The sequence below is a fragment of the Bacillus sp. FG16 genome (genome assembly GCF_057809515.1).
The window spans coordinates 1-48,884 of sequence record NZ_JBMDKC010000036.1 but is presented as its reverse complement, the minus strand read 5'-3'; the positions used below and the strand labels follow the sequence as shown (position 1 = coordinate 48,884).

Sequence of the window (48,884 nt, the reverse complement as noted above, 5' to 3'; positions counted from 1 at the left end):
GAAAATGTACATGATTATTCAAGTGTTAATGTGTACATTTAAACTAGCATTTATAAGATTCGAAAGAACAACAACAAGAGTACTTCGAAATATACGAAATGTCAGGTTGGGAACGCGTAACAAGTTTCACAAGATGGAATTATTTTTGCAAGGAAGTAGAGGAGGTAAATGAATTACCTGATATATACTCAGAAAAGGAGACGAGGGTACAAAAACTAAATGAGTTATTGCTATTCCTTGTTATTATATCAGCAAGTATATTACCATCAACGTATAACCTATTTTTAAGCCCAATGGAATCAAGAGTGCCAATTTGGGCGAAAGTTATGACAGGTCTTACAGGTTGTATGTGGATATACTTCTTTATAAGGCTCTCTTGGAAAATTAAGAAATTAAAAAGTGAAATATTATAATAAAAAGTAGAGTTAAAAAGAAGTTGATGTTTTAGGGGGGGATACCGGAATCAACTTCTTTTGTTTCTATATAATTGTATTTTTGTTCACTTTTTTTTATATAATAAAAATCTATATAAAGGCACAAAATTAACAGTTACGAAGACCACACACACACACATAACCCCGAAATGATAAATGAAGAAAAAATGATTCATATCGAAGATCAAAAAAATAAAAGATGACTAAAGAGGTGTGGGGTGTAATAAAAATGTTTAAGAAAAAGACTGATTTTGTGCAGGTTTAATAAATTGTTCTGGGTTTTCAACGAGTCCGCATACAGCGCATTGGACGCGGTAAGTAGGTCCTTGATAGGCCATATGAAAAGCATTCATCGTTTCATTTGTGTATTCCTCTTCTACTTGACCAGTTTGTGGGTTTAATTTGACTGGTTTTACTTGTTGCTCAAGAATATTAAAGCGAGTACGGTTCGTTTTACAGCTTGGACATAGCATTGGTTCCATATGTATACACCTCCATTTGTAGCATTTCTTAAACTCATTAATTTTATGCAAGCAAAAAAACTTTCTCAATATAAATGGGTATTTAAAGTATTCAAAATTCAGAAAAAATAAAATATAATAAAAGTACGAACTGGTTATGTCCAAACCAAATCTCCTGTTTTATGCCAATAAGCTGGGGGCCGAGAAATCGGCCTCATTTTTTTTGCTCATTACAACAAAGAACAAGGTTTTTATGAGACTTTTGTCGAAATTTTAGGGATAGATATAAAGGGGGATGTAAAATGGATTTGAAAATGAAGTACATCATTTTATATGTAGAAAAGTTTGAGGAATGTTTAAAATTCTATAAAGATATTTTACAGTTACCTATAAAAGCAGAGCACGGTACATATATTGAATTTAATACTGGAACTACTATTTTAGCGATGAATACGCGGCAAGATGTGAAAGAATTAACAGGACTACCGCTTACAGAAGGTGAATTAAAGTCTTCTCATTTCGAATTAGGATTCGTTGTTGAGAATGTACAAGAAACGATTGAGCAATTTAGAGAACAAGGAATCAAGATTTTAGTTGAACCTATTGTAAAACCGTGGGGACAAACAATTGCCTACATTGCTGATCCAGATGGAAATTATATTGAAATTTGCAGTTCATTAGAATAGAGGGAGAAAGAGAGATGGGATTTCCAAAACTAGAAACAAAACGTTTACTCTTAAGAGAACTTACACTATTAGATGCAGAAACGATGTTCCAATATTTTTCGAAAGAATCTGTTATACGTTATTTCGGGATGGATTCTTTCGAAAATATTGAGCAAGCGAAAACAACGATTCAAACGTTTAAAAATCGTTATGAAGAGGGCAGTGTATTTCGCTGGGGAATCGAGAAAAAAGGGACGGGCCAATTAATCGGAACGTGCGGATTTCATTTAATTAATAATAATCATAAACGAGCTGAAATTGGTTATGAATTAGATGATACATATTGGGGACAAGGATATGCATCGGAAGCATTACAAGCGATTTTAGCTTACGGATTTGAAATGCTGCAACTGATAAGAATCGCAGCGGTTGTATATGTAGAAAATAAAGCTTCTCAAAAGTTGTTAATAAAAGCAGGATTTCAAGAAGAAGGATTACTTCGAAAACATATGATTCAAAATGGAGTTGCTCATGATACCATTTTATATTCTTTATTAAAAGAAGAGTGGAAGAAGTAATGAGTACAAACGAACTTATAACGATTATGAAGAATCATAGGGAAAATAGATTCATTTTAGGTATAGATGGTTTAAGTCGTTCAGGAAAAACAACATTCGTAGCAAATTTAAAAGAAAATATGAAACAAGAAGGCATTCCGTTTCATATTTTCCATATTGATGATCATATAGTGGAGCGTAATCGACGCTATTATACAAACCATGAAGAATGGTATGAGTATTATTGTTTACAGTGGGATATTACATACTTAAGGCAGAAGTTTTTTCAGAAGTTACAACATGAGACAAAATTGACTTTGCCTTTTTATCAAGAGGAAACAGATTCATGCGAAATGAAAAAAGTACAGATTCCCATAGTAGGCGTAATTGTAATTGAAGGTGTTTTTCTACAGCGAAAAGAATGGAGAGATTTCTTTCATTATATGGTGTACTTGGATTGTCCAAGAGAGACAAGATTTCTACGTGAGAGTGAAGAAACGCAGAAAAACCTTTCAAAGTTTGAGAATAGGTATTGGAAAGCCGAGGATTACTATTTAGAAAGTGAAACACCACAGAAAAGAGCGAACTTACTTATACAATGATTAGAAAATAGAAAGGTGAATACAATGAATATTTTATGGGATTTTGATGGGACGTTATTTGATACGTATCCTGCATATACAATGATGCTATCTGAAGTATTAGGTGATACAGTAGATAAACAAGAAATATACAAAAACTTGAAAATATCATACTCACATGCAATTCAGTATTATAATATTTCATGCGAGCAGGAAGAAAAGATTAAAGTTTTGAAGGGAAAATTCACGCCAAAAGATATGAAACCTTTTGCAGGTGTCGAAGAGATTTTGAAATTTGCAGATAAAAATGTGATTATGACCCATAAACATAGGGCTGGAGTTATGGATATTTTAAAATATTATGGCTGGGAAAAATACTTTGTAGATATGGTTACAATTGACGATGGCTTTCCCCGAAAGCCGAACTCTTTAGCTTACGATCATCTGCATAAAAAATATAATATTGATTTAGCTATTGGAGATAGAGAATTAGATTTATTACCTGCAAAAGAATTAGGTATTTCAACATGTATGTTTCAAGGTAATTGTGATGTAGCGGATTATTCTTTATCACATTACTCGGAGTTTTTTAAGGTATTGAGTGATAGAGAGTTTTCTTTATAAAAAAGTTATTAATAAAGACTGTATCTTTCATTTTAAAGGTACAGTCTTTATTTTTTAGAGCTATTATATACCAATTGCCGTGGATTAAAGAATGATTGTCTATTTTTAGTAAAGAAATAGTCAGGTTAGTTGTTAGATAGAAATAAACTGATAGATAAAGTGATAGTGTCCATTTTATCTGCTTTTTATTATAACTAAATTATGGTTATTCATGCTAATATAAACTCATAGCTATATAGAAGGGGTGGGATTAGTATGAAAACAGAAATAGTTCCTAAAAAGAAGTACAGTATAATAAGCTATATATCTTTACTCATCGGTATTTTGTGTTTTCTATTCGTTTTTATAACGCCAACAAGGATAGCGAATGCAGGTAATATAGTTGGAGATTATATTACAATTGCCCTGACAGGTGTAGGTATCATGCTTTCAATAATCACAATGACGAAAAAAACAGAGAAGAAGGGGATTGCTATTCTTTCATTAATACTGTCCTCATCATTTTTTATATTTTGGATTATAGCAATTATCCTATTGTTTACTGGTCAAATTAGTTTTGCACCGTAATGTGAAATAAAAAGAGTCCTTTTCGTATGATAACGGGTTCAGTTACCGGAGAGAAAATATAAAATAACACACAAATTAGGGATGTAAATCACTTATGATTTAGCATCCCTTTTTTTATTGTTATTTCAGTGTTTAAGCGCTTTTATATAGTTAAATAGTGTTCTAAATAATAAGATAAATGGAAAATTTATGTTAAAATAATTATAGAGATTGTGAAAAAATGTTCTTAAACTAGCGTTCAGATTACTTTAAGAAGGTTTTTTTAAAGGAAATGGTAAATATAATATTTTGAAGGGGTGATTGTAGTGGATTAAGTGATTTTTTTAATCTTGGTTAAATACTTTGAAGATAGGGGTTTATAACTATGAATACAAAACTAATAATAGTAGAAGGGTTACCTGGATTTGGAAAATCAACCACTGCAAAGCTAATAAATGAAATTCTAAGCCAAAATAAAATTGAAGTTGAACTATTTTTAGAGGGAAATTTGAACCACCCAGCCGACTATGATGGTGTATCTTGTTTTAATAAATTTGAGTTCGATAGATTATTATCTAACAGTGGAGGTTTTAAAGAAGTGCTCCTTAAGAAAGTTCTAAAAAAAGGAAGCAATTATTTATTACCATACAGAAAGATAAAAAATGAGTTTGGTGACCAGTTTTCGGACGAATTATTTAACATTATTTTAAAAAATGATATATATGAATTACCATTCGATAAAAATGTTGAATTAATTGCTGATAAATGGAATGACTTTGCTGAAATTGCTCTAGAAGACAATAAGGTTTATATTTTTGAATGTTGTTTCATACAAAATCCATTAACTATTGGGATGATTAAATATGGTGAACAAAAAGAAAAAATGATAAATTATGTAATGAAAGTTGCAAAAATCATAGAGAATTTAAATCCAATGTTATTGTATGTAGAACAAGATAATCTTGAATTTTCATTTAGGAAGGCGTTAAAAGAAAGAACTCCAGAATGGTCCACAGGAATTATCGACTATTACACTAACCAAGGCTATGGGAAAGAACATCACCATTCAGGTGTAGAAGGAGCGATAAAAGTTCTTGAAGCTAGAAGGAATTTAGAATTAGAAATATTCGATATGTTAAAAATGAAAAAAGAAACAATCAATAATACAAAATATGAAATTGACTCATATAGGTCAATGTTAAAAGATAAGTTAGCCATACAAATGGTGAAATAGCTTTTTACACTAACTGGTGCTTTAGTTGAAGAAGGAAATAAAAAACGCTCAGAATATTTTCTGAGCGTTTTAGTTTGTTATTTCTAATGTTTATTAGCATTTTTCTCTTCCTAAACTGAACCCATTACTCGTATAAAGGACTCTTTTTATTCGGTATCTTTAGGTTGATATTCTAAAATATCCCCCGGTTGGCATTCTAATGCTTTACATATTGCTTCTAAAGTTGAAAAACGGACTGCTTTTGCTTTTCCATTTTTCAAGATAGAAAGGTTAGCCATTGTAATTCCAACCTTCTCCGAAAGTTCTGTTACACTCATTTTTCTTTTTGCTAACATTACATCAATATTAATAATAGTTGCCATATTATTCACCTCAGACCGTTAAATCATTTTCTGATTTTATATCTATAGCATCTTTTAATAGTCTTTGGAGAACGGCAGCAAAGACCGCGATTACCATTGAAGCAAAAATCATAATCATTCCGATAATAATAATGCCAGGGGCATCATCTCTCTCTGCCACGAGATAGAAAAGTGGCATACCTAATACATATAATACACTAATTGCCAATGCGCTGTACTTAATATTTTTTAAAGCTTTTACAGATAACTCTGAGAATGCGTTGTTTTTATCAATATAGTTTAAAAGCTTAAATGTTTGGTACAGTGCGAAGTAATAAGGTATTGCTGTTGCGTATAAATTGATAAATACAAGATATTTAATATATGCAATATCCGGATATAATTCTGCGGCGAAATTTCCTATTTTAGGGACTAAAAAAATGCACATAGCAAGAACAGGGATACCGATCAGAATCACAACGGTCTTTAAAAAGAGTGTTGATCCTTGTTTCATAAAAAGCACCTCATTTATTTATTATCTTATTAATTTAACATGAAATTTATTGTTAAACAATAAATTTTTATTTCTTTTAATCGAGGATTTATTGTTAAACAAGTAATTAATGAAAAGGGTGCTAAATCTTTTTTATAAGATAGATGACACATACCGGTATTTAATTAAGGAAATAAAGAGAAAGTAACTATTGTTAGCTTTATGAGAATTGGGAACTAATAAAACATATGTAGGTTGTGGAATGAAAAAGGAAATAAGGTGTATTTAAATGAATGCAAAGTTTACGGAGGAACAATCATGGTGAATTATGGTGTGAAGATGAAAAAATTACTATTAGTGGGAGCTATAATAGTAAGCGTATTAAGTACGGAAAGTATGATGAATTATCATGCGGCCAAAGCTAAGGTGAAAAAAGTAGAACACCAGCCTAAAAATATAATTATGATGGTTATGGACGGAACGAGTTCAACGGCGACAACATTGGCTCGCTGGTATAAAGGGGCACCGCTTACGTTAGATCAAATTGTAACAGGAGGTGTTCGTACGTTTTCGGCGGAATCAGCTATTACAGACTCAGCGCCAGCAGCAACAGCATTAGCAACTGGAAATAAATCGAATTCAGGATATGTAGGCGTACTACCTTCTATTGTAAATTCACCTAACTTAAAGCCAATAAAAGAAGAGGACAAGTTACGGCCGGTCGCAAACGTATTGGAAGGTGCAAAACGTACTGGTCGTGCAACTGGAATTGTTGCTACATCTGAAATTCAGCATGCTACTCCGGCGGGATTCTCGGCTCACCATGTCAATTGCAAGCAATTTGACGTAATTGCGAAGCAGCAAGTATATCAAAATATAGATGTCGTATTAGGCGGGGGAAAAGCGGCGCTGCTACCTATGAAAAGTAATGGAATCCGAAAAGATGGTGAAAATTTAGTAAAGGTGATTCAAGACAAAGGATACGATTTTGTTGAAACGAAAGATGCGTTATTGAACTCCAAATCTAATAAAATTTGGGGCTCTTTCTCAAATCATGCTCTTGCGTTTGATATAGATCGTATAGCAACAAATCCAGAACAACCAACACTTTCTCAAATGACAGAAAAAGCAATTCAAACATTATCAAAAGACAAAGATGGTTTCTTTTTATTTGTAGAAGGTAGTAAGCCTGATTGGGCAGCCCATGCTAATGATCCAATTGGGATGATTAGTGATGTATTGGCATTTGATGAAGCGGTAGCAAAGGCGTTACAATTTGCGAAGAAAGATGGGGATACGATGCTTATAGCTTTAACTGATCATGGTAACAGTGGTATCTCTATAGGGAATAGGAGTACGACAAAAGGATACAATACTACACCAGTTTCTGCATACATCGATCCATTGAAAAAGGCGGAAATGACACTTGAAGGAACTATAAATAAACTGAAATCTGATTTATCAAATGTAGAAGATGTAGCTAAACTATACGGTTTGGACAATTTAACTCATGATGAAAAAGAAAAATTAAAAGCGGCAAAAAAGAAAATGGATGTAGGACGAATCCTTACTATATTATTGGCTAATCGTGCAAATATCGGCTTTACGACAGGAGGACATACAGGTGAGGATGTATTCTTACATTCTTATGGACCTCAAAAACCAGAAGGCTTAATCCAAAATACAGACATTGCGAAGACGATGGCGAAAGCGATGGGCTTTAACTTAGAAGAAGTAACGAATAAAATATTTTTAGAGAGTGAACAAGCCTTTAAGAAAATCGGTGCAACTGTAACAGCCGACAAAACCGAAGGAGCAAACCCGTTACTCGTGGTAAAACATAATAAAGTAGAAGCACAACTATTTGGTAACAAAAATATAATTCGTATCAATGGTAAAGGGTATGAATTAGGAAGTATTATTGTAGAGAGTAATGGAAAGTGCTATGTACCAGAAGAAGCAATTCAACTATTTGTAAAGCATTCTCGTTAAAAAATTGCCAACCAGTTAAGCTAACTGGTGGCAATTTTTTGCGTTTATTCTAAATATAAGGGTTCGGATTGTTTTGGAAATTTTTCCAGATGAGACTTGTATAAACGTTAAAGGGGAATTATATTTTTTTCTTACATTAAAAAATTTCGTTTTGTAGAATAGAGAATTTATACATATAGTAAAGTCTAATGTATTATCAATTAATATTTACGAAAAATATATTAATACTTTAGAATTTCTTTAATTTTCATTATTTTTTATTTAATATTATTCGTTATATTTATAATGTGTTTATTTCAATTTATCGTATTGCAGCGCAGTTTCATATAATTATAAAGCAATCCTCAAAATAAAATCTCCACTAGAGTAAATTTATTATTTTTTTGCGTCTTTTTTATCCCGCTATTTGCCGGGCAGTAAGACCCCCACCTCAAAAATAAGCGAAAGCAAAGAAGTTAGGTGGGGGTCGGGCTGCCTGTAAAAGCCCGATTGGTGAGGGCTGATTAAAGTTTCACTTTATTTACGAAAATTATTATGCAGCTAAGAAAACTGTAGTTTATTGGATTAGAGGTATATTAGAATTTAGTTGAAGAAAGAGAGAGGGAATAAAATGAATATAGTGCATTTACGTCCTAAACAGCGGTCTAAGTATCGCATTATGCTAGGGACGTGGTATTACTCTACAAAGAGATACATTCAGTGGTTAGTAGACGGAAAAACATATGCAAAAAGGCTCCAACAAGAAAAACTACCTTGTACAGCAATTCAGCACCGAACGATATTACTTCGTAAGCTCAAAGATGTAGATATGTGGTATCAACAGAATAAGGTTGTCAATTTGAAAATTGCTGTTGAAAAACTAAATGGTATCGTCATTAGACCAGGAGAAACATTTTCTTACTGGCGTTTAATAGGTAAGCCTACGAGGAAAAAAGGGTATGTAAAAGGTATGGTATTACACTACGGATCTTTTCAAACAGGTATTGGAGGAGGTCTTTGTCAGCTTTCGAATTTAATATATTGGATGACTTTACATACACCACTGACAGTAACAGAACGATATCGTCATAGCTTTGATGTCTTTCCTGATTCTAGGCGAACTCAACCGTTTGGGAGTGGAGCGACTTGTTCCTATAACTATTTGGATTTACAAATTAAAAATGAAACGGACCAACCGTATCAACTTCACCTTTATATGACAGATGAATATTTAGTTGGTGAATGGAGAACAGTCTATCCGCAACTTTATCAATATGAAGTGTATGAGAAAGAACACTCAATTCAACCTGCATACTGGGGCGGTTATATACGACATAATGTGATTCAACGTAAAGTATATAATCAACAGAAACAGTTAATAGAAGATCAATATGTAACGGAGAATCACGCTATAATGATGTATGAACCACTATTAGCTTGTAATAATGAGAATAGTGAGTAATATGGTAATCCATAGATTAAATAGTATAGAAAATATTTAATTCTTATTTTTATTAAAAAAATATAAATCTCAGATTTACTGGATTTTAATTGTAACTAAGAACATATAAAAGTTCACTGTTATTTATAGGAGAGCCTGTTTGTTTTTCTATCTTTTGTATTTCTCTCTGCATAAAAAAATATTTCTCAACATTTTATTTGTTGAAAAAGATTGAATATTCGTATTATAACGAATATTATGTTGTTATCGGCAAAAAACGATAATTTGCAGACACTGGGGAGGAAATGCATTGAAAAAGAAAAAGAAATTAAAACCATTAGCCGTATTAACAACAGCAGCAGTACTAAGTAGTACGTTTGCTTTTGGAGGTCACGCAGCGTATGCTGAGACACCAACATCATCTCTACCAATAGATGAGCACTTAATACCGGAGGAGCGTTTGGCAGAAGCACTAAAACAACGGGGGGTAATTGATCAATCTGCATCACAAGCTGAGACGTCAAAGGCTGTCGAAAAATATGTTGAGAAAAAGAAAGGGGAAAACCCTGGGAAAGAAATCTTAACAGGAGATAGTCTTACACAAGAAGCTTCTGATTTTATGAAAAAAGTAAAAGATGCAAAAATGAAGGAAAATGAGCAGGCACAGCAGCCTGAAGTAGGCCCAGTAGCTGGACAAGGTGCAGCATTAAATCCAGGGAAATTAAATGGAAAAGTACCTACTACATCAGCGAAGCAAGAAGAATACAATGGAGCTGTTCGAAAAGATAAAGTACTTGTTTTACTTGTAGAATTTAGCGATTTTAAGCATAACAATATTGATCAAGAGCCAGGATACATGTATTCTAAGGACTTTAATCGTGAACATTATCAAAAAATGTTATTTGGTGATGAACCATTCACTTTATTTGATGGATCGAAGATTAACACATTTAAGCAATATTATGAAGAGCAATCTGGTGGTAGCTATACAGTTGATGGGACTGTAACAGAATGGCTTACTGTTCCAGGAAAAGCATCAGATTATGGTGCTGATGCGGGTACTGGGCATGATAACAAGGGGCCTTTAGGACCAAAAGATTTTGTGAAAGAAGCATTAAAAGCAGCGGTAGCAAAAGGAATCAATTTAGCAGACTATGACCAATTTGATCAATACGATCAAGATGGTGATGGAAATAAAAATGAGCCAGATGGCATTATTGATCATTTAATGGTTGTACATGCTGGCGTTGGTCAAGAAGCTGGCGGCGGTAAATTGAAAGATGATGCGATTTGGTCACATCGTTCAAAACTAGGTTCAAAACCATATGCAATTGATGGCACGAAATCTTCTGTTTCGAACTGGGGTGGAAAGATGGCTGCATATGATTATACAATCGAGCCTGAAGACGGAGCAGTTGGTGTGTTTGCGCATGAGTATGGTCATGATTTAGGTTTACCAGATGAATATGATACAAAGTACTCAGGACAAGGTGAACCTGTTGAGTCATGGTCTATTATGAGTGGTGGTAGCTGGGCTGGAAAAATTGCAGGAACAGAGCCAACGAGTTTCTCACCACAAAATAAAGAGTTTTTCCAAAAGAATATGAAGGGGAACTGGGCGAATATCCTTGAAGTAGATTATGACAAACTTAGCAAAGGCATCGGTGTTGCAACATATGTAGATCAAAGTACTACAAAATCTAAACGACCTGGAATCGTTCGTGTTAACTTGCCGGACAAAGATATAAAAAATATCGAATCGGCGTTTGGTAAGAAGTTCTATTATAGTACAAAAGGAAATGACATTCATACAACACTTGAGACACCAGTATTTGACTTAACAAATGCAAAGGATGCTAAGTTCGATTATAAGGCATTTTACGAACTTGAAGCGAAGTATGATTTCCTTGACGTATATGCGATTGCAGAAGATGGAACGAAGACACGCATTGATAGAATGGGCGAAAAAGATGTAAAAGGCGGCGCGGATACAACTGATGGTAAATGGGTTGATAAATCATACGATTTAAGCCAATTCAAAGGAAAAAAAGTAAAACTGCAATTTGAGTACTTAACAGATATTGCAGTAGCTTATAAAGGATTTGCGTTAGATAATGCAGCCTTAACTGTAGATGGAAAAGTTGTTTTCTCTGATGATGCAGAAGGTCAGCCAGCAATGACGTTAAAAGGCTTTACTGTGTCTAACGGATTTGAACAGAAAAAACATAATTACTATGTAGAGTGGAGAAATTACGCTGGTTCTGACACTGCGTTACAACATGCACGTGGCCCAGTATTTAATACAGGAATGGTTGTATGGTATGCGGATCAAAGCTTTACAGATAACTGGGTAGGCGTTCATCCAGGTGAAGGGTTCTTAGGAGTTGTAGATTCTCATCCAGAGGCAATTGTAGGGACATTAAACGGACAACCTACTGTGAAGAGCAGTACGCGTTATCAAATTGCCGATGCGGCATTCTCATTTGATCAAACGCCAGCATGGAAAGTAAATTCACCAACTCGCGGTATCTTTGATTATAAAGGATTACCAGGAGTGGCGAAATTTGATGATTCTAAGCAATACATCAACAGCATTATTCCTGATGCAGGACGTAAGTTACCAAAATTAGGACTGAAGTTTGAAGTGGTAGGCCAAGCTGAAGACAAGTCTGCAGGTGCAGTTTGGCTTCATCGATAAAATAAGGTAAAAAGAAGAGGAGCTGCCACAAGTCGGTGAAATTGACTTATGGTAGCTCTTTTCTTCTTGTGAAAAAACTCTCTGTTTTTTTATGTACTTATTGGAAAAATTCGAAATTTCTTTGATATATAAAATGCTCCGTCTGTCCAATTATAGAAGCTATTTTGGACGTAAGAAATTTGTAAGTAATGAGTAAGAAAAAAGAGATTTTTATAGTATAAAATATTTATTATAGCTACTTTTAACACCTGATACTAATAGTGTGCTATAATATGAATTAGCAACAAAAAGGAAAGGAATTAGAACAATGACCTTAGAAAATACTAAAAATTTAAAAAAACAAGTTGCTCCTTTTGAAAAATCAACGATTAAAAAAAGTGTTTGGCAACTGATCAACACAATCGTGCCATTTATTATTTTATGGTACCTTGCTTATAAAAGTTTGTCAGTTTCTTATTGGTTAACATTAGTTCCAGCACTGTTAGCCGCTGGATTTATGACAAGGATTTTCATTATTTTTCATGATTGCACCCATTATTCGTTTTTTAAAAGTCGACGTGCAAATAGAATAGTTGGAACGTGTATGGGTGTTTTAACATTATTCCCATTTGATCAGTGGGGGCATGAGCATTCTATTCACCACGCTACGAGTGGTAATTTGGATAAAAGAGGTACAGGAGATATTTGGACGCTTACAGTAGATGAATATGTAACAGCACCATTTAGACTCCGTTTAGCATATCGTTTATATCGCAATCCATTCGTTATGTTTGGGTTAGGCCCGATTTATGTTTTCCTGCTTAAAAATAGATTTAACCGAAAAGGTGCTAGAAAAAAAGAACGTATGAACACATATTTAACGAATATTTTAATCGTTGCTATTATAGGAATGCTTTGTTGGGCAATTGGATGGCAATCGTTTCTTTTAGTACATGGTTCTATATTTTTAATAGCAGGTTCAATAGGTATTTGGTTGTTTTACGTACAGCACACATTCGAGGATTCTTATTTTGAAGAAGATAAAGAGTGGGAATATGTGAAAGCGGCAGTGGAGGGAAGTTCTTTTTATAAACTTCCAAAAATTTTGCAATTTCTAACGGGTAATATTGGATTCCATCATGTTCACCATTTAAGTCCAAGAGTACCTAACTATAAATTAGAAGAGGCACACAACAATACGCTTCCTTTAAAAAATGTACCAACGATTACGCTTGCTACAAGCTTGCGTTCACTCCGTTTCCGTCTTTGGGATGAGAAAAGTAACAATTTTGTTAGCTTTAAAGATGTCAAAAATATAATTAAAAATAATGTTTCTGTTCGGGTGAAATCTGAACTATAATTGCATCGTATATAAAACTCCCCTTAATCATTTTCGATTTAAGGGGAGTTTTTGTTTAAAGAGTAGATGCCAGATAAGAAGAAAAATTAAATGATTTAAATTATAATTGAAGCAGATTAGAAAATTGCTTGTACGTAAGTACAAATATAAGTTGACAGTAAATACATTATGTTAATAAATGGAGTTGTCATTAATTTTCCGTTATGATAACTGTTCATAACGGAAAATTAATAGCAAAAGGGGGGAGTACACATGCCCATCAACTTAAAAATGAAAACAAAGTGTACTTTCTGTGTACACTTGTTTTTTCATACGCTCACGAAGTTGTTTTTCTGTTAATCGATACATAATCACCCGAGTGAATAGTTTTTTATCCTTTCCAAAATAAGCTTCTTTTATTTCATAGGACTGTCCTGGTTTTAAGGTATCCATGATGTGCTCTAAATCAACTTTGATGTACTGATATTGTTTTTTTATTGTTCCGTTTCGAAAGTATTCAGGAAATTCATTTTTGACATATATCCTATTGTTTAATTTGAGTCGCGGTATATAGTACACACCACGTTGATCCATTTTGAACAAATTATCCTTTTCCATATCGATCACACATCTTTTGTAGAGTGATAGTATCAGCATATCCCAGTTTAAGAGGTTACTTACAAAATATTTAGAATTTTTTTGTGATAATCCTCCGAAATGTAATACGGACTTTAAATACTTTCATTTATAATTCTCTATTTGTCTATACTTTTCATATCGCTGTTGTATAAGCTCTTCCGAGGATAATAGTATCATTTTTTTTAGAGATGATTCGATTACAGATTCAATCATTTTTGCCTGTGATTGTATATCATTTTGTGCTCCACCTTTAATTTCAGGAATGATTTCATCAATAATTCCTAAATGTTTTAAATCTTTTGCTGAAATTTTCATATGTTCAGCAGCTTCTGGAGCATACTTAGCGTCCTTCCATAGGATAGATGCTGCTCCTTCTGGCGAAATTACCGAGTACCATGAATACTCTAACATATGGATATGGTTACCGACACTAATGCCAAGAGCTCCACCACTTGATGCCTCTCCAATTACAATACAAACAATTGGCACTTTAAGTGTAGTCATTTCAAATAGATTTCGAGCTATCGCTTCAGAAATTCCACGTTCTTCAGACCCTATCCCTGGATAGGCGCCTATTGTATCAATAAATGTAATAATAGGGCGATTAAATTTATCAGCTTGTTTCATAAGTCTTAGCGCTTTTCTATAACCTTCTGGATGTGCCATTCCAAAATTTCTTTCTATACTTTCCTTTGTATTTCTACCTCTTTGATGACCAATAACCGTAACGGGCATTCCTTTAAATTTTGCAATACCACCTATCATTGCTTTATCATCACCATATAATCGATCACCATGAAGTTCGAGAAAGTTTGTAAACAATAAAGGTATATAGTCCAATGTCGTGGGTCGGTTACGTAGCCTTGCAATTTGAACTCGTTGAAAAGGTGTAATATTAGAATAAATTTTATCTTGCATTTTATTTAAACGTTTTTCTAATTCATGAATTTCTGACGATAAATCTACATTATTTTCTTTCATAATTTTCTTTAATTCATCAAATTTCTCTTTTAATTCAATAATAGGACGTTCAAAATGCAAACTCATTTTATCCTCCAAATGTTATGACTTACCTCACTCTAATCAAAAGGCTTAGAAATAGAATCAATAAATAATTCAAAACCATCCACAACTATTTTTTGTTCTGATTCTGATAAATTATTGAGAATACTTTGATAAAATGTAATGGATTGCTCTCTTAAGCAATTAACAGTTATGTGACCTTTTTCTGTGAGGTGCAGAAAAAGTTCTCTTCTATTTTTTTCATTTACTTCACGATAAATAAGCCCCTTTTTTACTAATTTATCTACCAATCTACTTACAGTTGAAGTCTCTAATCTAAGTTTATTGGATAGTTGCCAAACAGTTAATTTTTCCACCTCTAGTTCTTCTAACGCCATCATTTGAGAAGTTGGTAAAGGTTTTTCAAATGGTCCATTGGGCAAATTTTGAGATTCAAAAACCCCAGTTATTATAATCATTTTCTTGATATCTTTTCTTAGTTTTAAGGCATCTTCTCTTTTCAAAAAGGTCACCCTCCTACAACTATTGTATCATACATCAATTGTATTATACATGAATATGATTTTTTCACAAGCTTAACGTAAGCCAATATTACAACATGGACGAGATATTTCTTCTTGTTAAAATGGTATAAGTGGATTGTTTTCTACAAATAGCAGAACATCAATTATGTATCAGGGGCCTTTATGGGGTACCGCTCATCGAAATCAAGCTAAGAAAATAAAACTACCCCAAAAACGAAATTTTGTGACAACTTGTGGCGAAATTTCGTTTTTGGGGGGAATTCTAAATTCTTAAGTTGATGGGCATGGGGATAGTACAACATTATATCTAAAAATAAGAAAAGACTTGAACGGAGATTTCATTCATTTTTCTTGGTGTTCCGTATTCCATACACTTAAATAGGATGCATATTCTAATTCATCTGGATTCTCATGTAACATAGAAATGAATTCTAATTTATTTCCATCACAATCTAGAAAGTATACACTTGCAGCGGGCATCCACCTTTGGACAATTGGCTCTTGATTTCCTTTTCCTTGACTTCCTATCACTTCTATTCCACGTTCCTCTAACCACGCTTTAGAAGTCATTAAAGACTCTAAATTTACACCAAAAGCAAAATGTCTCGGCTCAAAGTCTTCGATATTATTTACTTCCCATAGTCCAAGCATTTGTTGTTTATTTTCTCCGACCCAAAAGAAAGCCACTCTTCTTTTGGAGAGTTTTCTTGCTAACGTTAATCCTAGCTTGTTTTGATAGAAATTTATTGCCTTTTCTAAATTTCTTACATGTAAATGAGTTTCGTATATGTTCTGTATTATTATGATCATTCCTTTCTTTATTGGTAACTACCAATTAAATAGTGAATGTAATTCTAAAGTTGAAATATGTATAAGCCTAGTAATGTACATCTATATCCGATATACCTATTTACTATTATATTGAAATTGGAATGTGATAAATCCCACTGAGGTAGTAAGTGTTTAAATGAACACTCTACTACTTTTGTAGGAGAGGGGATATATCTATTAAATTCAGATGAAATCATATTTAAATAATGAAAAACGCTATTCTTTTCGTAAGAATAGCGTTTTTTTATGTTTTTAAGTTGGTGGCCATAGGGTAGAATTTGAAAAATGAGAATTTACAAAGCTAAGAAGTTTAACTCCACAAAAAAATCGATTTCCTGTGGAGTTAAAGGAATCGACTTTTTTATTTACCTTGATGTATTAACGCAGCTGTTAACTTAATAGTAAATAAGTATAATCCACTATTTCTCCCAAAGTTCGATCAATCGACCTTCAGGATCCTTAATCCAAATAAACTTTCCAAATTCACTGATTTCTTCTTTCTTCTCAAGAGGTACACCAATATTCTCAAGATGCTTTATAGTCTCGTTTAGATTATGTACTTCGAAATTTAACATCACTTGTTGTTCTTTTGGAAAATAATTGTCATTCTCTGTAAAGAAAGAAAAGATGGTCTCATTTCCTAACTGGGGTTTAATCACAGTTCCATTCCAATCTTCTATATCAAGTTTCAACACTTCACTGTACCATTTTTTTATAACATCAAGATTCTTAGTTCTCCAAAATATTCCTCCAAAACCTTTTATCATCGTATCTAACTCCTGTCTGTCTTTAAATATATATTAAATATATCAAAACAAAACAGTGATAGTAAGCAGAATCATTAACTTATGAATAGTAAAAATAGTAATTGTTAGTATTATAGTATTTACTACATTAACACTTTCTACAACATCATTAGCAGAACTTGAAATTTTGGGAAAGGTATAGAAATGCTCATTTTTCAACCCAAAGTTCACCTGAGCAATCCAGAACTTAAAGTGTTATAAATAATTCTTTCAATAGTAGGGGGAAATGAGAGAAGGAACGATAAAAGACCACACATGAAGTGAAACGCCATGTGTGGTCTTTTATGTATCGTCAAATATTACGAAGTCTCGCTAATTTTACTTTCACTATGAGTGTTAGTAGATATTCTTTTCTTAACTTTAAAGTGATAGTAGGTATAGCAAAAGATGATAAATGGTACAGTGCAATAGATTCCAAGTCGTTGTTCTGGGATAAAAATAAGACTGATTAATATAATGCCATACAATCCAAAACCAAGAATTGGTACGAGTGGATAAAGTGGTGTTTTAAATTTTAAGTCTTCTAATTTTCCACCGTCTGCTAAATAATGTTTGCGGAAAAAGAATTGAGAAACACAAATTGACATCCAAACAATAATGGTAATGACTCCGGAAATTGAAATGAGCCATAAGTAAACCGTTTCAGCAGCTACTACGCTTGTCAAAAGAGAAAAAGCAGAAATAGCTATCGTCATGATTAAAGCGTTGAGAGGAATCCCACGTGATGATAATTTCTTTAAAAAGGCTGGAGCCATTTCGTTTTTTGATAAAGACCAAAGCATTCGAGTAGCAGCGTATAGTCCTGAGTTTGCAACAGAAAGAACAGCAGTAAGAATAACAAAGTTCATAATATCAGCTGCATATGGAATACCGATATTATCAAAAACAGCAACGAATGGGCTCTTTGTTAATCCAGCTTCTTCCCAAGGAATTAAAGCAACAAGAACAAAGATTGCTAAGACGAAGAAAAACATTGTGCGCCATATAATATTTCTAATAGAACGAGGTAAAGTTTTTGCTGGATCTTCACTTTCACCTGCTGCGATTCCAACAAGTTCTGTACCTTGGAAGGAATAGTTGACTGTAACCATTGTTAAAAGAATAGCGGCAAGTCCATTTGGGAATAAACCACCATGATTTACGAAATTTGATAATAGCGGAGCGGGTTCGTCACCTTTTAAATCAATAAAACCGAACATAGCGGCGCCGCCAAGAATAATGAAAGCGATAATGGCAGATACTTTTATACTTGAAAACCAAAATTCTGTTTCTGCATAACTACGAGCAGATAATGCGTTAATAGTGAAGATTGTAACGCCAAATATTAAACACCAAACCCAAACAGGAATATCAGGAAACCAGCGCTGCATTGTAATGCCGGCAGTTGTAAATTCAAGACCGGTCGTATTCGCCCAGCTTAACCAATACAACCATCCGATTGTAAAGCCAGTTGCAGGATTGATGAACTTAGTGGCATATTCCTGGAAAGAACCTGAAACAGGCATGGTTACAGCAAGTTCACCAAGACATAGCATAACGAAATACATTAATAATCCACCGGCCATAAAGGCAAGTACGGATCCGCCAGGTCCAGCTTGACTTATAATAAAGCCAGATCCGTTAAATAACCCCGTTCCAATCACACCACCGAGTGCAATCATGAATAAGTGTCTACTTTTCATCGTCCGTTTTAATTCATTGTTTGTATTGCTTACTTGCGCCATTGTTTTCCTCACTTTCATAGTTGATAGAATAAAGTTTGGTGTTTTTCCGTATTATGGAATGTATTCCGTGATGTGAAATCTTGTTATAATTTTCAGATAATTAAAAAGAAAAGTCAATATTTTTTTGTTTGCGTTTTCAATTCTTTGTTAGTGATATGTTTTTATTGTTAGAAAATTAAATAAATAGATTGATTTCATTTCGAATGTTTGCTAAATTGATAGTTAATTAAGCATACTAACATATTACGAGTAAAGTTGAGGCGAGTTATGGTACAGTCCATTGATCGAGCGATAAGTATTATTAAATTATTGAATTCTACAAATGAAAAAGAGTATTGGGCTATTTCTGATATAGCTGATGGAACACATCTCCCGGTTAGTACAGTACATAGATTACTTAACTCTTTAATGGAGCATGGGTTAGTTACACAAATTTCAGAGACAAAACAGTACAAAATTGGACCAATGTGGATGGAAATAGGGTTACGTCAATTGGAGAAGGTAGACTACAGATCTGTTGCAAGAGAAGTGATGAAACGTTTGGCTGCTGAAGTGGAGGAAAGTGTCTATTTAAATATTCCAAACGGAACACATTCTATTATCATTGAAAGAATTGATAGTCCTTTAAAAATTCGAGTTATCGATAATCTAGGGGAACAAATTCCACTTTCAATTGGTGCCGCAAATAAAACGATGCTTGCCAATATGAAAACGAATGAAATGGAACATATTGTAGAAAATTTACTTTCTTCATTACCAGAACAAAAGCAAATTCTTCTTAATCAAATAAAGCAAATAAAAAATGAAGGATATGCTGTCAGTTATGGTGAAAAAACAGAAGGGACAGCTTCAGTAGCTGCACCTATTATCGGATTTAATCATAAAGTAGTAGGAGCATTAAGTGTTGGGTTAATTAGTCATCGTATTAATGATGATCGACTATCTTTTCTTATTAGCAAGGTAAAACAAGCAGCTCATGAAATATCAATAAAAATCGGCAGTACATCAGAACTATAATTTTGATAGCTGTCGTCATTTTTTATTCATATACTGGAATTAGTTTTCATAATGCGGAAAAATAGGGGGATTTATATGTCAAAGTGGCAATCAAAAGAACAATTGATTCAATTATTAAGCGGTCTTGTTGAAATTCCTAGTATTACCGGTTCAGAAGCTGAAGTAATATTGCCAGACTTTGTTGTGGAACAATTATCTGAATTACAGTATTTCAAAGAAAACCCGCAGCATTTACAAAAAAATCCGACAGGGGACGGACGATATTTTGTTACAGCACTAGTAAAGAAAAGCGATAGTACAAAAAATACTGTAATTCTAGTAAGTCACTTTGATGTTGTAGATGTACAAGATTACGGAGTGTGGAAAGAAGATGCATTTAATCCTAAAAAGTTAACATCTATGTTTTATTCTCATAAAGATGAACTTCCAGACCATGTACGTGAAGATATAGAACATGGAGAATGGCTGTTTGGTAGGGGAACAATGGATATGAAATGCGGCCTTGCATTACAAATGGCAATGATTGAACAAGCATGTGAAGGAAGATTCGATGGGAATGTTCTTTTATTGGCTGTACCAGATGAAGAAGTGAATTCTGTAGGGATGAGGGCCGCTGTTCCGAGACTGTTAGATTTAGCAAGAGAGCATAACTTAGATTATAAAACGGTCTTAAACTCAGAGCCTATGTTTTCAAGACATCCTGGTGACCAAAATAAGTATATTTACACTGGCTCTATTGGTAAAGTGTTACCTGGTTTTCTTTGCTACGGAAAAGAGACACATGTAGGTGAACCTTTTGCAGGCTTAAATGGGAGTTATATGGCCTCATTAATAACAGCAGAATTAGAGTTAAACACAGACCTTTGTGATATTGTAGAAGGGGAAGCGAGTCCTCCGCCAACTAACTTACTTCAAAGGGACTTAAAAGAGGATTATTCTGTACAAATTCCACATCGTGCAGTTACATTATTTAATTTGTTTTTATTAGAAAAATCAATGACAGATGTAGTTTCATTATTACGTCAAAAAGTAACGAAAGTAGCAGAGAAAATAGAAGAGTCGTATGAAAAACATGCATATCGTTTTTCTAAATATAATCCATTTATACCACCTAATCTCAAAGTAAATGTATTAACGTATGAAGAGCTTATCACATATGCAATTGAGCAACATGGACAAGAAAAAATAAATCATATTCAATCTAATATTATAAAAAATAGAGAGGATAAAGATGATCGTGCGGTAACGATTGATTTAGTAGATAAATTAGCGATTTTATGTAAAGAAAAAGCACCGATGATTGTACTTTTCTTCGCTCCGCCGTACTATCCAGCTGTGAGTTCACGCAACAATCCTTTAATAAAAGAGGTAGTTGTAGAAATGGAAAAGTATGCACACTACAATCATAAGATTACATTTGAAAACCAAAATTATTTTGGGGGGATTTCAGATTTAAGCTATGTAGGCTTGCAGTATCCACTGGATTCAATGAGTTCGCTTGTAGACAATATGCCATTATGGGATAAAGGTTATTCAATTCCGCTTCAGGAATTAGAAGAGTTTGATGTTCCAGTATTAAATATGGGGCCGGTAGGAAAAGATGCACATCAATGGACAGAACGTCTAGATGTAAACTACGCATTTGAAACACTATTAGATATGTTACCGAAATGCATTGAAAAATTATTAGTTTCTAATAAAATTACACAATCATAGTAGGGAATAGGTAAGGGATAAAACAGAGCCTTTAAAGAAGATTCGAATTAAATTATTTTAATATAATTAAAAACCGAAACAGCCAAGCTCAATTATATATGAGTTTGGCCGTTTATCATGTAGTGAATTTTTAATTAAATTCATGTGAATTCATAGCTGACGTAATCTCTTTTATAGTTTTACTTTTTAGTTTGACCAGATAGTTCAACAGACTTTTGCGTACAACGTTGCATAGCTGAAATAATCGCTGTTCGTAATCCTTTTTCCTCTAATGTCGCTACAGCTTCTATTGTCGTTCCGCCAGGAGAACAAACCATATCTTTCAATTCACCTGGATGTATTCCTGTTTCTAGTACCATTTTTGCAGAGCCTAACACAGCTTGAGCAGCGAATTTATATGCTTGATTTCTTGGCATACCATCTAGTACAGCAGCATCTGCCATCGCTTCTATAATCATATATACATAAGCTGGTGAAGAACCACTTACGGATGTGACAACATCCATTAATTTTTCACTTACGATCTCTGTTTGACCAAAACTATTGAAAATGTTTAGTACATCTTCTAAATCTTTTTCTGTCACCATTTCATTAGGGCATAATGCAGACATTCCTTCTCCAACAAGAGCAGGAGTATTAGGCATTACTCTTACAACCTTTAATTTTTGATTAAAGGCATTTTCAGTACTTTCAATACTTTTCCCAGCAGCGATCGTAATGATGATAGCATCGTTTTTGATTACTTCTTTTATTTCATTAATTATTGATGCGTATAGGTCTGGTTTGATTGATAAAATTAAAATATCAGCATTTTTAGCTACTTTATTGTTGTCGGTAGTTGTAGTTAGCCCATATTTTTCACTAGCATTTTTTAAATTAGCAGTGTTTAAATCTGAACAAATAATATGATTTGAAGACACTATATTTTTGTTTATCATTCCGCCAATCATAGCCATTCCCATATTTCCGCAACCGATGAATCCAATTTGTTTATCCATAATAACTCAATCTTGCTCCTTTTATAATCAATTATATCGGTTTGATATTATTATCTTAGAATAAGAATAACATCCCTGTGCAATATAAAGAAACATTCTAAGAGAATATATTCCTTTTTGCAACAATAAAAGATAAAAATTAATTATATTCGACATTATGTAAATATATACACTATAATTTAAGGTTTTATGTTTATGAATATGAGTTAAACTTATATCAATTTGTATTTTCATTCAGTAGGGCAATAATTTCATACAAGTAACTTGTGGCTCTATTTATTTTTTAAAATACCTCTTGACACCGAATCGAACTATATCGCATAATATAAAAAAATTAGATCGAAAATCGTTGAAGGGAATTAGTACATATGTCTTCTTGCGAAAGAGAGTGGAATTCACCGGCTGAAAGATTCCTCGTATAGAATGTATCGAACCTATCCCTGAGTCTTAAATGAAAGTTTAGGCGTTCGCCTGCGTTATAGGCACCAAGTGGATATCTATGTATATCAATTAAGGTGGTACCGCGGAACAATGACCGTTTCGTCCTTTTTATTTTATTAAGGGCGAAGCGGTCATTTTTATTTTGCTCTTAAATACTTCAGTACTGCATTGATGAGAATAGATATAGTTGCAAAGTGGATGAAGTGTAAATTATAAAAACTTTGATTTTAGACTTGGGGGATAAAAAAGTGAAAAAACAACGAATTGTTGTAAAGATTGGAAGTAGTTCCTTGGCAGATAGTCATGGAGGCATCTCAACAGAACAGCTTTCAGATCACGTTGCTGCATTGGCTCGGTTGAAAGAAGATGGGCACGAGGTTGTGTTAATTACATCTGGAGCCGTCGCTGCAGGTTTTTCAGCGCTAGGATATCCTAGCAGACCTGTAACGATTAAAGGGAAGCAGGCTGCAGCAGCTGTCGGACAAAGTTTGTTAATGCAGGCGTACACGGAGGAATTCCGTAAATATGGCATCGTTACTGCGCAACTTTTGCTGACGAGAAGTGATTTTTCTAGAAAAGAACAATATAGTAATGCTTATGCTACTTTAGGAGAATTACTAAACCGTTCCGCTCTTCCAATTATTAATGAAAATGATTCCATCTCTTTAGAGGAGCTGACGTTCGGTGATAATGATATGCTGTCAGCTTTAGTAAGCGGGCTTGTTTCGGCGGATATGCTTATGATCTTTACGGATGTGAACGGGTTATATGATAAAAATCCTCAGAAAAATGCGGATGCAAAAAAATATTATTTTCTTCCTGAAGTTACGGAAGAAATTTCTTCTCTTGCAGGAGATGCCGGCTCAAAACTTGGGACTGGCGGTATGAAATCAAAAATCGATGCTGCAAAGACAGCACTCTCTCTTGGTGTGAGTGTATTTATCGGAACAGGACGTGGCCAGGAAAAGTTTGTAGATGTTTTGAAGGGTAAGGGGGATGGAACGTATGTCGGTAATGCTCCTCAAAAAGAAATGAAGATGAACAAGCAATGGATTGCCTTGCATTCGCTTGTTAACGGACAAATTGAAGTAGATGCTGGGGCAGCTACTGCCATCATTCAGCATGGAAAGAGTTTACTTCCAGCTGGTGTTACGAATGTATCAGGATTTTTCCAAGTGGGTGAAGTTGTAGAGGTTGTAACGCAACAAGGGCGCGTAATAGGAAAAGGACAATGCACATATAGTGCAGAGGAACTAAGAGATGTAAAAGGTATGCAAAGCCAAGATATTCAGTCAAGAGGCGAGAGACATAGTTATGAAGTCATCCATAGGGATCATTGGGTTTCACTTTAAAAAGGAGGAAATAAAAATGAATGAAGTGTTGGCAAAGGGGATAAAAGCAAAAGAGGTTGCTAGAGAACTTGTGCTTAAAACTACAGATCAAAAAAATGAAGCACTTGCTGCAATTGCTAATCAGTTAATAGTAGAAACAGCTTATATTTTAGAAGAAAACAAACGGGATATTGAAGAAGGTAAGGAGAAAGGATTTTCCGATTCTCTCCTTGATCGTCTTATGCTAAATGAACAGCGCATTCTTGATATGGCTGAAGGTATTAAGCAGTTAATTGATTTACGTGATCCTGTTGGAGAATGTGTAAGTGCATGGGAACGACCAAATGGACTATCTATTCAGGAGATGCGCGTACCACTTGGTGTTGTCGGAATGATATACGAGGCGAGGCCGAATGTGACAGTAGATGCTGCTACAATTTGTTTAAAAACAGGAAACGCAGTAATACTGCGTGGTAGTTCTTCTGCTATCCATTCTAACAAAGCCATCGTTAGCGTGATTCACCGTGCGCTTAAGCAAACTAGCTTGTCTTCAGAAAGTGTACAGCTCATAGAAGATACAACGAGAGATAGTGCAAAACAGTTGTTTACATTGAACGAGTACTTGGATGTTCTTATACCAAGAGGCGGTAAACAATTAATTGATACAGTAGTGAGAGAAGCGTCTGTTCCAGTACTTGAAACAGGTGCGGGAAATTGTCATATATTCATTGATGAAACAGCAGATAAACAAATGGCGTTTAATATTATTATTAATGCAAAAACACAGCGTCCATCTGTATGTAATGCAATTGAGACGATTGTACTTCATGAGAATTGGGCAGAGCAATATGGTAGCGAGTTGTTTTCTTCATTGAAGGAAAGAGGAGTGGAGCTACGTGGTGATAATAAAGCAGTGGCGATTGATCCTTCTATCTTACTTGCGACAGAAGAAGACTGGGAAACAGAGTTTTTATCTCTCACACTAGCAGTGAAAGTGGTTTCCACTGTTGAAGAAGCGATTCATCATATAAATACGTATGGATCTATGCATTCTGAAGCGATTATTACTGAAAACGAGGAAAATGTCAGCAAATTTTTCACCTCTGTAGATGCCGCGGCACTTTATCATAATGCATCGACTCGTTTTACAGATGGATCCGAATTTGGATTCGGAGCGGAAATTGGTATCAGTACACAAAAGTTACACGTAAGAGGACCAATGGGGCTTCCAGCATTAACTTCTACAAAATATGTGATTCGTGGAAATGGACAAATTCGAAAATAATAATAAAAGACACTCAATTGGCTTGGGTGTCTTTTATTATAAAAATTATTTACCATACAAATAGCCCAACGAGCATAGCACTTAATAAAGAAACAGCCATCCCGCTAACAAGAAGCTTCCAAACATTTTTACCGATGACTGATGATTTTTCTCCGCCAAATAATGAATTGTAAGTTCCGTAAATCATACCTACTGTACTAAAGTTAGCAAAAGAAGCTAGAAATGTTGTTGCAACCGCAACCGTATGCGGTTGTAGCGACTTTAAGTTTGATTTTAAATCCATCATTGCAACAAATTCATTCGTCGTTATTTTGATCCCCATTAATTCAGCTACATACATAGCATCACTGCCTGATAAACCAAGTAAAAATGCAAAAGGACTAAAGATAATGGAGAAGATTTTTTGAATTGTTAACCCCGTTACAAAAAAGCCTAAAATCCCATTTAAACATGCTGTTAAAGCTACATATCCAATTACCATGGCTAAAATAACGATAACCATATTCATTCCAACTAACATACTGTTTGAAATAGTAGAAAAGAAATCTTTTTTTTCATGTTTGGAAGGTGTGTAAACAACGTCTTCTTCTTTCGAAACTTCCACAGGATTTAATACATTGGCTAAAATTAATGCGTTAATACAGTTTAATGGGATTGCGCTGAAAATATATGTTGCTGGAACCATTGATAAATAAGCACCAAGAATGGATCCGCTAACGCTACTCATACTCATAATTCCAAAAGTCAACAAACGATTTTCTTTTAAAACAGATAATTGATCACGAACAACTGCAAGTGCTTCGGTGTTCCCTAAAAACATCATTTGAATGGAAAAGAAACTTTCCAACTTTGGCAAACGAGAAATCTTTGAAATAACTGCACCTACTTTATCAATAATCCAAGTTAAGATTCCGAAATAAGATAGAATATCGAAAAAAGTAATAACAAAAATGATAGGAAGTAATGCACTAAAGAAGAAATCAATGTGTGGACTGTCCATAGCGGAAGGAAATGCAAAGCGAATACCTTCGTTCGCGCATGCCAGTAGCCAACTGAAAAATGACGCAATTTTATTAATGATAATACTGCCGAGTTTCGTGCCTAACATAAACCACGTAATAAAAAGCTCCAATATGATGAGAATTACAATTGGTCTCCATTTTATATGTTTTTTATTAGGCGAACATAAGAAAACGATTAATATGACAACGAAAATCCCTAACATATTTAATATGAAATGCATGTCAACCACTCCTTGAGCTTTATTATTTGTATATAAAAAAGCTCTTATTCTTCTTAATTTAGAATGAATGTGGTTTAATTTATATTTTTGTAAATTCTAAAAATATAGAAGGGTAAATTCGATAAAAATAGAATTTAATACATAGCAAACAAGGAGGAGATAAAAATGGAGGTCTATCACATAAAGAGTAAAAAGAGGGAAACATACAACGTTCAGGTGAAATATTCGATACTTTTCGAATGTGCACTTGGCATTGCAGCAATTACTCATAAAAGGTTAATTGATACTCTTGAAAAGACTGAAAGTGAATGGAAAGGAATTAGACAATCATTAACAGATGAGATGGAAGAACACTTGCAGTTTGTAGAAGAACATAATACGTGGAAAGCATTGCTTCAGTTATTGTATGAAGAGGATTTTCAAGATTTATCGCAGTTTAATTTTAAAATTGATTTACTTTCAGAAGAAGATTTGAAGTATATATGTTTACCGTTTTTAGGAGAGAAGTATGAAGAGAAAAGACGTTTAGCTGCAATGGGAGTTGTATGTGCAATACACGAACTAAAGGAACTAACAGATGATCATCAGTTTTATTCTACTTATATTCGCTTTATATGTGATGTAGATGTACAAGTGCTGAAATCTCATTTAATTGCTGTTATGACAGGTTGGTATGAGAGTGTAATTAAGAAAGAGGAAGAAGAAATATTTTCTATATTAAAACGAGATTATGAAGCAAAAAATGAAATGAATAAAAAGATGAAGCCGGAAGAGTTTGTCGAATGGGCGACTGGCGGAGTGAACTATATGCCAGAGCCAAGTGTTCATCACGTACTTCTTATTCCGCAAATGACGTACAGACCGTGGAATATTGAAGCAGATATTGAAGATACGAAAGTATTTCATTATCCAGTTGCGAATGAAAGCATTCATCCCGAAGATCCGTATGAGCCGAATTATTTTTTAGTTCAAAAACATAAGGCTCTTGGGGATGAAGCGAGATTGCGAATTGTAAAAATGTTGTTTGAAAAAGAACGTACTTTACAGGAAATAACGGAAAGATTGCAGCTTGGAAAATCGACAGTACACCATCATTTGAAATTGTTACGTGCAGCGAAGTTAGTTGATATACATGACGGAAAATATGTATTAAGGAAGAAAGCAGTACAGTCGTTAGCAAAAGAATTAGAAGCGTTTTTGAATAGATAATATGCAACAAGAATGTACATAAAGGGAGGAATTTAAGAGAAAAGTTGGTGAGCTATAGTGAAGAGTGTATTGAAAAATCGTTCTTTCTTTTTTATGTGGATTGGTAGTGCAATCTCAGAATTAGGAGGGGCTTTCGGAACGTTATGTAATTCAATTCTAGTATATGAATTAACAGGATCGGAAATGGCTTTAAGTAGTATGTGGCTATTATATTTCATCCCATCACTCATATTGCAATTAATAAGTGGCCCATTTATTGATAAATGGAGCCGGAAGTGGATTATGATTTGTTCACAATGGATACGAGCGTCCGTATTCTTATTACCTTTGGTGATGCTAGTTACAGGTAGTATAGAAGTTTGGCACATTTATGTTGTTCAAATTGTAGTAGGACTTATTACACCACTTTATACACCTGCAAGTCAAGCAATTACACCGAGCATTGTAAGTAAAGAACAACTTCAAGATGCAAATGCGTACATTGATGGAATGACTCGCCTTATGATGTTTCTTGCGCCAGTATTAGGCGGAGTGGTCATTCATTTGATTGGAACAGAACTTACATTATCTTTCGTATGTATTTGTCTATTTGTTAGTGGTGCTTTCTTATTTTATATAAAAGAAAATAGAACGTCGCAACCTATTCGGAAAACGTGGCTAGAACAATTTCTTCACGGTTTTACATATTTTTTCACAAAACCAATCATCGTTTGGCTCGGTATATTTCTTACTTTCGTGCAATTTGGAGTTGGGGTAACGATGGTCACAAATCTTCCTTATATAAAAGACGAGCTATCAGCGGGATATGCGGAATATGGTTATTTTATGGCCGGATTCCCACTTGGCTATGTAGTTGGATCTATACTAGTCGGAAAAGTAACATATAAAAGCCGGCGTATACTTATGCTCGGAGGATTGTTTATAGGGGGACTCACATACATTTCATTAGGATTCAATCATAGTATTATCATTGCAATAATAATTGAAGTAATAGCAGGGATTTGTATTGCATTTTTCAATGTTCATAACACGACAATATGCCAACAAACCGTCCAAAATAATATGATAGGACAAGTATTTTCAGTGCGTTTATTTTTTATACGATCCGCTATGCCATTAGGTGTGTTAGTAGGGGGAATATTGAGTGAAATGTGGGGAGTAAGAGCGCTATATGTAATCATCGGTGCAATTATATGTGTTACATCTTTAATAGGGATGTTACTTCCATATTTCAAATTTTTAGATGAGGCGATAGAAAAGAAATCAGCATAATTCAAAAAATTAAAACTTTACAATTGAAAATAATTATCATAATCAATTATAATAGAAGAATACTAGTATTCGTATAACAAAGAGGGAGTGGGATATATGTTTATCGAAACGAAAACATTTACAGTAAAAGAAGGTACATCAAATATAGTTGTAGAACGTTTCACTGGAGAAGGTATTATTGAAAAATTTGAAGGCTTCATCGATTTAAGTGTTCTTGTGAAAAAAGTAAGACGCGGCGACGAAGAAGTTGTCGTAATGATTCGCTGGGAATCTGAAGAAGCATGGAAAAACTGGGAAACAAGTGAAGAACATTTAGCTGGACATAGAGCAGGCCGTGGTAAACCAAAGCCAGATCATATTATTAATGTGGATCATGCAGTTTATTATGTGAAATCATCGAAATCGGCTTATCAGCAGTCGTAAGGGTTATTGAATTTAAGGTGATAAATTTATATATAGATATCATGATGAAAAATTCACAAAATAGTTTTTTAATGAAAGGTGAGTTTAAAATCAAATGCTATAAAAAAACTTTTCGGAAAATGTTTGGGATTCCGAAAAGTTTTTTATGTTCATTTTACAAAAAATATTAAAAATACCATGAGATATCTAGTGTGAAAGATGTGTATTTAATTGAATTGCAAAATATGTCGAATAATTTTCTTGTTGAAAGTCTAGTTTTATATTTTTTTTGAGGATACAATGCAAATGTGAAAGAATTCACTAAAGGTATTCCAAATAAAAAAGAAGGGGTATTTTATATTAAGGAGGTTCCTCATGCAATTAGTAGTTAAAATGGTAGGGATATGCATAACACTTCTATTAATGCTTTATATAGGAATGGAAGTTAAAATAAATCAACCCTCATCAGAGAAAATTAGCGATTCTTTTCTAGCGGAAGATGTTAAAATGTTGAAATTTTCTTATTTATCTTATTTAAATTTGGGTGATAATTCTTCCTATTATAAAGATAATATAAGGACAATCAGTACAAACTCTGATTTATTTATGGAGTCAGAATTGAAGAAATTCAAAGATGAATTAAAGGTTATATCTCCAGAAGAAAATTATATGGATAACTTTCTATCCGATTTAGATGGCTGGAAGGTTTATTTGGCGGAAGGAGATAAAGGAGATTTTTTAAGTACATTGGGATTCTGGGCAGTTGCTTATAAAAAAGATAATAATGTTGTTATTTCGTTTAGAGGAACTGATGATTTAAGTTCTATTTCTTATGATATTGCAGCGATAATATTACAAACAGACACTGATACGCAGACTCAATTAGCGAAAGAATTTTTAAAAAAAGTACATGAGAAAATTCAAAAAGAACAGGAAATAGAACCTATTAATGTCAATTTCACGGGTCATTCATTGGGAGGATATATTGCACAAAGAATTACACTGGACATTTATAACGACAAAATACCAGGCTATTCTGTTAATGGAATGGAAATGAAATTGAACAAAACGGTTACCTTTAATGCTCCTGGTTTTAAAAAGAATTTCCTACTACATATACAAGAAACCATTACAAATAATCAATATAACGATAGTAAAAATTACAGAGTGAGAAACTATATTAATTCTGTTGATGTAGTAGGTCAGTTTGGAAAACACCTTGGGGAGAATATATATATTGATGGTTCTAAAAAATTATTTGAAAGTCACTCTTTATTACACCTTTACAAGGACATAAATTATAAATTTGGGGTAGGAAAAAAGCCACTTCTAATTGTGCTAATTGATGGAACTTTACGAGATTATGAAAGTAAAAGAGTATTAGAACAAATAATATTTATTACTTTGGGGGTATTGGGGCAATCTCTACCGTATGTAATTTTATGTATGATAGTTATTAATCTTTGTCTGAATAAATTTCACACTCCTCAGCAACCTATGAATATAGGGCATTTTTTAAATTATGCGTTATTATTTCTAATTATATGTATATTTTTGATTGTATATATGGAAAATATAATAATTAGTATTTTATGTTCCGTTTCAATAATAGTATTACTTTGGTTTTATTTGAAATCTTAAATGTTTAAGCAAAAGGTACAGTTAATTCATTATTAATATAAGAATTAAGAACAAAAGCCAAGCTAAATAATTGAAGTGACCCCCGAAAGTTAGACAGGTCGTTTCATTAGGCAGCCTCTAGGGTATGAGCCCGGTATTTTACTGGGCTCATACCCTTTAATTTTGCCTTAATTCTTTTATGATTATAGTATTCTATATACTTTGCTAATTCTTGTTTGAAATGTGTTATACTTTCAAATTCTTTTCGATACAGAAATTCCAATTTCATGATACCGAAGAAATTTTCAATAACGGCATTGTCATAACAGTTTCCTTTGCAAGACATACTTTGAGTTATGCCACAATTCTTAAGAGAATGACGGTATTGTTTCATTTGATAGTGCTAACCTTGATCAGAGTGAATGAGGAGTTTATCCGGATCGGTTACACAATAAAGGGCTTGGTCCAAGATCGTTGAAACAAGGGAATAGGTCGGTCTGGAACTAATTGTATACGTGATAATTTCACCATTAAATAAATCCAACATTGGTGATAGGTATAACTTCTCCCCAAATAACTTAAACTCCGTAATATCTGTAACCCACTTTTCATTTGGTTTTTCAGCTTGGAAGTTGCGATTTAAAATATTTGGCGCAATTTTCCCAACTGTCCCTTTGTAAGAGCGATATTTTTTCATACGAACCAGACATTTTAACCCTAATTCTTTCATAAGGCGATATACTTTTTTATGATTTACTTTGTGTCCACGATTCATAAGTTCATCACGAATACGACGATAACCATAACACCCATCGTGTTCATTATAAATAGCTTGAATCAGTTCTTTTACCTCCGCATTTGGATTAGGACGATTAAAATGTTTCATCCAGTAATAGTACGTACTACGTGGAATGTTTGCGAGTTGAAGTAACTCCTTGATAGGAAATTCATGCCTTAACTCGTAGATTACTTGCGCTTTGTCTTGTTTGGTGATTTTTCTTTGTTTTGAACTAAGGCATTCAACTTTTTTAAATATGCATTTTCCATACGTAAACGCTCATTTTCCGCTTGTAAGGCTTCGATTGATCCTTCATCTACTGGTTTTATTTTTTTATCTTTCATGGTTGGATGCCCCTTTTTCTTTGATTGTAGGGCATCCAATCCTCCTGTTTCATAAGCTATTTTCCATTTCCGAAGTGTTTCATAAGACGGTATATTGAAAAGTGCCGCTGTTTCTCTGATAGATGTCCCGTGTTCATTCATATAATAAAGTACATCTAGTTTATACTGGGCTGGGTAGAATGTATAGCACTTTTCAAAGACCTTTTCACCTGAAGACTCATATCGTCTAATCCACTCACGAAGTACGCTAGGGTTAACTCCTATAGATTTAGCAATTATTTTTCCACTTTCTGTACCATCTAAATATCGTTTCACCGCTTGGATTTTTTCTTTTGAAGAAAATTTAGCCATAAAAAATGCACCTCCAATTGTTAGACTGTGTCTAACAATTGGGGTGCACTTCAAATGTATAGCTCGGCTTTTGTTCTTAATTCTTCACATCATCATAAAGTTCAAGCGCCTCTTTCACATTCAATCTATTCTTCACAATACCATGTATTGCTTGAATCATCGCAGCTGGGTGCTCAGATTGCCATATGTTTCGGCCCATGTCTACTCCGATCGCGCCTTCTTGCAGTGCATTGTACGTAATGTTTAATGCGTCTTCGATTGAATCTAGTTTTGGGCCACCCGCGATGACAACTGGGGCAGGGCATGTGCTCGTTATTTTTTCGAATCCTTCGCAGTAATACGTTTTAATAATATCAGCACCCATTTCAACACATACGCGGGAAGCAAGTGCTAGAAAACGAGCTTCACGTTTTTGTAATTCCTTTGCGACTGCGGTAATACCGAGTACTGGTAGGCCGTAATCGTGAGCTTCAGAAACTACATTTGCGAGATTCGAAACAGTTTGTGTTTCATAGTCTGATCCGACAAAAACAGAAACGCCAACGCCAATTGCGTTTTGCTTCACTGCTTCTTTTACAGGTGTAACAATTGTTTCATTCGCTAAATCTTTACCAACGACAGTAGCGCCGCCAGATACACGCATAACCATCGGTGTACTGCAGTTTTCAGGAATACAGGAGCTAAGTACACCGCGCGTTAAAAAGAGGGAGTCTGTATAAGGAAGTAAGTTTTTTACTGTTTCAAGTGGTTGTTCTAGTCCGTGAATTGGTCCTAAGAAATATCCGTGATCTATTGCTAACATAACCGCTCTACCATCAGGTAAAATTGTATTTAATCGATTTTTAAATCCCCAAGTCATTCGAAATCACTCCTTCGTTAATGTTGGATTTTCCGTTTGTACCGTATCTTTATTTGGTAAATGTGGTGACTTTATAAAAACAGCTTTAAAAGGTTTATCAGAATGGTTAATCAGATAGTGAGATTCATGAGGGCGAACTTGCAGGACATCACCTTGTTTAATCGGAACTCTTTCGTTATTTACATAGAAGTCTATTTCACCTTCTAACGCATAAAAAACTTCTTCACACGTTGTATGATAGTGATTTTGAAACTCTTGCCCAGGCTGAATGACAACAAGACCAAGATCAATATTCGGGCCTTGTATTAAATATTTCGGCCCGTTATCACCGAAGCGATAGGAGAAATCATTTTCATTCGCTTTTAACATACAGTTCACTCCTTTATGTAAATGAGTTACAGTGCACCAGGTGCAATCCACATATGTGTTGTAAGTCCTTTATCAGCTAAAGCGAGCTGACTGCTATACACGGTTTTCCATGTTTCATAGAATTCCTTGTATAGCTCGTGATTTTCAGTGATTGGTTCAAATGTATTTTCCCACTGTACAAATTGTTCGGCAGTCTCTTCCATAGATGAATATATGCCAGCGCCAACTCCAGCAGCAATCGCAGTTCCTAAAGCAGCTGCTTCTTTCACAACTGGTACTTTTACAGGTATGCCGAGTACGTCTGATAGAATTTGTGGCCATAGTTTCCCTTTAGCCGCACCGCCAGCAAAAACAACTTCAGAAGGGAATGTACCAGTAAGATTTTCAATTAGTTTTAAGTTTCCAAGTGTAACGAAGGCCGCATTTTCTTCAATAGCACGGAACATTTCCTTTTTTCCGCATTTGTCAGCGTCTAAACTTAAATTTAAGAATGAAGGTGCGGCATGACGCCAAGAAATGTAGTTCATAACGTTTGAAAAAGTAGGGATAATACCATATGAACCTACAGGTACGTCTTTCGCTTGTTCTTCTAATAATTCATAAGCGTCTACACCGAGTTTTTCAGCGAACTTTTTTTCTTCTTGGCAAAAAGCGTCTCGAAACCAACGCATAACGAGGCCAGGGAAAAAGGCAATCGTTTCATATTGCCAAAGGTTCGGAACGACGTGACAATTTACTCGAATTGCAGCATTTGGATCCGTTGTTGACTCTGTAATATTCACTTCCTGTTGCCAAAAGCTGCCGCCGCATATTAAAGTTTGATTTGGCTTTACGACTCCAGTCCCGAGTGCTGCCATTTGAGCATCACCGCCGCCAGCGACGACAGGAATCCCTTCAAGTAAACCAGTTAGTGCTGCACACTCTTTTGTAACATTACCAATCACAGTGCCAGCTTCATTTACTTTTGGTGAAAATGGCAACGTTATACCACATTCTTTAGCGACATCGTTATCCCAATTTCTATTTTGTAAATCAAAGATTCCGGACGTACAACCGTTGGAAGGGTCGATTTGCAGTACGCCGCTTAATTTATACAAAATCCAATCATTTAACATCGTAAAGGAGTGAATATTGTTGTAGACGTCTGGTTCATGTTTTTTAATCCAAAGTAGACGTGGTAAAGCACTCAATGAAAAAGTTTGCCCAGATTTTCTGTATAAATCTTCTTCAAGATGTGAGCGGATTTCTTTTAGCTCACTAACTTCAGCGGATGCACGGCCATCAACATTTGCACATGCCCATATTTCTTGCCCATTTTTATTATATAAAACAAAACCTTCTCGCATACTTGTAGCGCTAATAGCTTGAATAGAAGAGGGAAGTATATTACTTTTTTGCAGAACTTCTTTCGTACACTGTTGTACAAGTTGCCAGTTTTCTTTTACATCAAAATTCATAGAACCGGGGTAACGAGGATCAGTTTTATGAACCCATTCTTTTTGGCTTACTGCAATTTGATTGCCATGTAAATCAAAGAGAACAGCTCGTATGCTTCCTGTACCAGCATCGAAAGCTAATAAAGTAGACATTAAGAATCACCTTCCTTTCTTAATAAGGAGAGCGCAGTTTCTTCATCAGTAATTAATGTATGAATAAATCTCCCTTTTAAAGCCCCATAAATGGCATCTATCTTTTGAGTACCTCCAGCCACACCAATGACATGCTTCATACTGCGAAGAATCGTAAGTGGTGTGCCAATTAGACGATTATGATGCGAGAGCTCTAATAACTCACCATTCGTATTATAAAACTGTCCTAAAATATCGCCCGCCCCATTTTGACTTCGAATATATGTCATTTCACGTAGCGTTAATTTTTCTTCTTTTACAATCGTAGCGTCTTGAGATAACCCGCCAATACCGACAACTGCTGTATGTGCAAGTGAAGCGACATGAAGCATATCTTTCACACTTGGTTCTGATAAAATACTTTGTGCCATTTCAGTAGAAGATGCTAGAAAAGGAGTAGGAATAATATGAAGATCACCTTGCATGTAGTGTAAATAGTTTTGTTTTCTTGGAAGATAGTGGTTTACTCCCCCTGTTAGCGTTACGAATGAAAGATTAATAGAACTTTCAAAATGAATGTTTTCTAGCATTTTACTTATTGTTTCACCCCAGCCGATGCCGAGTAAATCACCTTGTTGGAGATGAGTCTCTAAATATTGTGCAGCGGCTTTTCCGAGAGAAGTAGCATAATTGGCTATTGGAGTAGGGATAATAAAGGCATCTTTCAAGTGGAACTTTTTCATTAAGTCACGTTCAATGCTCAAGCAATGCAAACCGGTCCCTTTTACGTGAAATGTAACGATACCTTCACTGCGTGCCTTATCTAATAACCGGACGACTTTATTTCTTGAAATATGAAGAAGTGAAGCAATCTCTTGTTGTGTTAATTGATCTTTATAATAGTACCAAGCTACTTTAGTTAATAAATTTTCTTCAAAGTTCAGCTGTGACATACTCTTCATCCCTTTCAACAATTGACCAATGCTTAAACATATGTGTCACATATTTTGTTTATTCCAGTTGAAACGATTAATAGTACATTGAAAAAAGTGTTCTAGATATAAAAAAAGGAATATACAATGCTACAAAACAAGTAGAACAAATAATCATTTTCTCAAAAAATGTTCTGGATAAAGGCAGGTGACATCATGTGGAGAACGTACCTTTATTACAAATAAAGAAAATGAGTAAGGCGTTTTTAAATCAACTTGTATTAAAAGAAGTGAACTTACAAGTAGAGCGTGGAGATATATACGCTTTAGTGGGGGGGAATGGCGCCGGGAAATCAACATTAATGAAAATATTAACGGGGTTATATTCGTATGATGATGGAGAGATGTATGTAAAAGGAATGAAGCAACAGTTTTCAAATCCGTCAGAAGCACATAGAAAAGGTATTTATTTAATACCGCAAGAACCACTCATTTTTCCGCATATGACTATTGAAGAAAATATATGTATCGGGTTAAAAGAAAAGAAAAAGAAACTAAGAGTACAGATTCAGCAATTGATTAACAGTCTAGGGTGGGATATTGACCTTTATGAGTTAGGAGCATCATTATCCATTGCGCAGCAACAGTTAGTAGAAATCGTTAGAGGATTAATAAGAGAAGCTGAGATTCTTATTCTAGATGAGCCAACATCGACATTAACAACACACGAAATTAAGAGTCTTTTTGTGTTGATGAAAAGTTTACAAGAAAAAGGAATTGGGATGATTTATATTACGCATCGTTTTCCAGAAATCTTTGAAATTGCCAACAAAGTAGCAATACTACGTGATGGAATGATTGTAAGCCAAGGTGATGTATGTGACTATACATATGACATGCTAATGGAGGGACTATTGCCAAAAGGATATAAACAGAAAGAGAAAATAGAAGTAGTTCAAGAGACAGCAAGGACGAAAAAAATATTAGAAGTGGTTGATATAAATGGTCACGCATTCGAAAATATATCATTTACTGTACATGCGGGAGAGGTTGTAGGTGTTGCTGGCATTATAGGATCTGGCAGAACGGAATTAGCAGAAGCGATATTTGGATTGAAAACTATAAAATCAGGGTCTATCTTATTAGATGGAAAATCAATTGATACGTGTTCTTTGCATAAAAGGCTAGACGAAGGACTAGTTTATGTGCCAGAGGATAGGGCGAGGAATGGAATTTTCTCAATTGCTTCTGTTAAAGAAAATATTGCAGCAGCAAGTTTATATCAAAATAATCGCTTTTTTATAAATCAAGAAAAAGAAAGCGCTTTAGTTAATTTGTTTATAGAACAATTCCGAATTGTTGTACAGAATATGAATGAAGAACTCGCATCTTTATCGGGAGGTAATCAGCAAAAAGTCGTACTTGCGAAATATCTCGCGTGTAATCCAAAAATCATTATTCTTGATGAACCGACTCGCGGAATTGATGCGAAAGCAAGGCTTGAAGTGTATGAGACGATAGAAAAAATGAAAAGGGAAGGACTTGCAATTTTATTAATCTCTTCAGATGTTGAAGAAATTGTTCAATTAGTAAACCGTGTATATGTAATGAGAAATGGACGATTTGTTTCTCATATGGAAAAAGAACAACTGAGTGTGAATGAAGTTACACGCCTTGCAAACGGAGGTGTAGCGAAATGAAACGTATGTTAAAAATGCATGAAACGTCTATCATACTGTTACTACTAATGTATATAGCTATTGTAGGAATGATAAACCCTAGTTTTATTCAATTTAATTCATTATCTTTAATGATGAAATCTAGCGTTATTTTAGTCGTGCTAGCAATTGGCCAATCGTTCGTCTTATTTACGAAAAATATAGATGTATCAGTTGGTTCAAGCATGGGGTTAAGTGCAGCAGTTTGCGGAATGATGTTAACGAATGGGGATAGTGCATTCTTGTCGATATTTGTAGCTATTATACTTGGGGCCATTATCGGTTTCGTAAATGGTATTGGAGTTGCGAAGTTTCGGGTACCAGCCATTATTATGACATTAGGCATGTTAGGAATTGTTAGAGGTGCAATGTTAATTTTCACAGGCGGGAAGTGGATTGAAGATATTCCAAACGATTTTAAGCAGCTGTCATCTATCATCATTCTTGGTTTACCTATAACTGTATGGTTCGTTTTTATTATTTTACTACTACTATACTTCTTTTTAAGAAAAGTGCCATTGGGAAGATACTTTTATGCGGTAGGTGATAATGAAGATGGCGCGAGGCTTATTGGTATACCTGTTAATAAAGTGAAGATATATGCGTTTATGATTTCAGGCATAAGCGCTGCGCTCGCTGGTTGCATATTTGTTATGAATATCGGGTTCGTCCCAAATCAAACAGGTACAGGATTAGAATTACAAGTAATCGCAGCCGCTGTACTAGGAGGAATTCATTTAAAAGGAGGAACAGGTTCTATATTTGGAGCCGCATTAGGAGCATTGTTTCTAGAAGTGATAAGCAGCTCACTCGTCTTTTTAAAAATACCAGCATTTTGGAATAATGCCATTTCAGGCTTTTTATTATTACTCATCATCATATTAGATAGTGTTATGAAAAAGTGGAAGGCAAAAAGGAGGATGAATCTATGAAGTATTTATATAGATGGGAAGGGGTTCTAATTGTATTACTTCTTATAGAATTCATCCTTTTTAGTTTTATAAATAGTGATTTCTTAAATATTAGTAATCTCCTTTTTAGTACAAATGATTTCCTATTTATCGCAATTGCGGCGATACCAATGACTTTCGTTATTGTAACAGGAGGAATTGATGTATCGGTCGGATCAATAATGGGGCTCACTTCGATCTTGATTGGTGTACTTTGGATGAACGGAATACCTATTTTGTTTGCTGTCATAATCGCCCTAATAATTAGTTGTTTAGCAGGAGCTTTAAATGGACTCATTATAAAAATGACAGATGTAGAACCACTAGTCGTTACACTCGGAACGATGTTTTTATACGGAGGAATTGCGCTTGTCATTTCAGGAGGGGCGGGTGCTTCTGGATATGAAGGGATAAGCGGTTTACCTGATACTTATGTACAACTAGCAAATGGTAGTTTTATAGGAATACCCAATTTATTATGGTTACTTATTTCATTAACAATTGTATACACAATTTTGTTTCACCGAACGATATATGGACGCTACGTAAAATTAACAGGTGCGAATGAAAATACAGCAAAATACACCGGGATTAAGACGAAGAAAGTAGTAATCATTGCTTACATACTTTCTGGGTTAGGAGGTGGATTAGGGGGAGTTTTCTTAACTGCATATTTCGGTTCTGCACGTGCTGATATAGGAAGTGAAACAATATTACCAATCATTACAGCAGTCGTATTAGGCGGGACACTTATTACAGGTGGAAAAGGAAGTATTTTCGGTACTGTACTTGCAAGTATTTTTATAGGCCTTATGCAATATGGCCTACAAATGACAGGCTTAACAAATGAACAATCAAATGTCGTAATAGGTATTATCCTTATTCTTTCAGTTATTATGAGACATTTCAAATTACATCAATTTTTAGCGGGGAAAAGACAGAGTTGGCATAAGGGGGAAATGTAATGAAGAGAAAACTAGGGATTGTATTGATTGTATGTATTTGTTTAATAGGTTTAATCGCTTGTTCCAGTCAAACGGCAGATAAGAAAAAAGCGGATGATGTGAAATTTGCATTTATCCCGAAATTAACTGGAGTTGGCTTCTTTACATCGGGCGGTGAAGGAGCAAAGGAGATGGGAGATAAGCTAGGCGTACAAGTGAAATATGATGGGCCGTCTGAAGCGAGTGTATCAGGGCAAGTAAAGTATATAAATAATTTTATTAACCAAAATTATGATGCACTTATGGTTTCCTCTACATCAGTTGATGGTTTATCGCAATCATTGCAACGTGCTAAGAAAAAAGGAATGACTGTCTTAACGTGGGATTCTGATGTGAATCCCAAAGACCGTTCTTTTTATATAAGTCAAGGGACACCAGACCAACTTGCTAACTTATTAATTGAAATGACTTCCAAGCAAATTGGAGATAAAGGGAAAGTAGCGTTCTTTTATTCTAGTCCAACAGTAACGGATCAAAACCAATGGGTAACGAAAGCGAAAGAAATTATTAAAAAGAAATATCCGAACTGGGAAATTGTAACGACGCAGTACGGTGAAAATAATGCACAAAAATCTTTATCCGTAGGGGAGAACATATTAAAAACGTATCCAGATATTAACGCAGTTATTTGTCCAGATGCAACAGCACTCCCAGCCATGGCGCAAGCAGCTGAAAACTTAAAAATGGATAAAAAAGTAGTGGTAACTGGATTTTCTACACCGAACGTTATGCGTGATTATGTAAAACGAGGAACAGTACAACAATTCGGATTATGGGATGTCAAACAGCAAGGTGCGTTGGCAACTTATGTAGCAAATGAGATTGTTGTAAAAGGAAAGAAGTTAAAAGTAGGGGATAGCTTTGAAGTAAAAGGAATCGGAAAAGTGAAAGTAGAGCCAAACTCCATTCAAGGATATGATTATGAGGCAGAAGGAAACGGAATTATCGTATTGCCAGAACGAGTTGTATTTACGAAAGATAATATTGATAAGTATAATTTTTAGTAGACAAAAAAAACGTCCGAATATATCGGACGTTTTTTTTATTTCTTCATTAATTATGAACAGTTTCTTTTTCGTTTAATCCAAGTGTACGACCAGTCGAAGTGTGAAGATCTTGGAACAATCTTGGATTTTCAGTTAGTGAAATGCCATATGAAGGAATCATTTCTTTTATTTTTTCTTCCCATTCTACCATGCGGCTTGGGAAACATTTTTCTAATACTTCAAGCATGACGTGAACAGCAGTAGAAGCACCTGGTGATGCACCTAGTAATGCGGCGATTGAGCCGTCAGCTGCACTTACTACTTCTGTACCAAATTGAAGTGTTCCTTTACCGCCAGCATCAGTATCTTTAATTACTTGTACACGTTGTCCAGCAACTACAATATCCCAATCTTCACTTTTCGCGTTCGGAATGAATTCGCGTAATTCTTCCATACGTTTTTCATGTGATAACATAACTTGCTGAATTAAGTATTTTGTAAGTCCCATTTCTTTTACACCAGCGGCTAACATCGTTAAGACGTTATTCGGTTTTACAGAACCGATTAAGTCAAGATTTGAACCTGTTTTTAAGAATTTAGGTGAGAAGCCTGCGAATGGTCCAAACAGTAAAGCTTTTTTATTGTCTATATATCTCGTATCTAGATGAGGTACAGACATTGGCGGAGCACCAACCTTAGCTTTACCGTACACTTTCGCATGATGTTGCTCTACAACTTTTTGGTTTTTACATACCATAAATAGTCCACTTACCGGGAATCCACCGATATGTTTTGATTCAGGGATACCAGTCTTTTGAAGTAGAGGTAGGCTACCGCCACCGCCGCCAATAAAGACGAATTTAGCAGTATGATGCTCAATTTTACCACTATTCATATCGTGTACTTTTACTTCCCACAAACCATTTTTCGTGCGCTTAATATTTTCGACACTATGCTTGTAGTTTAGCTCGACATTTTTTGTTTTTAAGTAATCAAACAACATACGTGTTAATGCACCGAAGTTAACATCTGTTCCAGAGTCAATCTTCGTTGCCGCCATCGGTTCATTAGATGTGCGGCCTTCCATAATGAGTGGAAGCCATTTTTTTAATGTTTCAGGAGCATCAGAAAATTCCATTCCTTGAAACAGTGGATTTTTTGAAAGCGCTTCAAAACGGTTTTTTAGAAACTCAACATTTTTTTCCCCTTGTACTAAACTCATATGAGGTAGTGGCATAATAAAATCTTGTGGATTACGAATTAATTTGCTCTTTACAAGATATGCCCAAAATTGTCTTGAAAGCTGGAATTGCTCATTCACTTTTACAGCCTTACTAATATCTATAGATCCGTCAGCTTTTTCGGAAGTATAGTTCAGTTCGCATAGCGCAGAATGCCCTGTACCTGCATTATTCCATTCGTTAGAGCTTTCTTCCCCGGCACTTGCGAGTTTTTCAAAAACTTTAATTTCCCATTCTGGTGCTAATTCTTTTAGTAATGAGCCTAACGTTGCACTCATAATTCCTGCACCAATTAAGATAACGTCTGTTTTTTGCTGCATGTTGCTCATGATAATCTCTCCATCCCCTATATTGGCAAAAAAGTGTAGGTGTTTTCTATGTCTAAGCCGTAAAAGAGAAACACCGCCTAGGCCCCACCTAGGTGTATACCTTTTTTGTCTCAATTATATAACCATCTCATACTCTATTATAATAATTAATAGACTAAAATATCTAGTGTTATCTGATAATTTTAAACTATTTAACGTTTTATTCGCTAAAAATCTTATTTAACAAGCTCTTTTAAGGTGATAAATAGAAAAAAATTACAGTTTGAAATTATCTCGAAAAAGCTTACGTATCCTTAAGTGACTAAATCGAGTACCTTTTTATAGGATTATTCTTTCTATAACGGTAAGATTATTCTGAAAAATAAAAAGGAGGGACTCTAATGTGTACAAAAGAACAAATTTCAAACTTATTTCGAAACTTTTCAATAAAGGAATGTAAAGGGTCAAGTGATTTATATGAATATTTATCAATGAAAATTGCTGAAGATGAGGAAGTACTTACACTATCGTCCTATGCTCAGGTAGGTCAACCAGTCCCAAACTTACTATTAGGTGCAGTACATTATTTATTGCTAGCAGGGAAAGAACATCATTTAAAAACGTATTATAGTAGTTTAGTTGAAAATGCTGATACAAATTTAGATAAAGCTTTTAATCATTTTAAAGATTTCTGTAAAGAGTACCGAGAAGAAATCATTACTTTGTTACAAACGAAACTCGTTCAAACAAATGAAGTAAGAAGGTGCGCATACTTATACCCAAGTTTCTGCTACATATTTAACAAAGTGAAGAAGCCGTTAGCGTTAATTGAAATTGGGACAAGTTCTGGGTTGCAACTGTTCTGGGACCAATATAGTTATTCGTACGGGACGGATGAAATGTACGGAAATATAAATTCAAATGTGCATGTAACTTCTGAAATAAGAGGGGAGAATGTACCGCATTTTCTAAAAGAAAGCCCATCTGTCGTAGAAAGAATCGGACTGGACTTACATGTGAATGATTTACATAATGAGGAAGATTATTTATGGTTACGTGCTTTAATTTGGCCAGAACATAAAGAAAGGCTTGAGATGTTTGATCAAGCTGCATCTTTAGTGAAAAATGAATCTGTCCAATTCATAGAAGGAGACGGTGTAGAGCTATTATCATCTATTATTGAACAAATAAGTGAAGAAGCTGTTATTTGTATTTTCCATACACACGTCGCAAATCAAATACCAGAACAAGTAAAACATAAGTTAGAAAAACAAATACAAGAAATTGGCGCAAAACGTGATGTATTCCACCTTTATAACAACATGTGGGATCGTGACCTTCATATTGATTATTATATTAACGGAAACGAATATCGTGAAACGGTTGGAGAAACAGAAGGGCATGGGAGATGGTTTAGCTGGAAGATTGGAAATGAGACGCTTATTTAGATTAATATGGGTGCTCTCACTTGTAAAAGGTTCAAGCATTGACTAAATGACTAAGGAATAAATTTATTAGTACCATACAAAAAATGCTTGGGAGAAATCCTAAGCGTTTTTTGTATTACATTTAAACCCCATAATGGATCATGTACTTTTGTTCTGCTGTAGCTTGTTCAATTTTTGAAGCTAACTCATTCAGCTCATCAGAATTTATGAAGAACTTTGAAGATGTAACTGTTTCATAGAATATTGCTAATGATTCAGGCGGGATAATTGTAATACCGCAATAGGCTAAACCGTATTCCTGATTTTTGACTGTATGGAAGTAGGTTTTCATAATTGATAAATTTTGATTTAAACTACTGATAATATCATCATCAACAGAAATACAATGATATTTCTCTGGTGTATAATCTTCGTAATTTTTTTGAGTAGTAAAATCGTCAATTATTCCAAAATCATGGACAGATGCCATCATTATCATCCTTTCAAATTTAATAAAGTGATTTCTATTAAAGTAAAATGGTCATTCGTTTAAGTGTAATAGAAATAGTTATGTAGTTCATAAAATATCTTCGGTTCTTCTTCGTGAAGACAGTTTATTTATCGATAAACTCATCGGGAGCCCAAGTGACGATTTCATTCCCAGGTGTAGCGACTACAAGCCATTGCTCACATAGAACACCAGCTTGCCAACATTCATAATAATCATGAAAACCATTTAAAAAAATAATTTGTCCACTCTCTAATGTAATAATTAAATGAGGGCTTTCTAAGCCGAGTTGTATATCGGTAACTTTTTGTCTTCTTATCTTAAATATTCTTTCATATTCTTCTTCCTCAGAATAAACTTCAAATTCAGCTTCATTTAATGGGTATCTTTTTTGAGGTTTATTAAATAAACACCATTTGGATTCGATATTGATATATAATTGTCCGTCATAATCAACTGAGTCGTGAAAGTTTGTGAAATGAATCTTTATAGCGGCTGGAGAAATACCAAATTGTAATCCATCAACTTGTGATCCGATGAATAGATTTTTTAACACTTTTTCAGCGTAAATTTTATCCTCTTGATTCATTCTTGAAATCCTCCTTTTCTTAAAAATATACCTTATATTTTTATTGTAATAAATAAATTTTCATGTAAAATGAACCTTTTGTGAAAAACGAGCGAATATAGTGTGAAAGATCACGAGAGGGGAATGAAACTTTGGATGAAGTACAATTAAAAGAATGGCTATATAAACGAAAGTATGTTATCCAAAAAAGAGCTTGAGAAAGTTTTACTTTCGGTGATTGAATAGTTATTCGGTATAAGTGATTGATAATTATATTATGTAAACTTACTTTTACAAAACATCCATTTTTTAAAATGGATGTTTTGCATTTAGATAGATTAGGTGGAGTATATAGTTTAAAAAAGCGGAATACTTTGCGGAAAGTTAAAGACATTTTTCGGATCATATTTCGCTTTTACTTTCATTAATCGGTCAAAGTTGCAACTGAAGTATGCATCTGGCCAATTTTTAATGTAAAGGTCAGGCGTATTAACGTAGACACCTTTTGTAAAGGGGAGCATTGCCAAACGGAAATCTTCAACCCATCGAATACTTCCACCAGCACCTTCTGGTTGCCCCCAAGTAGCGAATATTGACATGTTTGATAGTGCTTTTCGGTAAAAATAAGCAGTCGCCTCATTTGGCACTTCAGCAACAGCACCGCCTAATCCGTGGAAAAATACGGAGGTGGTGGAAAAGGGAGGTGCATTATTAATAAAGTGATCGATAATGGATAGTCCTTCTGCTGGTAATAGTTCATATACATATGGACCAACACTTTTAAATGGTAAAGGTGTTGCAGGTTGCTTCTCAGCTATTTTCGCTGCTGCTTCTGCCCATGGTATTTCTTCGATAGTTACTTGCATTGGTGAACCGGCTTCTAGTAATGGCTGTAGTAGCGACTGCAATTCTTGTACAGAACCGAGAAATACACCTTGCATTAATAATGATGGTTCTAATCCTGCAGACATAAAAAGAGTAGTTGTAAGTCGTTTATTAGCGCAAGGTAGCGTATATTCTTGCCAAGAGGTTAATACAGGTTTTAAATCTGATATCCCCCAGCTTATTTCTGCAAATCCTACCGTATTAATTTTATGTGTTCGAAACTTAAACGAAGTACATATTCCAAAGTTACCACCACCAGCACCGCGCGAAGCCCAATAGAGATCGGAGTTACACTTGGCGTTAGCGCGTATTATACAACCATTCGCGTCTACCATTTCTAATTCAAGTAAATGATCGAGAGTCAATCCAAACGGACGAGAGAGAATACTATGTCCGCCACCTAAAGTAACACCTGCAATCCCGGGAGTAGGACAAACACCACTCGGCACAACTAATCCTTCAGCTGCAAGTGTTTCAATTAAAGAAATATTTCTCCATCCAGTCCCAATAGTTACAGTTCCATTATTGTGATCTATTTCTAATTGTTTCATTTCACTTACATCAATTACAAGACCAGCATTACTGACGGATAATGCCTCATAATTATGACGTCCAGAGCGCATGCGTATAGGAACGTTATGTAGCCTTGACCAGCGAACGGCGTTTACTACATCCTGTGTATTTTGAGCAAAAACAATGATTAACGGAAATTTGTTGAAGAATGTATTGAATTCTTCACGCGCTGAATTATAATCAGGATCATTAGGTGTAACGATACGACCAGTAAGTTCAATTTTTTGATTATTCATTTCAGTCATCTCTCCTTGACGTGAAATATTTATAATGTGGAAATACAGAACATAAAGAAGAACTGATAATACTTTATAAGTAAATGAATAAAGGAAGAGGATTATTCCAATAAAGAAAAAGGCAGTGCTACATAAGTAGCACTGCCTTTTTGTAATTATATGTATGTGCTCAAAATTTCCCCAGATAATCCATCAATCTCACAAACTTTCTCCGATGTAAAACCTACGCTTAGTAAAATTTTACGAGAAGGGATATTATTTGGATCGATCATTGCTTTTAGTACGTTTACATCTGTTTGCTTCGCTATTAAAGCTAGTTGTTAATTTTTGATTATGTACGTACATACAATGTGTAATTAAGTGAATGATCAACATAGTAATTACAGAAAGGGTGAATGAAGCGTATGAATCAATTTGAGCAAATGATGTACGTTGGTGTCATCATGTCTACTGTACTATCCGTAATGATTTTAGGGTCCTTATATTATAATCCTCGACTATCGTTAACTGATTATCCGAAAGATATTCAAAAAGCAGTTTTTCCAAAATCGATTCATGAAAAAAAGCAAACCATTTACTTTAATATTGTATATAATGCTATTCTTTTCGGTTGTCCTTTCGTTTCTACATATATATTACATAAGCATGAAAAATTATTGTATATTGATGCTTATTTACACACTTTTGGTATTTTAATGATTTTCAATTTAGTAGATTTACTTATAATTGATTGGCTAATTTTTTGCTGGATTACTCCAAGGTTTGTTGTGATTCCTAGTACGGCAGGTATGAAAGGATATAAAGATTATAAGTTTCATTTAAGAGGGGCTATAGTCGCTACTCAAATTTTAGCAATCGTAAGTTTATTTTTGGCGGGAATTGCAACAACTATTTAGTGTGAAGAAGGGCATGGGGCTTTTATAAAAGATAAGGAGATTTATAATATATAGAATTAGAAATAAGAATTTGTTAGTATTGAAGTGAGGAGTTTTAATAACAGTATATTAAGCCGTATTAATATACTGTTGCAAATGTTTTGATATTATGTAAAATTATACAATTTTACAGAGACATTTGATAAAATTCAAAAAAATATAATGGAGGCTAATATGAAAAAAGTAATTGGCGCAGGAACAGCAACTATTTTTGGATTGGGGGCGTTTACCACAACTGCTACCGCAGAAACAATCGTAACAGCAGATGTACTTAACGTACGTGAAAAACCGACTACAGAATCAAAAGTGGTCGAAAAAGTAAAGAATGGGCAAGAGTTAAAAGTCATCAATACCGAAGATGGCTGGTCAAAAATTGAATTGAACGGTAAAGAAGTGTTTGTAAGTTCGGAGTTTACAAAAGATGTGTATCATGTAACGGCGAATTTGTTAAATGTACGTACCGAAGCAAACACAGATTCAGAAATTCTTGGCAGACTAAAAAAAGATGATGTAATTGAATCAACGCATCAAGTAAAAGACGGATGGCTGCAATTTGAGTATAAAGGAAAAACTGCTTATGCAAACGTTTCTTTCCTATCAAGTACAGCACCAACTGAAAAGAAAACTGAAGAGAAAACGAAGCAAGTAACGAAAGTACAAAAATCAGTTAAAGAAAAGAAAGAAGTAAAGACGCAGAAAGTAGCAAAAGCGAAAGAAACAACGAAAGCACAAGAAATAGTAAAGCCTAAAGAAGAAGTAAAAGTCAAAGAAGAAGTAAAAGTTAAAGAAGAACCGAAAGCACAAGAAATAGTAAAGCCTAAAGAAGAGGCAAAGGTTAAAGAAAAAGTAAAAGTTAAAGAAGAACCGAAAGCACAAGAAATAGTAAAGCCTAAAGAAGA

Annotated in this window: 43 protein-coding genes, 4 pseudogenes and 1 other annotated feature; of the genes and pseudogenes, 26 read left to right on the top strand and 21 right to left on the bottom strand. The window is 34.4% G+C overall.

Features of this window, described 5'->3' with window-relative positions; genetic code table 11:
• Positions 1 to 56 precede the first annotated feature (56 nt).
• Positions 57 to 413: pseudogene (locus ACODS7_RS15090) on the top strand (DUF2812 domain-containing protein); the annotation flags it as partial.
• Between the two features lie 254 nt (positions 414 to 667).
• On the opposite strand, the gene ACODS7_RS15085 reads toward ACODS7_RS15090, so the two are convergent.
• Positions 668 to 916, bottom strand: coding sequence for a hypothetical protein (locus tag ACODS7_RS15085; RefSeq protein ID WP_000433610.1), 249 nt, complete (start codon positions 914 to 916; stop codon positions 668 to 670).
• A 281-nt stretch (positions 917 to 1,197) separates the two neighbouring features.
• Between ACODS7_RS15085 and ACODS7_RS15080 the strand changes: the two genes are divergently transcribed.
• The 6 genes from ACODS7_RS15080 (at position 1,198) to ACODS7_RS15055 (ending at position 5,102) form a co-directional block, all read left to right on the top strand.
• The gene (locus tag ACODS7_RS15080) at positions 1,198 to 1,581 is read left to right on the top strand and encodes a VOC family protein (protein WP_000364497.1); all 384 of its coding nucleotides are present in this window, start codon (positions 1,198 to 1,200) and stop codon (positions 1,579 to 1,581) included.
• A 14-nt stretch (positions 1,582 to 1,595) separates the two neighbouring features.
• The gene (locus ACODS7_RS15075; RefSeq protein WP_050844080.1) at positions 1,596 to 2,138 is read left to right on the top strand and encodes a GNAT family N-acetyltransferase; all 543 of its coding nucleotides are present in this window, start codon (positions 1,596 to 1,598) and stop codon (positions 2,136 to 2,138) included.
• Complete coding sequence (locus ACODS7_RS15070) at positions 2,138 to 2,719, top strand: kinase (protein WP_088115462.1); 582 nt, start codon at positions 2,138 to 2,140, stop codon at positions 2,717 to 2,719. The genes ACODS7_RS15075 and ACODS7_RS15070 overlap by 1 nt, the downstream gene beginning before the upstream one ends.
• Positions 2,720 to 2,743: 24 nt before the next feature.
• The gene (locus tag ACODS7_RS15065; RefSeq protein WP_088115461.1) at positions 2,744 to 3,322 is read left to right on the top strand and encodes an HAD-IA family hydrolase; all 579 of its coding nucleotides are present in this window, start codon (positions 2,744 to 2,746) and stop codon (positions 3,320 to 3,322) included.
• 255 nt (positions 3,323 to 3,577) lie between these two features.
• Entirely contained in the window at positions 3,578 to 3,889 is a 312-nt protein-coding gene (locus ACODS7_RS15060; protein ID WP_000845548.1) for a hypothetical protein, read from the top strand.
• 364 nt (positions 3,890 to 4,253) lie between these two features.
• Positions 4,254 to 5,102 (top strand): P-loop NTPase family protein, encoded by an 849-nt coding sequence (locus ACODS7_RS15055; protein WP_243168567.1) that lies wholly within the window; start codon positions 4,254 to 4,256, stop codon positions 5,100 to 5,102.
• 146 nt (positions 5,103 to 5,248) lie between these two features.
• On the opposite strand, the gene ACODS7_RS15050 is transcribed toward ACODS7_RS15055, so the two are convergent.
• Both ACODS7_RS15050 and ACODS7_RS15045 read right to left on the bottom strand, forming a co-directional pair.
• On the bottom strand, positions 5,249 to 5,464 hold the full coding sequence (locus ACODS7_RS15050; protein WP_088115459.1) for a helix-turn-helix domain-containing protein: 216 nt from the start codon (positions 5,462 to 5,464) through the stop codon (positions 5,249 to 5,251).
• Between the two features lie 10 nt (positions 5,465 to 5,474).
• Positions 5,475 to 5,957 (bottom strand): DUF2975 domain-containing protein, encoded by a 483-nt coding sequence (locus tag ACODS7_RS15045; RefSeq protein WP_001977318.1) that lies wholly within the window; start codon positions 5,955 to 5,957, stop codon positions 5,475 to 5,477.
• Positions 5,958 to 6,254: 297 nt separating this feature from the next.
• Between ACODS7_RS15045 and ACODS7_RS15040 the strand changes: the two genes are divergently transcribed.
• The 4 genes from ACODS7_RS15040 to desA all read left to right on the top strand — a co-directional run bounded on the left by ACODS7_RS15040 (position 6,255) and on the right by desA (position 13,385).
• A complete protein-coding gene (locus ACODS7_RS15040) occupies positions 6,255 to 7,928 on the top strand; it encodes an alkaline phosphatase (RefSeq protein ID WP_243168568.1) in 1,674 nt (557 codons plus the stop codon).
• A gap of 610 nt (positions 7,929 to 8,538) precedes the next feature.
• Positions 8,539 to 9,369, top strand: coding sequence for a VanW family protein (locus ACODS7_RS15035; RefSeq protein ID WP_088115457.1), 831 nt, complete (start codon positions 8,539 to 8,541; stop codon positions 9,367 to 9,369).
• Between the two features lie 289 nt (positions 9,370 to 9,658).
• Positions 9,659 to 12,046, top strand: a complete 2,388-nt coding sequence (locus ACODS7_RS15030) for an immune inhibitor A domain-containing protein (protein ID WP_000727446.1) — start codon at positions 9,659 to 9,661, stop codon at positions 12,044 to 12,046.
• Between the two features lie 307 nt (positions 12,047 to 12,353).
• A complete protein-coding gene (gene desA, locus ACODS7_RS15025) occupies positions 12,354 to 13,385 on the top strand; it encodes a Delta(5) desaturase DesA (protein WP_243168569.1) in 1,032 nt (343 codons plus the stop codon).
• 285 nt (positions 13,386 to 13,670) lie between these two features.
• Here desA and ACODS7_RS15020 read toward each other — a convergent pair.
• From ACODS7_RS15020 to ACODS7_RS14995, 6 genes and pseudogenes are all read right to left on the bottom strand, one after another.
• Positions 13,671 to 13,967, bottom strand: a pseudogene (locus ACODS7_RS15020) (IS4 family transposase); the annotation flags it as partial.
• A gap of 138 nt (positions 13,968 to 14,105) precedes the next feature.
• The gene (locus tag ACODS7_RS15015; RefSeq protein ID WP_016081142.1) at positions 14,106 to 15,050 is read right to left on the bottom strand and encodes an acetyl-CoA carboxylase carboxyltransferase subunit alpha; all 945 of its coding nucleotides are present in this window, start codon (positions 15,048 to 15,050) and stop codon (positions 14,106 to 14,108) included.
• 32 nt (positions 15,051 to 15,082) lie between these two features.
• Complete coding sequence (locus tag ACODS7_RS15010) at positions 15,083 to 15,529, bottom strand: MarR family winged helix-turn-helix transcriptional regulator (RefSeq protein ID WP_000817653.1); 447 nt, start codon at positions 15,527 to 15,529, stop codon at positions 15,083 to 15,085.
• A 363-nt stretch (positions 15,530 to 15,892) separates the two neighbouring features.
• On the bottom strand, positions 15,893 to 16,351 hold the full coding sequence (locus tag ACODS7_RS15005) for a VOC family protein (protein WP_029442645.1): 459 nt from the start codon (positions 16,349 to 16,351) through the stop codon (positions 15,893 to 15,895).
• Positions 16,352 to 16,800: 449 nt separating this feature from the next.
• Entirely contained in the window at positions 16,801 to 17,148 is a 348-nt protein-coding gene (locus ACODS7_RS15000; RefSeq protein WP_016081144.1) for a VOC family protein, read from the bottom strand.
• 338 nt (positions 17,149 to 17,486) lie between these two features.
• On the bottom strand, positions 17,487 to 18,911 hold the full coding sequence (locus tag ACODS7_RS14995; RefSeq protein WP_088115455.1) for an amino acid permease: 1,425 nt from the start codon (positions 18,909 to 18,911) through the stop codon (positions 17,487 to 17,489).
• A gap of 267 nt (positions 18,912 to 19,178) precedes the next feature.
• On the opposite strand from ACODS7_RS14995, the gene ACODS7_RS14990 reads away from it, so the two are divergent.
• A complete protein-coding gene (locus tag ACODS7_RS14990) occupies positions 19,179 to 19,928 on the top strand; it encodes an IclR family transcriptional regulator (protein WP_000250751.1) in 750 nt (249 codons plus the stop codon).
• 51 nt (positions 19,929 to 19,979) lie between these two features.
• On the top strand, positions 19,980 to 21,644 hold the full coding sequence (locus ACODS7_RS14985) for a M20/M25/M40 family metallo-hydrolase (RefSeq protein WP_140163908.1): 1,665 nt from the start codon (positions 19,980 to 19,982) through the stop codon (positions 21,642 to 21,644).
• A gap of 179 nt (positions 21,645 to 21,823) precedes the next feature.
• Here ACODS7_RS14985 and proC read toward each other — a convergent pair whose 3' ends face one another.
• Complete coding sequence (gene proC, locus ACODS7_RS14980) at positions 21,824 to 22,642, bottom strand: pyrroline-5-carboxylate reductase (RefSeq protein ID WP_043936193.1); 819 nt, start codon at positions 22,640 to 22,642, stop codon at positions 21,824 to 21,826.
• 340 nt (positions 22,643 to 22,982) lie between these two features.
• Positions 22,983 to 23,193: a binding site (T-box leader), on the top strand.
• Positions 23,194 to 23,331: 138 nt separating this feature from the next.
• Here proC and proB point away from each other — a divergent pair.
• Together proB and ACODS7_RS14970 are read left to right on the top strand one after the other, a co-directional pair.
• The gene (gene proB, locus ACODS7_RS14975; protein WP_050844062.1) at positions 23,332 to 24,435 is read left to right on the top strand and encodes a glutamate 5-kinase; all 1,104 of its coding nucleotides are present in this window, start codon (positions 23,332 to 23,334) and stop codon (positions 24,433 to 24,435) included.
• A gap of 16 nt (positions 24,436 to 24,451) precedes the next feature.
• Positions 24,452 to 25,699, top strand: a complete 1,248-nt coding sequence (locus tag ACODS7_RS14970; RefSeq protein ID WP_088115453.1) for a glutamate-5-semialdehyde dehydrogenase — start codon at positions 24,452 to 24,454, stop codon at positions 25,697 to 25,699.
• 49 nt (positions 25,700 to 25,748) lie between these two features.
• Here the strand turns inward: ACODS7_RS14970 and ACODS7_RS14965 are convergent, their stop codons facing one another.
• Complete coding sequence (locus tag ACODS7_RS14965; protein WP_000545482.1) at positions 25,749 to 26,942, bottom strand: NupC/NupG family nucleoside CNT transporter; 1,194 nt, start codon at positions 26,940 to 26,942, stop codon at positions 25,749 to 25,751.
• 165 nt (positions 26,943 to 27,107) lie between these two features.
• Here ACODS7_RS14965 and ACODS7_RS14960 point away from each other — a divergent pair, with 165 nt between their 5' ends.
• The 4 genes from ACODS7_RS14960 (at position 27,108) to ACODS7_RS14945 (ending at position 31,466) form a co-directional block, all read left to right on the top strand.
• Entirely contained in the window at positions 27,108 to 28,151 is a 1,044-nt protein-coding gene (locus ACODS7_RS14960) for an ArsR/SmtB family transcription factor (RefSeq protein WP_029442635.1), read from the top strand.
• Between the two features lie 57 nt (positions 28,152 to 28,208).
• Positions 28,209 to 29,423, top strand: coding sequence for an MFS transporter (locus tag ACODS7_RS14955; RefSeq protein WP_289667690.1), 1,215 nt, complete (start codon positions 28,209 to 28,211; stop codon positions 29,421 to 29,423).
• 96 nt (positions 29,424 to 29,519) lie between these two features.
• Positions 29,520 to 29,846 (top strand): heme-degrading monooxygenase HmoA, encoded by a 327-nt coding sequence (gene hmoA / locus ACODS7_RS14950; RefSeq protein WP_000469498.1) that lies wholly within the window; start codon positions 29,520 to 29,522, stop codon positions 29,844 to 29,846.
• A 354-nt stretch (positions 29,847 to 30,200) separates the two neighbouring features.
• A complete protein-coding gene (locus ACODS7_RS14945; RefSeq protein ID WP_029442633.1) occupies positions 30,201 to 31,466 on the top strand; it encodes a DUF6792 domain-containing protein in 1,266 nt (421 codons plus the stop codon).
• A 106-nt stretch (positions 31,467 to 31,572) separates the two neighbouring features.
• On the opposite strand, the pseudogene ACODS7_RS14940 reads toward ACODS7_RS14945, so the two are convergent.
• The 5 genes and pseudogenes from ACODS7_RS14940 to ACODS7_RS14920 form a co-directional block, all read right to left on the bottom strand.
• Positions 31,573 to 32,918 (bottom strand): annotated as a pseudogene (locus tag ACODS7_RS14940) (IS3 family transposase).
• A 76-nt stretch (positions 32,919 to 32,994) separates the two neighbouring features.
• Positions 32,995 to 33,777 (bottom strand): 3-hydroxy-5-phosphonooxypentane-2,4-dione thiolase, encoded by a 783-nt coding sequence (gene lsrF / locus ACODS7_RS14935; protein WP_000219780.1) that lies wholly within the window; start codon positions 33,775 to 33,777, stop codon positions 32,995 to 32,997.
• 6 nt (positions 33,778 to 33,783) lie between these two features.
• On the bottom strand, positions 33,784 to 34,146 hold the full coding sequence (locus ACODS7_RS14930) for a cupin domain-containing protein (protein WP_000909986.1): 363 nt from the start codon (positions 34,144 to 34,146) through the stop codon (positions 33,784 to 33,786).
• Positions 34,147 to 34,172: 26 nt separating this feature from the next.
• Positions 34,173 to 35,735, bottom strand: a complete 1,563-nt coding sequence (gene lsrK, locus ACODS7_RS14925; RefSeq protein ID WP_243168570.1) for an autoinducer-2 kinase — start codon at positions 35,733 to 35,735, stop codon at positions 34,173 to 34,175.
• Positions 35,735 to 36,685, bottom strand: a complete 951-nt coding sequence (locus ACODS7_RS14920) for a sugar-binding transcriptional regulator (protein WP_141527053.1) — start codon at positions 36,683 to 36,685, stop codon at positions 35,735 to 35,737. The genes lsrK and ACODS7_RS14920 overlap by 1 nt, the downstream gene beginning before the upstream one ends.
• A 179-nt stretch (positions 36,686 to 36,864) precedes the next feature.
• On the opposite strand from ACODS7_RS14920, the gene ACODS7_RS14915 reads away from it, so the two are divergent.
• From ACODS7_RS14915 to lsrB, 4 genes are read left to right on the top strand one after another with little or no spacing between them, the layout of a single operon-like run.
• A complete protein-coding gene (locus ACODS7_RS14915) occupies positions 36,865 to 38,346 on the top strand; it encodes a sugar ABC transporter ATP-binding protein (protein WP_043936181.1) in 1,482 nt (493 codons plus the stop codon).
• Positions 38,343 to 39,296 (top strand): ABC transporter permease subunit, encoded by a 954-nt coding sequence (locus tag ACODS7_RS14910; RefSeq protein WP_029442628.1) that lies wholly within the window; start codon positions 38,343 to 38,345, stop codon positions 39,294 to 39,296. Before ACODS7_RS14915 ends, ACODS7_RS14910 begins: the two co-directional genes overlap by 4 nt.
• Positions 39,293 to 40,279, top strand: coding sequence for an ABC transporter permease (locus ACODS7_RS14905; RefSeq protein WP_243168571.1), 987 nt, complete (start codon positions 39,293 to 39,295; stop codon positions 40,277 to 40,279). Before ACODS7_RS14910 ends, ACODS7_RS14905 begins: the two co-directional genes overlap by 4 nt.
• Positions 40,279 to 41,322: an autoinducer 2 ABC transporter substrate-binding protein LsrB gene (gene lsrB, locus ACODS7_RS14900; protein WP_000823652.1), complete on the top strand. Its 1,044-nt coding sequence runs from the start codon at positions 40,279 to 40,281 to the stop codon at positions 41,320 to 41,322. The genes ACODS7_RS14905 and lsrB overlap by 1 nt, the downstream gene beginning before the upstream one ends.
• 49 nt (positions 41,323 to 41,371) lie before the next feature.
• Here the strand turns inward: lsrB and ACODS7_RS14895 are convergent, their stop codons facing one another.
• Positions 41,372 to 42,874 (bottom strand): malate:quinone oxidoreductase, encoded by a 1,503-nt coding sequence (locus ACODS7_RS14895; protein ID WP_000069138.1) that lies wholly within the window; start codon positions 42,872 to 42,874, stop codon positions 41,372 to 41,374.
• Positions 42,875 to 43,254: 380 nt separating this feature from the next.
• Here ACODS7_RS14895 and ACODS7_RS14890 point away from each other — a divergent pair, with 380 nt between their 5' ends.
• On the top strand, positions 43,255 to 44,301 hold the full coding sequence (locus ACODS7_RS14890) for a DUF2332 domain-containing protein (protein WP_053564153.1): 1,047 nt from the start codon (positions 43,255 to 43,257) through the stop codon (positions 44,299 to 44,301).
• Positions 44,302 to 44,422: 121 nt separating this feature from the next.
• Here the strand turns inward: ACODS7_RS14890 and ACODS7_RS14885 are convergent, their stop codons facing one another.
• From ACODS7_RS14885 to ACODS7_RS14870, 4 genes and pseudogenes are all read right to left on the bottom strand, one after another.
• Entirely contained in the window at positions 44,423 to 44,773 is a 351-nt protein-coding gene (locus ACODS7_RS14885) for a hypothetical protein (protein WP_029442626.1), read from the bottom strand.
• Between the two features lie 121 nt (positions 44,774 to 44,894).
• Complete coding sequence (locus ACODS7_RS14880) at positions 44,895 to 45,377, bottom strand: hypothetical protein (protein WP_224980213.1); 483 nt, start codon at positions 45,375 to 45,377, stop codon at positions 44,895 to 44,897.
• A 335-nt stretch (positions 45,378 to 45,712) separates the two neighbouring features.
• A complete protein-coding gene (locus tag ACODS7_RS14875) occupies positions 45,713 to 47,050 on the bottom strand; it encodes an FAD-binding oxidoreductase (RefSeq protein WP_043936172.1) in 1,338 nt (445 codons plus the stop codon).
• Between the two features lie 155 nt (positions 47,051 to 47,205).
• Positions 47,206 to 47,370, bottom strand: a pseudogene (locus ACODS7_RS14870) (GNAT family N-acetyltransferase); the annotation flags it as partial.
• A gap of 84 nt (positions 47,371 to 47,454) precedes the next feature.
• On the opposite strand from ACODS7_RS14870, the gene ACODS7_RS14865 reads away from it, so the two are divergent.
• A complete protein-coding gene (locus tag ACODS7_RS14865) occupies positions 47,455 to 47,946 on the top strand; it encodes a nitroreductase (RefSeq protein WP_140163903.1) in 492 nt (163 codons plus the stop codon).
• Between the two features lie 213 nt (positions 47,947 to 48,159).
• A partial coding sequence (locus ACODS7_RS14860; protein WP_488826979.1) for an SH3 domain-containing protein occupies positions 48,160 to 48,884 on the top strand: 725 nt, incomplete at its 3' end.

Excerpts from the sequence above, each read along its gene's own strand:
- ACODS7_RS15035 (WP_088115457.1), top strand. The coding sequence starts at position 8,539 with ATGAATATAGTGCATTTACGTCCTAAACAGCGGTCTAAGTATCGCATT.
- ACODS7_RS14880 (WP_224980213.1), bottom strand. The coding sequence starts at position 45,377 with ATGAATCAAGAGGATAAAATTTACGCTGAAAAAGTGTTAAAAAATCTA.
- ACODS7_RS15080 (WP_000364497.1), top strand. The coding sequence starts at position 1,198 with ATGGATTTGAAAATGAAGTACATCATTTTATATGTAGAAAAGTTTGAG.
- lsrK (WP_243168570.1), bottom strand. The coding sequence starts at position 35,735 with ATGTCTACTTTATTAGCTTTCGATGCTGGTACAGGAAGCATACGAGCT.
- ACODS7_RS14905 (WP_243168571.1), top strand. The coding sequence starts at position 39,293 with ATGAAGTATTTATATAGATGGGAAGGGGTTCTAATTGTATTACTTCTT.
- desA (WP_243168569.1), top strand. The coding sequence starts at position 12,354 with ATGACCTTAGAAAATACTAAAAATTTAAAAAAACAAGTTGCTCCTTTT.
- ACODS7_RS15045 (WP_001977318.1), bottom strand. The coding sequence starts at position 5,957 with ATGAAACAAGGATCAACACTCTTTTTAAAGACCGTTGTGATTCTGATC.
- ACODS7_RS15000 (WP_016081144.1), bottom strand. The coding sequence starts at position 17,148 with ATGATAAAAGGTTTTGGAGGAATATTTTGGAGAACTAAGAATCTTGAT.
- ACODS7_RS14970 (WP_088115453.1), top strand. The coding sequence starts at position 24,452 with ATGAATGAAGTGTTGGCAAAGGGGATAAAAGCAAAAGAGGTTGCTAGA.
- ACODS7_RS14885 (WP_029442626.1), bottom strand. The coding sequence starts at position 44,773 with ATGATGGCATCTGTCCATGATTTTGGAATAATTGACGATTTTACTACT.
- ACODS7_RS14965 (WP_000545482.1), bottom strand. The coding sequence starts at position 26,942 with ATGCATTTCATATTAAATATGTTAGGGATTTTCGTTGTCATATTAATC.
- ACODS7_RS15050 (WP_088115459.1), bottom strand. The coding sequence starts at position 5,464 with ATGGCAACTATTATTAATATTGATGTAATGTTAGCAAAAAGAAAAATG.
- hmoA (WP_000469498.1), top strand. The coding sequence starts at position 29,520 with ATGTTTATCGAAACGAAAACATTTACAGTAAAAGAAGGTACATCAAAT.
- ACODS7_RS14910 (WP_029442628.1), top strand. The coding sequence starts at position 38,343 with ATGAAACGTATGTTAAAAATGCATGAAACGTCTATCATACTGTTACTA.
- ACODS7_RS15015 (WP_016081142.1), bottom strand. The coding sequence starts at position 15,050 with ATGAGTTTGCATTTTGAACGTCCTATTATTGAATTAAAAGAGAAATTT.
- ACODS7_RS14895 (WP_000069138.1), bottom strand. The coding sequence starts at position 42,874 with ATGAGCAACATGCAGCAAAAAACAGACGTTATCTTAATTGGTGCAGGA.
- ACODS7_RS14865 (WP_140163903.1), top strand. The coding sequence starts at position 47,455 with ATGAATCAATTTGAGCAAATGATGTACGTTGGTGTCATCATGTCTACT.
- ACODS7_RS14960 (WP_029442635.1), top strand. The coding sequence starts at position 27,108 with ATGGAGGTCTATCACATAAAGAGTAAAAAGAGGGAAACATACAACGTT.
- ACODS7_RS14985 (WP_140163908.1), top strand. The coding sequence starts at position 19,980 with ATGCGGAAAAATAGGGGGATTTATATGTCAAAGTGGCAATCAAAAGAA.
- proC (WP_043936193.1), bottom strand. The coding sequence starts at position 22,642 with ATGGATAAACAAATTGGATTCATCGGTTGCGGAAATATGGGAATGGCT.
- ACODS7_RS15085 (WP_000433610.1), bottom strand. The coding sequence starts at position 916 with ATGGAACCAATGCTATGTCCAAGCTGTAAAACGAACCGTACTCGCTTT.
- ACODS7_RS14930 (WP_000909986.1), bottom strand. The coding sequence starts at position 34,146 with ATGTTAAAAGCGAATGAAAATGATTTCTCCTATCGCTTCGGTGATAAC.
- ACODS7_RS15040 (WP_243168568.1), top strand. The coding sequence starts at position 6,255 with ATGGTGAATTATGGTGTGAAGATGAAAAAATTACTATTAGTGGGAGCT.
- lsrF (WP_000219780.1), bottom strand. The coding sequence starts at position 33,777 with ATGACTTGGGGATTTAAAAATCGATTAAATACAATTTTACCTGATGGT.
- ACODS7_RS14990 (WP_000250751.1), top strand. The coding sequence starts at position 19,179 with ATGGTACAGTCCATTGATCGAGCGATAAGTATTATTAAATTATTGAAT.
- lsrB (WP_000823652.1), top strand. The coding sequence starts at position 40,279 with ATGAAGAGAAAACTAGGGATTGTATTGATTGTATGTATTTGTTTAATA.
- ACODS7_RS15075 (WP_050844080.1), top strand. The coding sequence starts at position 1,596 with ATGGGATTTCCAAAACTAGAAACAAAACGTTTACTCTTAAGAGAACTT.
- ACODS7_RS15060 (WP_000845548.1), top strand. The coding sequence starts at position 3,578 with ATGAAAACAGAAATAGTTCCTAAAAAGAAGTACAGTATAATAAGCTAT.
- ACODS7_RS15065 (WP_088115461.1), top strand. The coding sequence starts at position 2,744 with ATGAATATTTTATGGGATTTTGATGGGACGTTATTTGATACGTATCCT.
- ACODS7_RS15055 (WP_243168567.1), top strand. The coding sequence starts at position 4,254 with ATGAATACAAAACTAATAATAGTAGAAGGGTTACCTGGATTTGGAAAA.
- ACODS7_RS14875 (WP_043936172.1), bottom strand. The coding sequence starts at position 47,050 with ATGAATAATCAAAAAATTGAACTTACTGGTCGTATCGTTACACCTAAT.
- ACODS7_RS14890 (WP_053564153.1), top strand. The coding sequence starts at position 43,255 with ATGTGTACAAAAGAACAAATTTCAAACTTATTTCGAAACTTTTCAATA.
- ACODS7_RS15070 (WP_088115462.1), top strand. The coding sequence starts at position 2,138 with ATGAGTACAAACGAACTTATAACGATTATGAAGAATCATAGGGAAAAT.
- ACODS7_RS14945 (WP_029442633.1), top strand. The coding sequence starts at position 30,201 with ATGCAATTAGTAGTTAAAATGGTAGGGATATGCATAACACTTCTATTA.
- ACODS7_RS14995 (WP_088115455.1), bottom strand. The coding sequence starts at position 18,911 with ATGGCGCAAGTAAGCAATACAAACAATGAATTAAAACGGACGATGAAA.